We start from the raw sequence: 55,920 nt of genomic DNA, 5'->3' as shown, positions 1-55,920 counted from the left end.
GGATGAACCCACCACGGGCCTGCACTTCCAGGATATCGCGCTGCTGCTGGACGTGCTGCGCAAGCTGGTGGAAGGCGGCAATACGGTGGTGATCATCGAACACAATCTCGATGTCATTAAGGCGGCGGACTGGGTGATCGACATGGGGCCAGAAGGCGGCGACAAGGGCGGCTATCTCATCGCGCAGGGCACTCCGGAAGCCATTGCCGCGACCCCGCAAAGCTACACGGGACGCTATCTGAAACCCTTGCTGGAACGCTGACCACGCAGCAGCGGCGCCATGGAAACCGGTGAATCGGCCATAGGCGCCTCCAGGCGCTCACAGCGCGGCATCGCCTCCCATCCGGAATAGCTGCGTATGCTCGCGAATGGCATAGCGGTCTGTCATTCCGGCGATGTAGTCGGCGATCGCACGCGCCTGCGCTACTTCGTCGTCGCGCCGGTATTCATCGGACAACAGGCGTGGCTCCTGCAGAAAGGCCACGAATAGTTCGCGCACAATGGCGCGGGCCTTGGTTGTCATGCGCATCACGCGATAATGCCGATACAGGTTGTGCATCAGGAACTGCTTGAGCGCATCGGCCTGGCGACGCATGGACATCGAAAACGCCGCCAGCGGCGGCGCGGCGCGCACATCGTCTGCATGCGCCGGGCCATGTTTGCGGATGTTGGCCAGCGTGGTTTCGGTAAGATCCACGACCAGCGTGTTGATCATCGCTCGCACCACCTCAGCCACCAGACGCCGTTTTTCTATATTGGGATACTTGCGTTTGACCTGCGCGTAATGCGTTGCGAAGATTTCCAACACCTGCAATTGCTCGACCGAAATCAGCCCCGAACGCACCCCATCATCGATATCATGATTGTTATAGGCGATTTCGTCGGCCAGATTGGCGATCTGCGCCTCCAGCGACGGCTGGGTTCGGGCCAGAAAACGCTCGCCCACGTCGCCCAGCGTGCGGGCATGATGGACCGAGCAATGCTTGAGAATGCCCTCGCGCGTTTCAAAACACAGGTTCAGGCCATTGAACGCCGCATAGCGTGCCTCGAGCTCGTCCACAACACGCAGGCTCTGCAGGTTATGCTCGAAGCCGCCTGCTGCGGGGGCCAGCTCGCGCATGCAGGCATTGAGTTCGTCCTGCCCGGCGTGCCCAAAGGGCGTGTGGCCAAGGTCGTGCGCCAGCGAGATCGCTTCGGTGAGGTCTTCGTGCAGCCCCAGATTGCGCGACAGCGAACGTGCGATCTGCGCAACCTCTATGCTGTGCGTCAACCGGGTGCGAAAGAGATCCCCCTCGTGGTTGACGAAGACCTGGGTTTTGTATTCGAGCAACCGAAAGGCATTGCAGTGGATGATGCGATCGCGATCGCGCTGAAACGCATTGCGACCGGTGGGCGGCGGCTCTACATGACGGCGGCCGCGGGAGGCTTCCGGATGGCAGGCATAAGGCGCGAGCACAATCATGCCGCGGCCTTACGCCGGGGCCGCCGCGGCGGCCTTGTCGAGCACCTGGCGCAGGGCGGGTTGCGGCGCAGACTGCACGCAGGCCTTGCCCAGTTCTGACAGCAGCACAAAACGCAACTGACCGCCTTCTGTTTTTTTATCGACCTGCATGAGATCCAGCCATCGCTGCAGGCCGAGATCTGGCGGCTGCACCGGGCATCCGATCGCTTCGACCAGCGCACGCACGCGTTGAGCCTCGGCCTGTGGCAGCCCAAGCACCAGCACGGACAGCTCGGCCGCCTGTACCATGCCGCAGCCCACGGCCTCGCCATGCAGCCACTGCCCGTAACCCAGGCCGGACTCAATGGCATGGCCAAAGGTGTGGCCCAGGTTGAGAATGGCGCGCAAACCCGATTCGCGCTCGTCCTGGGACACCACCAGCGCCTTGAGCTCGCAAGACCGGCGGATGGCATACGCGATGGCCTCGGGTTCCAATGCGCGCAAGGCTGAAATGTTGTTTTCGCACCAAACGAGAAAGTCGCGGTCGATGATCAAGCCATATTTGACGACCTCTGCCAGGCCTGCGGAAATTTCGCGTGCGGGGAGGGTGCCCAGGACATCGGTGTCGATGTCGACCGCAATGGGCTGATAAAACGCCCCAATCATGTTCTTGCCCAGGGGATGATTGATGGCCGTTTTTCCGCCCACCGATGAGTCCACCTGCGCCAGCAAGGTGGTGGGAACCTGCAGAAAGCGCACCCCGCGCATGTAGCTGGACGCCGCAAAACCACACATATCGCCGATGACACCGCCGCCAAGCGCAACCAGCACCGCCTTGCGGTCCAGCCGATTGCTCAGCAATCCATCGAAAATCAGATTGAGCGTTTGCCAGTCTTTATGTGCCTCGCCATCCGGCAACTCGATACGAAGCACCGGTTTGCCCGTGCGTGCCAGCGCGGCTTGCGCCCGATCGCCATACAGTGCGGCCACCGTGGTATTGGTAACGATGGCAATCGCGGTGGCGTCGTCGGGTATGCTTTGCGCCAGCGCATCCAGCCTGCCCGGCGCAATATGGATGGGATAGGCACCGCCCGGCGTTTCGACCTGGACTGTATTCATGAATTAACCTCGTGTTGTTCCAGCAGGGGCAGCAGGCCGCGCGCCAGATTGGCGACGGGGGCTGAGCCCGTGTCTATGGTCAGGTGGGCGACGCTCTCGTACAGGGGCTCGCGCTGCGCCAGCAGGTCGCGCAAGCGCTCCTGGGGGTTGGCGGTCTGAAGCAGCGGCCGGCCTCGATCACGGGAAACGCGCCGATAGAGTTCATCCGCCGTGGCGCGCAAGTACAGCACCAGACCGCGCTCGGCCAGATAACGCCGGTTTTCGGGCGCCAGCACAGCGCCACCCCCGGTGGCAAGCACAATATTGCGTCGCCTAGTACACTCCTCCAACAGGGAGGCTTCTCGCTTGCGGAACCCTTCTTCGCCTTCGATGTCGAAGATCAGCGACACCCTGACTCCGCAGCGCGCTTCCAGCTCGTGATCCAGGTCGACAAATTCCCGGCCGAGCAAACGGGCCAGATGGCGGCCTATGGTCGTTTTGCCAGCCCCCATCATCCCCACCAGAAACACGGGGCGATCACCAGCACGCCGCCGGTCCGGCCCATTTTCAGGGCCCTGCGGCACGGACCCGACAGGTAAAGAATGATTCATTTGTGTATTATCCCACTTGCAGCACGCCCGACTCGACCATCCAGCATTACTCCGTTACATAAACCTGAAGCGCAAATCATAGTCTGATCGCGGTTAGACTTAAAATCGCACCTGATGAGTTCCTCTACCAATTCCCCAAAAAGCAGCGTCGGCACATCGCATTCATGGATGGGCCGCCTCCTGCTAAAAGCCGGCATCTTCGCCGCCGGACTCGGTCTGTGCGGTGCATTGCTGTTGTCGCTGGCGCTGGCACTGGCCTGGCCCAACCTGCCCGATCTGAGCGCGATGATCGATTATCGGCCACGCGTCCCGCTGCGCATCTACACTGCCGACAAAGTGCTGATCGGCGAATTCGGCGAAGAACGGCGCAATGTGCTGCGCTTCAACGAAATTCCAGACGTCATGAAATCGGCCATTCTATCAGCCGAGGATGATCGCTTTTATCGGCACGGCGGCATAGACTGGGCAGGCGTGGCACGGGCGGTGGTCGCCAATCTTACGCATATGTCCAAAACGCAGGGGGCGAGCACCATTACCATGCAGGTGGCCCGAAACTTCTACCTGTCGTCCGAAAAAACCTACACCCGCAAGTTCTACGAACTGCTGCTCACGTTCAAGATCGAGGCCACCCTCACCAAGGACCAGATTCTCGATCTTTACATGAACCAGATCTACCTGGGCCATCGCGCCTATGGCTTTGCGGCAGCATCACGCACGTATTTCGGCAAGCCGCTGGGCGAAATCACGCCCGCCGAAGCCGCCATGCTGGCAGGCATCCCCAAGGCGCCCTCGCGCTTCAACCCCATCGCCAACTTCGACCGCGCCAAGTCGCGCCAGATGTACGTGCTGGGCCGCATGAAGAACCTCGGCTACCTGACTGAAGACGAATACGAAAAGGCCAAGAACCAGGAAATCGTCATCAAGTCGGCGCCCGGCACGCCCGCGGGCGGCTACGCCATCCATGGCGACTATGTTGCGGAACTGGCCCGGCAGCTGCTGTACTCCGTCTACCAGGACAACATCTACTCCCGTGGCTTCAATGTCTACACAACAGTGAATTCCGAGCACCAGGAAGCCGCCTATGATGCAGTGCGCGAAGGCATTCTGGATTACACCCGCCGCGCCGTCTATCCTGGCCCCGAAGAAACCATAGACCTGCCTGCCGGCATCGAGAATCAGCCCGAAAAACTGGACGCCCTGCTCGATGGCCTGCAAGAAAAATACCCTGATGACGACGACCTGCTGACCGGCGTCGTCCTCGACGCCAGCCCGACATTGATCAAGGTCGCCCGCACATCAAACGAGATCATCGAGGTGACCGACAAGAACGCGCTCAAGATCGTCGCGCGGGGCCTGGGCAAGAATGCCAAGGATCAGTACCGCATTGCGCGCGGCGCGGTCGTGTATGTGCACAAGAACGGCGACCACTGGGAAGTCATCAACATGCCCACCGTTCAGGCAGCCTTTGTCTCCGTTCGCCCGCAAGACGGCGCCATACAGTCGCTGGTCGGCGGCTTCGATTTCGAAGAAGGCAAATTCAACCGCGTCACGCAGGCCTGGCGTCAACCAGGCTCCGCCTTCAAGCCCTTCATCTACGCATCGGCACTTGAACGCGGCCTGACACCTACCACCCAGATCTCGGACGAGCCATTCCGGCTTACCGCTGCCCAAACCGGCTCAAAGGCCTGGACACCCAAGAACTACGGCAACAAGTACGAGCCGATGCTCACCCTGCGGCAAGGGTTGTATAAATCCAAAAACATGGTGTCCATACGTATCATGCAGTCGGTTGGGCCCAAGTATGTACAAGACTACATCACCCGATTCGGCTTCGACCGCGCACGCCAACCAGCCGTGCTGCCGCTGGCGCTGGGCGCCGGCAGCGTCACGCCCCTTCAGTTGGCCGGCGCTTACTCGGTCTTTGCCAACGGTGGCTATCGGGTGCCGCCGTATCTGATCGACCACGTAACCGACAGCAGCGGCAAAGTCATCATGCAGGCCAAGCCTACGATTGCGGGCGACGCCACGGCGCGGGTCGTGGACCCTCGTACTGTCTACGTCATGGACGACATGCTGCGCGGGGTAGCCACCTACGGCACGGCCGCCCGTGTACATCGCGCGCTCAACCGCAACGATGTCGGTGGCAAGACAGGCACCACCAACGACTCTCACGATGCCTGGTTTGCCGGCTTCACGCCCAAACTGGTCGGCATCGCCTGGATGGGGTTCGACAAGCCTCGTTCTCTTGGCCAGGGAGAAACCGGCGGTGGCGCATCGCTGCCCATCTGGCTGAACTACATGCAATTCGCCCTGAAAGGCCAGCCCGAAACGCCCCCTGGCCCCATGCCGGACGGCCTGTCGCGCATCGATGGCGATTTCTACTTCTCCGAATTTCCGCCAGGACAGGCCGTAGCGCGCGTTGGCCTGCCAGCACCATCGGATGTTCCGGTCGATGGCAGCGGTTCGGACGGCATCGGGGCGCTGCTCAACCAGTTGGGCAGTCGCGGCGACATCCCCGAGCCTCCGTCGGTGCCGTTCTAGGCGGATTCGTGCAAGCCCTCACGCAGCATCGCGGTACGCACCGCGTGCTGACGGAGGGCTTTTACGTGCCCGTCGTCGGTATGCAGCGAGATGAATCGCAGTGCATAATCATCCTTTCGTCCCGGAGTTTCACCATGTCGACTAAATCCACATTCTTGCGGACACGCTCTGCGCGGCGCATCGCCGCGGCGGCATTGCTGGCCGCCATGGCAGGCTGTGGCTATAAAGGGCCGCTGTATCTGCCTCCGCCCCCGCCGCCAGACCAAACGCTTACTGAACCGCCTACCACGGCACCGCCCGTCCAGGGCAATGCCGCACAGCCTATCCCCGTCGAGCCTCAAAAATGACCGTTGCCCCACAATTTCAGCATAAGAACGGCGTTTTGCATGCCGAGAACATTCCTCTGCCTGAACTGGCGCATCAGTACGGCACACCGCTGTACGTATACTCGCGCCAGGCATTGCGTGATGCCTGGGCCGCTTACCAAGAGGCCGCTCAGGCGCGCGATGTCCTGGTGTGCTATGGCATGAAAGCCAACTCCAATCTTGCCGTGATCAACGAGTTCAAGACGCTGGGTTCGGGCTTTGATATCGTGTCGGGCGGTGAGCTCGCGCGCGTTCTGGCCATTGGCGGCGACCCAGGCAAGATCGTCTTCTCCGGCGTGGGCAAGCAGGCGTGGGAAATGAGGGCCGCGCTCGAAGCTGGCGTCAAATGCTTCAATGTCGAATCCGAGGGCGAGCTGGAACGCCTGGATGCTGTCGCACGCGAACTGGGCAAGATGGCCCCCTTGTCGCTGCGCGTCAATCCCGATGTCGATGCCCATACCCACCCTTATATTTCCACTGGTCTCAAGGAAAACAAGTTCGGTATCGCCATCGAAAATGCGCTGGACGTCTACCGCCGTGCCGCCACGCTCGGCAACATACAGATCGTTGGCGTGGATTGCCATATTGGCTCTCAGATCACCGAAGCCGCGCCCTACCTGGATGCGCTGGACAAACTCATCGACCTGATTCAATCGCTGGCCGCCGAAGGCATACACCTGCAACACCTGGATCTGGGGGGCGGTATCGGCATCCGCTATACAGACGAAACCCTGCTCTCGCCGCGCGTCCTGCTGGACCAGGTATTCAAGAAGCTGGACAGCCACGGCCTGGGCGACCTGCAAATCATTCTCGAGCCGGGGCGGTCCTTGGTCGGCAACGCCGGGATACTGCTGACGGCCGTCGAATACCTCAAGCACAGCCCCGCCAAGAACTTTGCCATCGTCGACGCAGCCATGAACGACCTCATTCGTCCCACGCTCTACGACGCCTGGCACGACGTAGAAGCAGTACAAACCCGGCAAAACACGGATGAGGCGCTTACCTACGATATCGTAGGCCCGGTATGCGAAAGCGGCGACTGGCTGGCGCGAGATCGCCCGCTATCGCTGCAGCAGGGCGACCTGCTCGCCATCATGTCCGCGGGCGCTTATGCCTTTACCATGGCAAGCCATTACAATTCCCGCCCATGCCCGGCCGAGATCATGGTCGACGGCTATCAAGCCCATGTTATCCGTCCCCGCGAAACGATCGAAAGCCTGTTTCAGGACGAAAGCGTGCTGCCCTGATTCCGTGCATTGCGCTGCGAAGGCGGCTTCGGCACGCCCCTTAATGCAAACAGGCCCCGCATGCGGGGCCTGTTGACGTTCGGACGAGGCCGCCCAACTCGGCCGCCTAGAGCTCGCCGTAGGAATGCAGGCCCGACAGGAACATGTTCACGCCCAGAAAGGCAAAGCTGGTGACCAGCAGGCCCGCCAGCGCCCAATAGGCGGCCATCGTGCCGCGCAGGCCCTTCATGAGCCGCATATGCAGCCAGGCGGCATAGTTGAGCCAGACGATCAGGGCCCAGGTTTCTTTTGGATCCCACTGCCAATAGGTGCCCCAGGCATCAGCCGCCCACAGGGCCCCCAGGATAGTTGCCACCGTAAAGAAGGCAAATCCCACCGCAATCGCCCGATACATGATGTCGTCCAGAATTTCCAGCGACGGCAGGCGAGCCGAGATCGGGCCGCGGAAGGCCAGGATAAGGCCCACAATAATGGCGCCCAGCCCAAAATAAAGCATCCATGTGGCGGACAGCTCGCGCGAACCAAAGACCATGGGTTCAGCGCACAGCACGGCACCCAACAGGAACAGTGGCAACAGCTTTTTGAGGGAACGCGTCTGGCCGTGCTCCTTCACCAGATACGCAAAACCGACCATGGCGGCCAGAGAGAAGGTGCCATAGCCGATAAAGTTGGCCGGCACATGCAGTTTCATCCACCAGCTTTTCAGCGCCGGTACCAGTGGCTGAATCTGAAAGGCATCCCGTGTGAAGGAATACCACAACAAAAAGACCACAGCCGAGCTGATCACCATCAACACAAAGCCCCCCAGGGCCCGCGTTGCATAGCGCCGCTCGTAGTACAGGTAAAACAGCGCCGTGATCAGCGAAAACAGCACAAAGACTTCGTACAGGTTGCTGACGGGAATGTGACCGATGTCAGGGCCCATCAAATGGCCTTCGCGCCAGCGCACCAGCATCCCCGTGACGCCTGCATACACGGCCGCCCATGTCAGGACCGTGCCCAACCAGGCTGCTGTCTTGCTGAAAATGCCAATCCAGTAGCAGATCATGGCCAGCACGAACAACGAGCACATCCAGAGAATGGCCGATTGCGACGAAAACAGGTATTTCAGAAAAAACACGCTCTCGGCGCGGGAAAGATCGCCTTGCTGGAGACCTCCGCCGCCACTGTAGAGCCAGATCGCGAAGAGGGCGGTCAGGCCACTGGCGACCATCAGCGTGCGCAATGGCCGCCAAAGCCAGGCCATCCAGCTACAGAGCGCCACCCCGCCACACAGGATGAGTTTTTCGTAGTAGTCCATGCTTGCGCCGAGATTGACCAGGGCATAGGCGGCGCCAGCGGAAAGCAACAGGAAAAAGCCGATATCCGACCAATCCGGCCTTCCACGCTTGCCGCGTGCGTCTCCGCTGGCGGTCATGGACTCCTGCCACATCGGTGCGGAACTGTGCAGCGTGGTTTCGGACATAGAAAACCTCGTTAGGTAGCGAGACGCGTAAACGCCTCTTTAAAGCGGTCAAACTCGTGATTGAAATCCAGTGTACGCCGTTGCGACGTCATGGCCGCAAACAACGCTGAACCGCCTTCCTGTTTTTTTATCCACACCCAGATACGGCGATCGCGGATGTAGAACATCGAAAATACACCAATGACCAGGAGCAGGCAGCCTAGATAGACGGTATTCTTGCCGGGGCTGCGAGCCACCTGGAACACACTGGCCTCCACCTGATCAAAGCTTTTGAGCGTCATGAGGACAGGCGCTGGATAATCGGGCACGTTGGCCAACGCCAGCAGTGCGGTTTGTATCCATTTTTCTGCTTCGACCCCGTCTTCGCCCACGTGTTGGACAGCGGGAATGCCGTTGCGTTCTCGTACGATATCGCGCAATTCTGCCAAAGACAACTGAATCATGGGGACGGCAAAGCCCAGGACCTTTTCCCTGTCCTGCTCTGGCACGCGCTCGATAATGCCATTGAAACCCGATTTGCGGAAAGTTTCCAGGGCGCCCAGTGAGGCTTTCTCCAGCAAGGGCTGCTGGATATCGCTGGTCGCGTTCCTTTCTGCAAAACGCTGCGCCGCCAGATTCACCAGCGCCGGGTCTGCCAGCCCGGCACGCAGCAACATGAACTCTTGCACCGAGTTGTTGGCATCCGCCGGTATCCGCAGATAACGGAAAGGCTGGGCCTCTGATTCACGCACGCCCGCGAGAAACACCATGCCGCCATCCAGCTGCATGGGCAGCATATAGCTCGTGTACTCGTGCGACTGACCATCGGCACCCGTAATTCGGTACTGGATGCTTGGGCCAACGTTGCGCAGGTTTTCGTTCTTGACGCCGGCGGCGCTGCCGGTTACAGAAGCGACATGCTCGAACATGGCCTTGGGTTGCGGCTCGAGATCCGACCCCATGTTTTCAACGTTGATGACGCGCAGGCCAGTGAACTCGACGCGCAGCGGCTGCCGGGTTTCTTCGCTGCCCTGGGTGATCTCGGCGCCTTCGCCTATAGTGCCCTCGACGTCAAAAGCCTTGCTGCGCGGCCCCACCAGCGGGTAACCGGTAAGGTGGACGGCACTGCCACCATCATCGAAACTGGATTGATAGACCGTTACACCCTTATAGCGCAGCGGCTCATTGACTTCGATTGTCTGGTTGAAGGATTCGCCCGAAACCGGATCGGTCACTTCGACCTCGCTCTTGAAGCTGCTGGGCATGCCGGTGGAATAATAATCCACCAGAAACCTGTTCAGCTTCAGGGAGAAAGGCAGGGGCTGCACCAGCACGCCTTCGCCAATGGCCACAATGCCCGAGCTGCTTTGCGAACCTTCTGGAACCAGCATGTTTGCACGAAAACTGGGATTGGCGCCAGACAACCGGCCCGACTCAGGCACTTCCGAAATCAGCATGTTCTGCGTGATGGGCTGCTTGCCGCCCAGCCAGACCTGGAGCCTGACCGGTAGTTCGCTATCCAGCAGCCCGCCGATACAGATGATTACGATGGCGGCATGGGCAAAAATGTAACCCAACCGGTTGGCGCTGCCCTTCTTGGCGGCGATCATGACACCGGCCTCTTCCTCGCGCACCTTGTATCGATAGCCATGACGCTTCAGCCAGGCCTGGGCGCGCTCTTGCATCGCGTCTGACGATGCGGCGCTGGAGAGCTCCACCCGGTGATGAAAGGACCGCAAGCTGCTGGCCCGCACATATTCCCTGAAAGACTGTGCATCGCGCACCATCTTGGGCGCGTTGCGCACCAGGCAGATGCTGGTGGACACCACCAGAAATGCCATGATCAGCAGAAACCACCAGCTGTTGTAGATCTGCCAGATCGAAAACTTGTCGAAGACCGAAAACCAGAACGGGCCGAATTGATCGATATAGTTGTTGGCCGGCTGGTTTTGCTGCAGAACCGTGCCGATCACGCTCGCAACGCAGATGAACATCAGCAGACTAACGGCAAACCGCATGGAGCCCAATAGCTCCATTAGGTCAGCGGTGTGTCTGCGCGCAGAAGAAGATTGACTCACGGAGGATGGCTTCATAAAAAAGGGAGTGCTGCCTGTGACAGCCTTCCCCTAGCTTGCTAGCGTATAGCGCTGCGGGCGACGCACCGGCAGCAGCAGCGTGATCAACGCAAGCCGGCGGCGTAATCGGCCACGGCGGCGATATCGGCATCCGTCATGCGATCGGCGATATCGTGCATGATCGTGTTGTTGTGACGATCGCCGCTACGGAACAACTTGAGCTGCGTCGCAAGATAGGCGGGATGCTGCCCGGACAGGCGCGGAAAATTGCCCGGCACGCCCGCCCCATTGGGCGAGTGACAGCCCGCACAGGCTGGCACGCCGCGATCGGGCAGGCCGCCACGCCATATATGCTGGCCGCGCTCCATGGTTGCTTCGTTGGTGGCGGTTGCTGCCGCATCGGGATCAAGCGGCTGCTGCGCAAGGTAATAGGCAATGTTCTGCCTGTCTTCTTCGGTGAGCGCCGATGCAAAAGGCGTCATGACCGATGCCGCACCGTCTGCGCCGCCGCGCGCCGGCGCGGATTTTTCGTCTTTGGGCGCAAAATCGATCAATTGCTTGACCAGGTATTCGTGAGGCATCGCCGACAGATTTGGATTGAGCGGAATGGTACTGTTGCCGGCTGCCCCGTGGCAGCTCGCACAGGCCAGCACGCCGCGGGCCGCATCCCCGTTGGTGTACAGCTGCTCGCCTTTGACTGCGTCGGGCTTGGCGGCACCTTGATCGGCGGCATAGGCCAGCGAAACGATGGAAGAACCCAGCATTAACCCGCTGGCCATGACGATACTGGAAAGCATGTGCTTCATGAATACCTCGACGATCGGTGTTCGATCCGGGTGCCAGAGACACCACGATGACGACGCCACTTCCGCTCAAAAGGGGATCTCAAGGAAAATGACGCTACTGTTTCAAACCTGCGATTATACAATAGCGGTTGACTCTAACCGAGCAGGTACCCTTCCGTGTCCATTTTGCATCGCGCCTCGTTTACCATTTCGGCCGCCCGCCTTGATCAGCTCCCTCCCCCCACCACGGCGGAGGTCTGTTTCGTTGGGCGTTCCAACGCGGGCAAATCATCGGCCATCAACGTGCTGACCAACCAGCGCAGGCTGGCCTATTCCAGCAAAACACCCGGCCGCACCCGGCTTATCAACCTATTCGGCATTCCGGATCCGGTCGAACCCGGCGCCCATCTGGGCTTTCTGGTCGACCTTCCCGGATATGGCTATGCATCGGTTGCCCGTGAGGCCCGCGAAGAATGGGCCGACGTGCTGGGCGGCTACCTGCGCGACCGTTCCTCCCTGGCCGGCATCGTCATGCTCATCGATATTCGCCGTGGCGTCACCGACATGGATCGCCGCCTGGCCGACTGGGTGGCACCGTCCCGCCGGCCGGTGCTCGCCCTGCTCACCAAGGCCGACAAACTGCCCTACGGCCAACGCATCAAGGCCGTGGCTGCGGTACGCAAAGAGCTGGCGGACATCGGCACGCTCAATGCCCTGCCTTTCTCCGCCACGCACCGCATCGGCCTCGAAGAGGCGGCACGCCACATCGAAAACTGGATTTCTCCAAAGGTTGTTCCATGACTGCTTTTATTCCCTCCACCGATTTTCCTGCCACGCGTCTGCGCCGCAACCGCCGCGACGACTTCTCCCGCCGCCTGGTGCGCGAGCATGTGCTGACCACCAACGATCTGATCTACCCGGTTTTTGTGCGCGAAGGCGAAGGCATTCTTGAGCCCGTGCCCTCCATGCCGGGCGTCGTGCGTTATTCGCCCGATACCCTGCTCAAGGCGGCCGAAGAATGTGTAACGCTGGGAATACCGGTCATTGCGCTCTTTCCTGTCATCGACGCCTCCCTCAAAACCCCCGACGGCGTCGAGGCCGCCAACCCCGATGGCCTGATACCCCGGGTGGTCGCCTCGCTCAAGCAGCACTTCCCCGACCTTGGCGTGCTCACTGACGTTGCCCTGGATCCTTACACCAGCCACGGCCAGGACGGCATCATCGACGACAATGGCTATGTGCTGAACGAACCCACCGTTCAGATTCTGACGCGCCAGGCCCTCGTGCAGGCACAGGCCGGCGTAGACATCGTCGCGCCCAGCGACATGATGGATGGCAGAATCGGCGCCATTCGCAAGGCCCTGGAAGCCGAACAGCATATCTATACCCGCATCATGGCCTACTCTGCCAAGTATGCCAGCGCCTTTTACGGCCCCTTCCGCGACGCGGTCGGCTCTGCCGCCAATCTGGGCAAGTCCAACAAATCCACCTACCAGATGGATCCGGCCAACCGGCTCGAAGCCCTGCGGGAAGTCGAGGCGGACATCCGCGAGGGAGCGGACATGGTCATGGTCAAGCCCGGCATGCCCTATCTGGACGTGTTGCGCGAGGTCAAGAATGCTTTTGGCATGCCCACTTATGCCTATCAGGTCAGTGGCGAATACGCCATGATCCAGGCCGCCGCCGCAAACGGCTGGCTGGATCACGACAAGGTCATGATGGAATCTTTGCTCGCCTTCAAACGCGCCGGCGGCGACGGCATTCTTACCTACTTTGCCGTGCAGGCCGCCAGGCTGCTCAAGGCGCAAGGCTAATCCACGCTCAGCGTCGCCTTCACGGCTTCGTTGTGCTCGCCAAACGCCGGAGGCAGCCGCCTCAGGGTGGCAGGTGTGCGCGACAGCTTGATCGGCGACGCAATGGCGCGAAAGTCGCCTTCTTCCAGCACCATGCCACGATGCCTGGTATGAGGATGCTGCAGCAATTGCTCCACGTTCAACACGGGGGCGGCCGGCACGCCTTTTTTCAACAACACCTGCGCCAGGTCTGTCGCCTGATGCCTGCTCAGCAACGGCGCCAGGGTTTGCCTGAGCGCGTCCCGATGCGCGATGCGATCCGCATTGCTCAAGAAGCGCGCATCGCTGCTCAGGTCGGGCTGGCCCAGCACTTCTGCTAACAGCGCAAACTGCCGGTTGTTGCCGACGGCAAGAAAAATCTCGCCCTCGCCGGTCGCAAACGACTCGTAAGGCGAAATATTGGGATGCGCATTGCCGGTGCGCTGCGGTATCTTGCCGCTCAGGAAATAGTTCGCCGCATGCGGATGCAGCAAGGAAATCGCGCAATCAAACAGCGTGATATCCAGGAATTGCCCGCGGTCGCTGCGATGCCGCTCGTTGATCGCCATGAGTATCGCCAGGGCGGCGTTCAGTCCGGTCACCATATCCACCACCGGCAGGCCCACGCGCGTCGGCTCGCCGTCTGCATCGCCATTGACACTCATCAGACCGCACATAGCCTGGGCGCAGGCGTCGTAGCCCGGCAAGCCGCCCAGGGGGCCATCGGCGCCAAAGCCAGTGATCCGGCAATGCACCAGGCGAGGAAATGCCTTCTGCAGCGACGCCGGGCTCAAGCCCCATTTTTCCAGCGTGCCAGGTTTGAAATTCTCAACCAGCACGTCGGCATCCTGCAACAGTGCCTTGAGAAATGCCTGGCCTTCCGGGGCAGACAAATCCAGCGACAGGCCGTACTTGTTGCGGTTCACGCCCAGAAAATACGAAGCGGTGCCCTCCTGAAAGGGAGGCCCCCAACCACGGGTCTCGTCGCCGGAAGGCGGTTCAATCTTGAACACGTCGGCGCCATGATCGGCCAGTATCTGCGTACAGTACGGGCCGCCCAGTACGCGCGACAAGTCCACCACTTTGCAGCCATGCAGCGCGCCTGTTGTTGCGAGAGGTTCATTCATCATGTGCTCCGTATGGCCTGGTGCTCACACCAGGCACGTTAGGCTCATCAGTCCAGTGAAAGCTTGGCGTTCTGGATAACCGTGGCCCATTTGTCCACCTCGCTATTGATGAACGTGGCCAGCCCCTCGGGAGATTTATCCTCGGCCTGAACAATGCCCTGGCTCTCCAGGGTAGCTTTGACGTTCGGATCAGACATCGCCTGACTGAACGCCGCGTTCAGCTTCTCGATCACAGGTGCAGGCGTGCCGGCGGGCGCAACAATGCCAAAGAACACGCTCACGTCGTACCCTGTCAGGCCTTGCTCGGCCAGGGTGGGCAAATCAGGCAGCGCGGCGGAGCGTTGTGCGCTGGCCAGTCCGATCGCACGCAAGGTCCCGTTGTTCACATGCGGCAGCGCCGTCATGATGTCGGTGAACGCCATGGAAACCTGCCCGCCCAGCAAATCGTTCAGCGCAGGCCCCGTGCCGCGATAAGGCACGTGCAGAATGTTGGTTCCAGCCATGTCGTTGAACAGCACGCCGGCCAGATGCGACGATGCGCCATTGCCCGATGAGGCAAACGACAGCGTATCAGGGTGCGCCTTGGCATAGGCAATCAATTCCTTCAGGTTCGACGCCGGCACCTTGGGATTGAGCACAAGAATGTTGGGCAGATGGCCTATGCGGGCAATCGGCGCGAAGCTCGTGCGCGGATCGTAGCCCAGTTTCTTGTACAAGCTCACATTGATCGCCAACGGGCCGGACGTCCCAAACAGAATGGTGTAGCCATCCGGCTTAGCATTGGCCACATACTCCGAACCAATATTGCCGCCCGCACCGGCTTTGTTCTCAACGATTACCGGCTGGCCCAGTGGCTTGGCGATGGCTTCCGCCAGCCGGCGCGCCATGCCATCCGTAGGCCCGCCAGGCGGGAAGGGCACAATCAGCTTCACGGGTTGGCTGGGATAGGCGTCGGCCGCATAGGCAGGCACAACGCCAAGCATGCCAACGGCGGACATCATCAAGGTCATCAAAAGTTTTTTCATGGTTGTCTCCACTATGTTCTGGAATGACGACTGCCAGCGATCAAGCCGCGGCCTCAAGCAGCGCGCCATAGTCAACGGAATGAGTCAGCGCTGCGCAAGGATCGCGTGGCGCCAGTTTGTGCAACAGTACGAGATCAGCCAGGTGGCTGCGTGATGCCAGGCCCGGCTGACGGGCCTCCTGGCGCATCGCCGCCAGGGATACAACGTGATAGAGTGCCGACGCGGCCTGACGCGCGAGCGGTGAATTTTCCGAGGCGGCGGCGCCCTGCGCCAGCGCAAAGGCCTTTTCGATGCTTTCCTGCTGCAAGACTGCCAGCGCATCCGGACACGGCACGCCATCTGCCAGCAGTTCCATCACCCTGGCACGCAGCGCCGTCAGGCAATCGTTCTTGCGTATCGCCCGCAATACATCGAGCGCCACAATGTTGCTGGTGCCTTCCCAGATCGATCCCAAGTGGGCATCGCGCATCAAGCGCGGCTCAACCCATTCCTCGATATAGCCGCAGCCGCCTCTGACCTCCATGGCGTCTCCGGTCACTTTTCTCGCATCACGGCAGGCGCGGAACTTGATCAGCGGCGTCAGGATGCGTGCCAGCGTTTTTGACTGCGCGTCACCCTGATCGGCCTGCGCCAAGGCGACCGCCGTCTGAAACATCACGGAACGCGCCTGTTCGGCGGCAACCACCATTTTCATCAACTGGCGCTGCATTAACGGCATATCCACCAGCCGCTGGCCAAACGCGCGCCGGTTGCGCGCCACAAACACGGCTTCGCTGACGGCGCGCCGCATCAGGCCAGCCGCCCTCATGCCATTGGACAGCCGCGAGTTGTTCACCATATCGGCCATTTGCTGAAAGCCGCGGCCCCGCTCGCCAACCAGCCAGGCATCGGCACCCTCAAGACGTATCTCGCCACTGGCCATGGAGCGGGTGCCCAGCTTGTCCTTGAGACGAAGAATCCGGTAATGGTTCAAAGCCCCATCCGGCAAGGTACGAGGCAGCAGAAACAGTGATACGCCGGCCAGCCCAGGCTTGTCTTCGCTGCGCGCCAGCACCATCGCAAAACCGGCGTCCGGATTGGAGCAGAACCATTTGTCTCCGTACAGCTTCCATTCCCCATTCGGCTGCGCCACCGCCTGCACCTCGGTCGCGCTCACATCCGATCCCGCTGCCTGCTCGGTCATGAACATGGCACCCTGGCGCAGCGCATCAAAATCCAGGGCCGTCACCTGCGGGAGCACCTTCTCAACCAATGCAGGATCACCGAATTTTCTCAAGGTGCGCGCCAGCGAATCCGTCATGCTGACGGGGCAGCACAGCCCGAACTCGGCCTGCACAAACAGATAAGTCAGCGCGTACTTTGCGATGGGCGGCATGGGTGCATTCCAGCCCAGCACACCCGGGCGATGCGACATCGCCGCCAGACCATATTTGCTGTATGCCATGCGCTCGAGTTCCACATAGGCGGGGTGCTTGTCCACACGAGACTCGTCCTCGCCGGTGCGATTGCGTACCGACAGCGCAGGTGGATGCTGGTCCGCCACACGCGCCAGCTCATCCAGCGTGCTGCCAGCCAGCCCGCCCAACTCGACAAAGTGCGGCAGCAGATGCGCATACAGATCAGAGGGCAGGTACGCCTGGAGCATGGCCCTTGCATACGGGTCCGACTCAAACAGATTGATGCCGAAGGCGTCTGGGATATTGGACGGGAGATGCTGACGGGTTGTGTTCATGGCGCTCACCTGACTTGATTTAAGTCATGTTAGGGCGCACCATACATTCAAACAAATACTGTTTTCGTCATCATCTATATACACAAAGTATAGACAATGCCATGGATATTGACTCCCGTCTGTTGCGCTATTTTGTGGCGGTTGCCGAGGAACTCAGCTTCAGCCGGGCGGCCATCCGGCTGCATATCTCGCAGCCACCGCTCAGCTATGCGATCAAGCAACTGGAAGAAGCCCTGAATGCGCAACTGCTGCTGCGCAACAGCCGTCAGGTCACGCTCACGCCCGCCGGTCGTGCGCTGTACAAAGAAGCCGTATTTCTCTTGCGCCGCAGTGCAGACCTGCATGGCCTGATTTCCCGCATCGACGCAGGCCTGCAAGGGCAGATCAAGATTGGTTTTGTGGGTTCCATGCTGTATCGAGGCCTGCCTGATGTCCTCAAGCAGTGTCAGGCCAGCTATCCTGCGGTGGAACATGCCCTGCTGGAACTGAACTCCGCGGAACAGATAGAACTGGTGGCGCGGGGCGGCATCGATATCGGCTTCATCCATGCCAATCCCGTACCCGATGACGTCCAGTGCGCGGAACTGTCCGTAGAGCCCTTTTCCCTCTGCGTTCCGCGCGCACATCGCCTGGCCGGCAAACAGCGCGTCAAGCTGGCTGAACTCGCCGACGAGGACTTTATCTTTTTTTCACGCGCCTTTTCGCCGGTGTATTACGAAACCCTGCTGGCCATGTGCCTGGACGCCGGCTTCCTGCCCAAGGTCAAGTACGAGTCGCGACATTGGCTCAGCGTTACCTCTCTGGTCTCGCAGAACATGGGCGTATCGCTGGTACCTGCCTGCCTGTCGCGCAGCGGCATGTCAGGCATTCGTTTTCTGTCATTTCGGCATCGGCAAAAATCCGTCACCAGCCTGATCTGGTCAGCCACGCCTTCGTCACGCATCAAAGACAATCATGTTGCCTTGATACGAAAGGCCTATGCCAGGCAGGCGCCTGCGGATGCCAGCGTGCCCGCCTCCCCATAGCAGGGCAGGCGGGCGCAGCCCACTGCCCAGAAAGTCCAAAGGATGCGGGACGCCGAGTGCGGCTCAGGCCTATCGGGCAGCCAGGACTTTTCCGAGCGACTTGCCGAATTCGGTGGCATTCTTGAATCCGATGACGCGCGGATCATCCAGTTGCCGACCTTGCGCGTCAAAGAAAATAATGCCCGGCGGGCCGAACAGCTTGAAGCGTTTGAGCAATGCCCGGTCTTCCTGCGTGTTCTTGGTGACATCAGCCTGGACCAACAGCATTTGGGACATCTGCTGTGCCACAGCCGGGTCGCTGAAGGTAAAACGTTCCATCTCTATGCACGACACGCACCAGTCGGCGTAGAAATCCAGCATGACAGGCCGATCCGTGCTGGCCAGCAGGCTGTCAAGTTCCCCTACGTTGCGCACCTGCGTGAATCGCGACTTAACCGCCTGCGACAACGTGGCGTTGTCCACCCCGGTGCCCGCTCCGGCCGTCCGCATTCCCGATGACTGCGCCACAAGCGGCGCCAGCGGCCTCAGGACGTCTCGCCCGCCCGCCGCCAGGCCCACCACCAGCATCAACGCCCACAAGGCCAGCAGCAGCCCCAACGCCTTGCGGAAGTACGCCCAAACCTTGCTGTCCTCTGCCACACTGTCAAAGGCTCCGAGCATCACGGCGCCCCAGACCGCCAGCAACGCCCAGCCCAGCATGGTGAGCCAGGTCGGCAATATCGACTGCACCATCCACCATGCGGTCGCCAGCAACAGAATGCCAAACAGCCGCTTGATGCCTTCCATCCACGCGCCCGCCTTGGGCAGCAACATCCCGGAAGAGGCACCCACCGCCAGCAGCAGCAGCCCTTCGCCCCAGGCCAGGGCGAACAGGGCCGAACCGCCCAGCACCACGTCGCCGGTCTGGGAAATGAACAGCAACACGCCTGCCAACGGAGCAGCCACGCAGGGGCCCACAATCAGCGCGGAAAGCATCCCCATGACAAACGCGCCGCCATAATGGCCGCCAGGAATCCTGGACATCCGCTCATTGAGCGCGCTCTGCATTCCTGTCGGTGCCTGCAGCGTAAAGACATCAAACATGGCCAACGCTAGCAGCGCCAGCAAAACCGCGAACAGCGCGAGTACCCAAGGTGTCTGCAGCCATGCGGCCAGCCCGGCGCCCACCAGGCCTGCCGCGACCCCCAGCGCGGTATATACCAGCGACATACCCAGCACAAAGACAGCTGCCAGCGATACGCCGCGCCAGCGCGATACCTTTTTGTCAGACCCTGCGGTACCCGCCAGAATCGCCAGCAGAATAGGCACCATGGGCAGGACACACGGCGTAAAAGAGAGCAACAGCCCCAGCAACAGGCACAGCAGAATGATCTGCACCCACCCGGCATCACCCAGATAGGCTGCCAGCCCCGTATCGCCAAGATCGAGCGCGCCTGACAGGCTGGGCTGCGCTGTGGATGCAGCGCCTGACGCAAGCTGCTTCTGCGGGGCCGGCGCGGGCACGCTGTCTACCACCCCCGCGCCGCTGGCCTGATAGCCCCCCGCAACCGGCGCCAGCGTAATCTCGCGCGTATCCGGGGGATAGCATAAACCGGCGTCGGCACACCCCTGGCTGGTGATGGCAAGCTTGAAAGGCTGATCCACCCCGGCCTGAAGCGGCAAGCGAACCGTTATCTGATCGTGATAGACCTCCAGGTCTTCCTCGAAGGTCGGATCATATTTGACGATGCCATCCGGAAACACCGGTGTTCCCATTGCGGTTGCGGCGGAATCAGGATCCGCCGCAAATTCGAATCGCGTCCGATACATGTAGTATCCGGGCGCGATGGCAAAGTGAACCGACAGCTCGTCTGGCGTCTGCGTGGCAGCCGAGAACACAAAAGCCTGTGCAGGGTCGAGAAAATCGTCTTCGGAGAGCGCAGCGCCAGCAGCCTGCATCCAGCCCGCGGCCAACACCAGCAGCAGTAGCAGCAGCGTCTTGACCCCGCGCACCACCCCGGATAACGCTGTATGGAACATCTTTACATCCTTTGTATAGCGATCTGCTTCATGTTTCGTGCCGGCCCGGTGGATGCGCTGCACCCGTCTGCTCGCGTACCCAAGCCAGGTAATCCGGGCTACCGCCGCAAACAGGCAATACCAGGACCTCGGGCACCTCGTAGGGATGAAGCTGCCTGAATCGTTCTACCAGCGCACAGGCCCGCGCAGCGCTGGTTTTCATGACAATGGGGATTTCTTCCGCCCCCTCGAGCCGGCCTTCCCACATGTACATGGACACGCCGGGCGCGCCAAGGTTCACGCAGGCTGCGTAATGTTCTTCGACCAGCACATGCGCAATGCGCTTGGCCAGCAAGAGATCGGGGGCATTGCCAAGAATGATCACAACATCATCGCAGGACTGCAACGCAGCCCCCGCCGGGAAAGATGCAGCCGTTGCCGCCCCCGACAGGGGGTGCGCAGAAGAGACGGAGGCGTCCCTCGCTGGCTGTTCGTGCTGGCCGGAGGCGGAGGGAGAATCTTCGTTCACGGGATCAGATCCTGAGGTATGGCTTGCTCACAAGCATTGTACCTATAAACAGGATTCGCTCCGCGGCCGCTGCTGTAGTTATGCCGCGCGTCTGAAGGCACGGGGTGTCTTGCCGAAAAGCGCCTTGAACTCTCGGGAGAAGTGCGAGCTGTCCGAGAACCCGCAACTGACGGCGATGTCGGTGATGGCGTCCGGTGTGTTCGTTACCCGCCATTTTCCATACTGCAAGCGCAGCATGCGATGTACGGCCGCCGGCGTCATGTTCAAGGCCGATTTGAAAATTCGCTCCAGTTGCCGCCTGCCGACCCCCACATGCGCGGCAATATCGCTGACCGCGGGCAGATCGTCTATACGCTGCTCGATGTAATAAACAGCCTTGTGTACACGCGGGTCTGCCACGTTGTCCAGGTCTATATAGAAGTGCGCCTGCGGCAGGCGCGCCGGGCGGATTGAGTAAAGCATCATATGGCGCAGCGCTTGCTGCGCCTTGTCACGCCCATAATGACGCGTCAGCAAGTGCAGCGCCAGATCAATGGCAGCCGTAGACCCGGCACAAGTGATCAGGCGGCCTGCATCAATGAACAGATAATCGACCTTGCACTTGATAGTAGGAAACAGCTGCTGAAAAGTACTGATGACGTTCCAGTGCACACACACGGCATGCTGGCCCACCAGGCCAGCATAGGCAATGGCAAATGTGCCCGTGCAAATACCCAGCAAGGTGACGCCGGCTTCGTGCGCGCGAACCAGCCACCGAGACAGCTTGGTTGAGTAATTGGTGTTGGTGTAGCTGTTTCCGCCACAAACCGCGATGTAATCAAAATCGAGCACATCCTGGAGATCAGCCAGCTCGCTGTGCAATGTGCCCGCGCTCGAACGCCTAGTTTCACCATCCACGCTCATGACCGTCCAGCTGATCAGAATCTGCCGGCTTTGCCCGCCGTAGTCCGAGGCCAGGCGCAACACGTCCAGAAAGCCGGCAAAGGCCGTCAGCGTGAATTCGTCGAGCAGCACGACCCCGACCCGTAACGGGCTGAGCGCAGTCGTCGAATGGCCAGGCAATCCCAAAGACTGGGTGGCAACGTCTGCCGACCTGTTGTGGTGTTCCTTTGTTTGCATCACAAACCTCTTTGATGTCGTAACTATACTGTTTTTTGTCTTAAATATTCAATTTCTTCATGCTTATTCCTTGCAATATGAACACTGCAACAGCGAGTACATGTATCAGTCTGTGAAGAGTACAAACTCAACGGCATGATCGGCGCCCGCAGGCGCTTATGGAGACACATATATGACTAGAATATCTTTCGGGATTGCCCCCAAACTCACGCTGGCTGCCACGATCGTGGCATTGCTTCCCGCTCTGGCCTCGGCCGATGAAATTCGCGTGGCCTGGTATGGCGGGAGCTGGGGCGACGCTTTTCAAACGTGTATTGCCGATCCCTTTACCAAGGCAACCGGTATCAAGGTCGTACCTGAAATAGGCACGTCGAACACCACCATCGCAAAACTGCGCCAGCAACAGAACAATCCCGTCATCGACGTTGCCTTTCTGGATGGCGGTATTAGTGAACTGGCCGAGGCTGATGGACTACTGCGCCCACTGGACGACAGCGCCATACCCAATCTCAACCAGCTCCAGCAATCCGCGGTATATAAGAATGCCGCCGGCGAAACCTTTGCAGCCAGCGCTGGCTACTACTCTCTTGGCATCGCCTACAACAAAAAAGAAATCCCCGAACCACCCACGTCATGGGAAGCACTTTGGAACGATGACTATGCAGGAGCGGTCACTGTACCTTCACCTGCCAATTCTTCCGGCATCCCGTTTATCGTATTTCTTGCGTCAATATGGGATACGCCTTTGAGCAATCTGGACCCCGTCTATCAAAAGCTGGCCAAGCTAGACGTTTCGTCCTATTTTGACAGTTCCGGCGCCGCCAGCAATTCATTCCAATCAGGCGAAGCCATCATTGGCGCGCACTTTAATGTTGCCGCATGGAGCCTCGCAGACAAAGGGCTTCCCATTGGATTTGCGGTTCCCAAAGAAGGCGTATGGGCCACCGATGCACGCGTGCATCTTGTCAAAGGCTCCCCGGCTCAGGCCAACGCGGAAAAATTCATCAATCAGGCTGCCACGCCCGAATCGTCCCAGTGCCTGGCTCACACGCTTTATCTTGGTCCCGCAGTCCAGGGCGTGCAGGTTGATGATCAGGTTGCCGAGAAAATGCCTTGGGGCAAAGATGGCGATATTTCCAGCCTGAACCTGCTGGATTGGGGAGAAATCAACACCCAGCGCAGCGCCATTACCGACGCCTGGAACCGCCAGGTCGCTCGACAGTGACACCTTCGCGGCGCATGAACGCATAACTCGGTAAAAGCCGCCCGCGCCAAGGCTGGCGGCCCCTCAGCCGAGGATTGCGTCGTTGCCCGACCTGCGCCCCTTACGAACACCTGCAATCGCTCCAACGGAATACTCCACGATATGGCTGCCTTACTCTCCGTCCAGAACGTTTCCAAAACCTTCCAACGCAAATTCAAGGCTCTGAAGGACGTCAGCCTGGAGGTTGGTCATGGGGAATTCGTGGCGCTGCTTGGCCCCAGCGGCTGCGGTAAGACAACGCTTCTTGCGACGCTGGCCGGATTTCTTCAGCCTGACATTGGCAGCGTTTTCATCGAAGGTCAGAACGTTACGCATCTGCCGCCTCACAAACGCACCCTGAACACCGTATTCCAGAGCTACGCCCTGTTTCCTCATATGACCGTGCTCGACAACGTGGCCTACGGCCCACTACGCAGCGGCGCACGCAAGACAGAAGCGCGCGCACGCGCCCATGAGTCGCTGGAAATGGTCGGGCTGGATCATCTGGCGGATCGCTATCCAGCTCAGATGTCTGGAGGGCAGCGCCAACGCGTCGCGCTGGCCAGAGCCATCGTGAACCGCCCAAAGCTTTTGCTGTTGGACGAACCCTTGTCCGCCCTGGATTTGAAGTTGCGTAAACGCATGCAGCTTGAACTGAAGGCTTTGCAGGAAAAGCTGGCCATCTCATTCGTGTTTGTGACTCACGACCAAGAAGAAGCCATGGCCATGGCGGATCGTATCGTGGTGATGAATCAAGGCGTCATCGAACAAATAGGAACGGGTGACGAGATCTACAAGAAACCCTCCACACGCTTTGTGGCGGACTTTATCGGTGACGCCAATCTGCTTGAGTGCGAACGCGACGGTCACCTATGGCGGTTGCAATGCTGCGGCTTGCCAGCCGGAAAACTGAATCATCAGGCCCAGCCTGACGGCGCAACCGCAACGAATAGCGTTGTCGCGATGGTACGGCCTGAAGACATCTCGCTGTCCCGCACTCGCTTATCCGAACAACATGAAGCGCTGACGGCGACGGTGGTGGATTTGATCAGTATCGGCAGCTATACCACCGTGTATCTGAACCTGAACGACACGCGCATAGAAGCCCGCCGTTTGGGTGCCAATGACTTGGCTCTGAAACGTGGCGACACCGTCTACCTGGGATTGCCCATGCAGTACATCCATTTAGTCGGAGCGTGAAATGCCACGCAACGCCTCTACTATCTTAAAACTGATAGCGCTGCCGCTGCTGTTTTTTTCTGTTTTCTTTCTGGTGCCGCTCGGCGTGGTGCTGGTGTCCAGCTTGCTGGATAAAAGCTCGGCGCAGCCCAGCCTGATCAACTACATAAGCATCCTCGCAGACGGTTACCACTGGGAGGTGATTCTGACCACGTTCCGCCTGGGGTTATCGACCACTGCGATTTGCCTGCTATTGGCCTACCCCTTGGCCTGGTATCTGGTTCGCATCGTACGCTCCAGCGCCTGGCGACGCCTTTGCATCATCATCCTTATTCTGCCGCTGTTCACGAGCAACATCGTACGTTCCTTCGGGTGGATGGTGATGCTGGGACGCACAGGCATGGTTAACGACATCCTGCGCAGCCTTGGCCTGATCGAACGGCCCGTACGCTTCATCGGTACTGAGCTCGGCATATTGATTGGCCTGGTGTATATATTGCTGCCTTTCGCGGTGTTATCCATAGGCACGGCGTTGTCAAGAATGGATAAATCGCTGGAGCGCGCCTCACAGGATCTGGGTGCGACATCAGGGCAAACGTTCTTTCATGTAACGCTTCCATTATCCCTGCCAGGCGTCGCCTCGGGCGCCATCATGGTCTTTGCGCTGGCAGTGAGTGCTTATGTCACGCCAGCGCTGCTGTCGGGCGGAAAAGTCACGGTGTTGTCCATGCTCATCTATCAACAGTACAGCACAGTATTCAATTTCAACTATGGCGGTGCACTCAGCATTGTCCTGCTGGCACTCACGCTTACGCTCGTCGGCATTGCAAACCACTTAGGCCGCGTCAGGGGAGAGCGCTGATATGGCGACGCGTATCGTTATTCGTATCATTGCGCTTGCGTCAATACTGTTCCTGATGACGCCACTCGGTGTCATCATCGGCGCATCGCTTACAGATACATCGTACCTGCGGTTCCCTCCCGAAGGCTGGACCTTCAAATGGTATGCCGCCGTGTTGGCAGACGCGACCTACATCAACTCTTTCGCGCTCAGCACGCTGTTAGCCTTTTGTGCCACGGCGCTCGCCATCGTATTGGCTATCCCAAGCGCCTTGGCCATTGCCCGGTATGACTTTCCAGGAAAAGCCCTATTGGCGTCGGTATTGTCAGCGCCCATGGTGCTTCCGTATTTGGTGCTGGGCTCCGCTTTGCTGCAGTTTACCGGCTACCTGGGCTTTTCCCAGACATTCGCCGCCCTGCTGGTAGGGCATCTGCTCATCGTGACGCCGTTCGTGCTCAAGTCATTGTCCGGGCTGCTGACACGTGACCACATTGAGCTGGAGCGCGCGTCCGCCGACCTCGGGGCAACGCCTTGGACGACATTCCGCCTGGTCACACTCCCCTTGATGAAACCGGGCCTTATTTCGGGTGCCATCTTCGGCTTTATCACTTCGTGGATCAACGTGGAGCTGTCCATGTTCAACACAACAGCCGTACTGAACACCATTCCCGTACAGCTTTTCAACTACGTACAGTACTCAGTGGATCCATCGATTGCGGCCGTATCCGCCATCACCATCTTCATTTCCATCTTTGTCATTATCGTCCTGGACCTTGTTGTCGGCCTCGACGTGTTCTCGGACAAGCAACAAAGCGATTAAAACCGCAGGAGAATCTAGCATGAAACAACAGGATGTCTTTGATGTCATCTATACCCATACCGAAGGGGAGCCTTTGTGCATTATTCACAGTGGCATTCCGTACCCACTTAATACAACCGTACTTGAAAAGCGACAGTTCCTTGCGGACAACTACGACTGGGTACGCAAAGCATTGATGCGCGAACCCCGGGGACACAACGACATGTTCGGCGTATTTCTGACGCCGCCCTCCAGCCCCGAGTTCGATGCAGGGCTGATTTACATCGATGGTCAGACCTATTCTCATATGTGTGGCCATGGCACCATTGCGGTGGCCATGGCGATGGTTGCCCTTGGCATTGTGCAACGCAATCCCAATGGCAAAACCACTATTCGATTCGAGACAACTGCCGGGCTGGTGGTTGCCGAAGTCGAATCCGACGGCGATACGGTACTTACAACCAAGTTCGAAAACGTGCCAGCCTATGTTGAAGTACAGGATTTGCCGGTTTCCTTGCCCGGCTACGGCGACGTAAAGGCGGATATTGTCTGGGGCGGCAACTACTTTGGCATTATGGATTTATCGAAAACCTCTTTACGCATCGCACCCGACAACGGCAGCGAGCTGATCAGAATGGGTCTGATTGCACGCGAGCAAATCAATGCGCAGTACAAAATCCAACACCCGACCCAAAAGCATATTACTGACTTGAACTTTGTCACCTTTTGGCATGACCCCACCTTGTCGGGTGCCATGTACAAGAACGTACATGTATTCAGTGCCGGGCAACTGGATCGGTCTCCAGGCGGGACCGGTACCAGCGCAATGATGGCGATGTTCGAAGCACGTGGCGAACTTGGGCTGAATCAACCGATTAAATCCGAGGGGCTGCTTGGTACGGGTACGTTTGAAGGCTGCCTGTTGGGTGAAGTCGACCTGAACGGCAAACGGGGGGTACGCCCGACCGTCAAAGGCACCGCCAGTATTCTAGGCACCGCGCGCTGGGTGATTGATCGCAATGATCCGGTAGGGGCTGGTTTCATGGTGCGATAAACCGCTGTCCGCGTGTGGCAAGCGGCAGCATAATCTTAGGCTGCAAGAAAACAAAAACGGACCCGCAGGTCCGTTTTTCGCTGCGCCAGGGTCTTGCCCTGGCTGCATCACCGATTACTCGGCGTCTTGCTCTTCGACTTCGGGGCGGTCGACCAGTTCCATGAATGCCATGGGAGCGTTGTCGCCTTGACGGAAACCCATCTTGAGCACACGGGTATAACCGCCGTTGCGCTCTTTGTAGCGGGGGCCGATTTCGGCGAACAGCTTGACCACGGCATCGCGGTCGCGCAGACGGGCGAACGCCAGGCGCTTGTTGGCCAGCGTGGGTTCCTTGCCGAGCGTGATCAGAGGCTCTACGACGCGGCGCAGTTCCTTGGCCTTGGGCAAAGTGGTTTTGATGGCTTCGTGGGTAAGCAGCGAGACGGCCATGTTGCGGAACATGGCAAGACGGTGGCTGCTGGTGCGATTGAGTTTACGTAGACCGCTGCGGTGACGCATGATGTTTTCCTTTGAATCTATAAAGCGGAATGTTTCCGCGGTAAGCCGGCTCTTCTATCAGCAATGCTGCGGGCCAGGTGAGGGTCGGGATTTTAGCACAGGCTGGCCGGCTGCCTGCTGAGCGCAGGAGGCCGGCAGCTTGTTATCAGGGGCGTTCGAGACCCAGAGGAGGCCAGTTCTCGAGCTTCATACCCAAGGTCAGGCCGCGTGCAGCCAAGACTTCCTTGATTTCGTTGAGCGACTTGCGCCCCAGGTTCGGCGTCTTGAGCAGCTCGTTTTCGGTGCGCTGGATCAGGTCGCCAATGTAGTAAATGTTTTCGGCCTTGAGGCAGTTGGCCGAACGTACGGTCAGTTCGAGGTCGTCCACAGGACGCAGCAGCACCGGATCGATCTGTTGTTGGCGGCCGCTGGCAGGCTGAGAATCGAAGGAGTTATCGGCACCTTCGAGCGCGGCAAAGACGGAGATCTGGTCCATCAGGATGCGGGCCGACTGGCGAACCGCTTCTTCGGGCGAAATCACGCCATTGGTTTCGATATCCAGCACCAGCTTGTCGAGGTCGGTACGCTGCTCCACACGAGCGCTTTCGACAGCGTAGCTGACGCGGCGCACGGGGCTGTAGGAAGCATCCAGCACAATGCGGCCGATGGTGTGGGTGCGGTCGTCCGACAGCGCGCGCACATTGCCCGGCACATAGCCACGGCCCTGTTCAACCTTGATCTGCATTTCGAGCTTGCCGGCGTCGGTCAGCGTGGCGATGACATGATCAGGATTGATGATCTCGACGTCGTGCGGCAGTTCGATATCGCTGGCCAGTACCACGCCCTGGCCCTGCTTGCGCAGCACCAGCGTGACTTCCTCGCGGTTGTGCAGTTTGAACACCACGCCCTTCAGGTTCAAGAGAATGTCGACCACGTCTTCGCGCACGCCAGCCACCGTTGAGTACTCGTGCACCACGCCCGTCATCTGGACTTCGGTGGGCGCATAGCCGGTCATGGACGACAGAAGAATACGACGCAGGGCATTGCCCAGTGTGTGGCCGTAGCCGCGTTCGAAAGGCTCCATGACGACCTTGGCGTGGTTCTTGCCAGCGGGTTCGACTTCAATGGAGCGAGGCTTGAGAAAACCTTGAGACATGAATATTCCTTTTCAATACCCTCGGCTCGTTACACCGATAAGGCTGATGGAAGTCCGGCATTGGCTGCCGGGAGGACAAAAGCACAGCGAAAGCCGCCGGATGCGCGATAGCGCACCCGGCGGGTAAAACGGTGCCAATTAGCGCGAATACAATTCGACGACCATCGACTCGTTGATATCGCGAGCGACGTCAGCGCGGTCGGGCACTTGCTTGAAGGTGCCACTCAGCTTGCTGGTGTCGACTTCTACCCACTGGGGCAGGCCTTGGCCGGTGGCCAGGTCCAGCGCTTCGCGGATACGAAGTTGCGATTTGGCTTTTTCGCGAATCGAAATCACATCGCCAGCCTTGACCAGCATGGATGCGATGTCGGCGGTGTGGCCGTTCAGTTCGATGGCGCGGTGGTTCACCAGCTGACGTGCCTCAGCGCGGGTGGAGCCAAAGCCCATGCGGTATACGACGTTGTCCAGACGCGATTCCAGCAGTTGAATCAGGGTCTCGCCGGTGTTGCCACGGCGACGCTCAGCTTCAACAAAATACTTGCGGAACTGCTTTTCCAGAACGCCGTACATGCGTTTGAGTTTTTGCTTCTCGCGCAGCTGCAGGCCGAAATCCGACGTGCGAGCGCCCGAAGTGCGGCCATGCTGGCCGGGCTTGGATTCGAGCTTGCACTTCGAATCCAGCGAACGGCGGGCGCTCTTCAGAAACAGATCAGTACCCTCGCGACGCGAGAGCTTGCATTTAGGTCCAATATAACGTGCCAAGATGCTTCCCCTTAGATGCGACGACGCTTGGGCGGACGGCAGCCGTTATGCGGAACCGGCGTGATGTCCGAAATGCTGGAAATCTTGATACCCAGCGCATTCAGAGCACGCACCGACGACTCGCGGCCGGGACCGGGGCCCTTGATGCGAACTTCGAGTGTTTTGATGCCGTATTCCATCGCGACGCGGCCTGCGGATTCAGCGGCGACCTGCGCTGCGAACGGCGTGGATTTGCGCGAGCCCTTGAAGCCGGCGCCACCAGACGTTGCCCAGGACAAGGCATTGCCCTGGCGATCGGTAATCGTAATGATCGTGTTGTTGAAGGACGCATGAACGTGCGCAATGCCGTCCGATACGCTCTTCTTGATTTTCTTGCGAACGCGCGAAGCGCCGCTGTTGGAAGCTTTCGCCATCTTCTAATCCTCGATTATTTCTTCAGGGAAGCAGCAGCGCGACGCGGGCCCTTGCGGGTGCGGGCGTTGGTACGTGTGCGTTGACCGCGCACGGGCAGGCCGCGTTTATGGCGCAGACCCCGGTACGTTCCCAGATCGATCAACCGCTTGATCGACAGTTGTACTTCACGACGCAAATCACCCTCGACCGTGAACACACCTACATGTTCGCGAATGCGCTCGAGCTCGGCGTCGGTCAAATCCTTGACTTTCTTGGAAAGCTCGATGCCTGCGGATTCGCAAATCTTGCGAGCGCGGGTACGACCAATGCCAAAAATCGCGGTCAGTCCGATTTCGGCGTGTTGATGCGGCGGAATGTTAATGCCAGCAATACGGGCCATGACTTTTCCTTGTTAAATCCGTTGCGCCCGGCCTTAGCCTTGGCGCTGCTTATGACGTGGATCGGTGCATATTACGCGCACCACGCCGTGACGTTTAATGATCTTGCAGTAGCGGCAGATCCGCTTTACCGATGCCATTACCTTCATGGTTGACTCCTAGTTTCCTGTAACCGGTCGCTCATTTAGAGCGGAATACTATCCTGGCACGCGACAGGTCATAGGGCGTGAGCTCCACTGTAACCTTGTCACCCGGCAGGATCCGGATGTAATGCATGCGCATCTTGCCCGATATGTGGCCTAGCACTACATGGCCGTTTTCCAGCTTGACGCGAAAAGTTGCGTTAGGCAGGTTCTCGAGAACCTCTCCCTGCATTTGTATGACGTCGTCTTTTGCCATTCTCTTCTACCGCATTGGCAGCCCAGCGCCCTTGAAGTTAGCCTTCTTGAGCAGTGAGTCGTATTGGTGAGACATCATGTAAGCCTGGGCTTGAGCCATGAAATCCATGGTCACCACCACGATAATCAAAAGAGAAGTTCCACCAAAGTAGAACGGTACGTTCCACCGCGCCTGCATCAACTCTGGCAACAGGCAGACCACCGTAATATAGAGGGCGCCGGCCAGGGTTAATCGCATGAGTATCTTGTCGATATAGCGCGAGGTTTGTTCGCCTGGGCGAATGCCCGGAACGAACGCGCCGCTCTTCTTCAGGTTGTCTGCTGTTTCGCGGCTGTTGAACACCAGGGCCGTGTAGAAAAAGCAAAAGAAGATGATCAGTGCTGCATACAGCGTGATGTACAGGGGCTGCCCGGGCGACAACGCAGCGGCCATATCGCCCAGCCAACGCATGTTCGGATTGCTGGAAAACCAACTGGTTATCGTAGCCGGCAACAGAATGATCGACGAGGCGAAGATGGGCGGGATAACCCCGGACATGTTCAGCTTGAGCGGCAGATGCGAGCTCTGGCCGCCGTAGATCTTGTTGCCCACCTGGCGCTTGGCATAATTGACCGTTACCCGACGCTGGCCACGCTCGACAAACACCACGAAGTACGTAACCGCCACAACCAAGGCAAAGATGAACAGGGCCGACAGTATCGACATGGAGTCGGTGCGAACCAGGTCCAGCATTCCGGCCAGCGCGCTCGGCAATCCAGCAACGATACCCGCGAAGATCAGGATGGAAATACCATTGCCCAAGCCACGTTCGGTAATCTGCTCGCCCAGCCACATGATGAACATGGTGCCGGTTACCAGCGTCACGACGGTGGTAAAGCGGAACATCATGCCCAGATCAATGACCAGCCCCGGTTGGGATTCCAGTGCAACCGAAATGCCCACCGCCTGTATCAGCGCCAGGAACACCGTGCCGTAGCGCGTGTACTGCGTGATCTTGCGCCGCCCGGATTCGCCTTCTTTCTTGATGGCTTCCAGGGTAGGCACCACGACCGCCATCAACTGCATGATAATGGACGCCGAGATGTAGGGCATGATGCCCAGCGCAAATACGGAAAAACGCTCCAGTGCGCCGCCCGAGAACATGTTGAACAGGCCCAGAATACCGCTCTGGTTCTGGCGGAACATGTCGGCCAGGGCATCAGGGTTGATGCCCGGCACCGGGATATGCGTGCCCAGCCGGTAGACCACGAGGGCGAGGATCAGGAAAACGATGCGGCGCTTTAGATCGCCGTATCGTGGACCCGATTTTCCCTGAGCCTGAGCTTTAGCCACCGTAACCCCTTTTAAGCCAGCGAGCCACCGGCAGCTTCGATCGCGGCGCGAGCGCCTGCGGTCGCAGCAATACCGTTGAGCGTCACTTTGCGGGACAGCTCGCCCGACTTGATGACTTTCGCATAGCGTACCGATTGACCAATCACGCCGGCCTGCTTGAGCACCTGGACGTCGATTTCGTCGACGGGCAGGCGTTCCAGATCGGACAGGCGGACTTCGGCGGACAGGTGCTTGCCCAGAGGCGTAAAGCCACGTTTGGGCAGGCGGCGCTGCAGCGGCATTTGACCGCCTTCGAAACCAACCTTGTGGAAGCCGCCGGTACGGGACTTCTGACCTTTATGGCCGCGGCCGGCAGTTTTGCCCAGGCCCGAGCCAATGCCGCGACCAACGCGGCGGCGAGCGTGCTTGGCGCCCTCGGCCGGTTTCAGCGTATTGAGTTGAGTTTGTGACATCCCGATTCCTTTCAGGCTTCCGAGACGGTAACGAGGTAATCCACCTTGCGGATCATCCCACGCACCTCGGGTGTATCGTTCAACACACGGCTGCTGTTCAGGCGACGCAGGCCCAGGCCACGAACGGTGTCGCGGTGAGACTGCTTGGTGCCGATAACAGAGCGTACGAGCGTAACTTTAATTTGCTTCTGCGCCATGGTTTACCCCAGTATTTCTTCCACCGACTTGCCGCGCTTGGCAGCGATTTCGGAGGGCGTCGAGCAGGCGCGCAGACCATTCAGCGTTGCGCGGACCATGTTGTAGGGGTTGCTGGAGCCGAGGCTCTTGGCAACAACGTTACGTACACCCATGACTTCGAAGATGGCGCGCATCGGGCCGCCGGCGATAACGCCAGTACCTTCCGCGGCAGGCGAGATCAGCACTGTCGAAGCGCCGTGCTTGCCAACCACCGTGTGATGCAGGGTGCCGTTCTTGAGAGCGACCTTGACCAGACCGCGACGGGCCTGTTCCATTGCCTTTTGTACCGCAACAGGCACTTCGCGGGCCTTGCCCTTGCCCATGCCGATACGGCCGTCGCCATCGCCAACCACGGTCAGCGCTGCAAAGCTCATGGTGCGACCACCCTTGACCACTTTGCTGACGCGGTTGACCGCTATCATTTTTTCTCGCAGGCCGTCGTCGCGCTCTTGCTCGGCGGCGTGCTTGCCTTGTGCTTTAGCCATTTGCCTAATCCCTTGCTTAGAACTTCAAGCCGGCTTCACGCGCGGCGTCGGCCAGCGCCTTGACGCGGCCATGGTAACGGAAGCCCGAACGATCAAAGGCAACCAGCTCAACACCGGCCGCTTTTGCCTTTTCGGCAACGCGTTTGCCCACCAGGCTTGCAGCGGCAGCATTGCCGCCACTGGCCTTTTGATCGGCCAGCTCTTTGCGCACCTCGGGCTCGAGCGTCGAAGCGCTGACGAGCACGCGATCGCCTTCCGGCGAGATAATGTTTGCGTAAATATGCTGGTTGGAGCGGTAAACCGAGAGGCGATGTACACGCAGCTCGGAGATTTTCCGGCGAGTCGCAACCGCACGACGCAAACGGGAGATTTTCTTGTCCATAATTCGTCCTTGCCTGCGCGCTTATTTCTTCTTGGTTTCTTTGATGATGACGCGTTCGTCGGCGTAACGCACGCCCTTGCCCTTGTAGGGTTCGGGTTCGCGATAGGCACGAATCTCAGCAGCCACCTGGCCAACAATCTGCTTGTTGGCACCCTTGATGACGATCTCGGTCTGAGTGGGACACTCGACCTTGATGCCAGCGGGCATGCTGTGAACGATGTCATGCGAAAAACCAAGCTGCAACTTGAGCGCGTCACCCTGGACCTGCGCGCGGAAACCCACGCCCACCAGGTTGAGCCTGCGCTCGAAGCCCTTGCTGACGCCCGTTACCATATTGGCAACCAATGCGCGCACTGTACCCGACATGGCTTTGGCATGGCGGGAATCGTTGGCAACAGCAAAAGACAGCTGACCGTCTTCCTGGCGGACGACGACGTCGCCCGTCAGCGCTTGTGTCAGGGTACCCAGAGGGCCCTTGACGGAAATCTGGCCGGCACTGATCGTGGCTTCGACACCCTGAGGCACCGGTACGGGATATTTAGCAATACGTGACATATGATTCTCCTTATGCCACGTAGCACAGTACTTCGCCGCCCACGCCATTGGCGCGCGCCTTGCGATCAGTCATGACACCACGCGGCGTCGACACGATGGCCACACCCAGACCGTTCATAACCTGGGGGATGGACTTGCTACCCTTGTAGATACGAAGCCCGGGGCGCGAAACGCGGTCGATACGCTCGATGACCGGACGGCCAGCGTAGTACTTGAGGGTGATTTCCAGCACAGGCTTGGCCTGGTCGCCGGTAATCTGGAAACTATCGATATAGCCTTCATCCTGCAGCACGGCAGCAATGGCTGCCTTCAGCTTGGAGGAGGGCATGCTGACCGACGTCTTGTTGACCTGTTGCGCATTGCGCAGGCGGGTCAACATGTCGGCGATGGGATCGCTCATGCTCATGTGTATTTCTCCTACCAGCTAGCTTTGGTCATGCCCGGCACTTCGCCACGCAGCGCCATTTCGCGCAGCTTGTGACGAGTGAGTCCGAACTTGCTGAAAACGCCACGCGAACGGCCGGTCACGACGCAGCGATTGCGCTGGCGGGTCGGGTTTGCATTGCGCGGCAGTTTTTGCAGTTGCAGGCGAGCCTGGTAGCGTTCTTCGTCCGACTTGGATTGGTCGTCGATGACAGCCTTCAGGGCAGCACGCTTTGCAGCGAATTTTTCTGCCAGTTTGACGCGTTTGATATCGCGATTGATGAGTGAAAGTTTAGCCACGTCATCGCCCCTTAGTTGCGGAACGGGAAACTGAAGGCGGACAGCAATGCCTTGGCTTCCTCGTCGGTCTCGGCGGTGGTGGTGATGCTGATGTTCATGCCACGCACTGCGTCGATCTTGTCGTATTCGATTTCAGGGAAAATGATTTGCTCTTTAACCCCGATGTTGTAGTTGCCGCGCCCGTCGAATGCACGACCGGAAATCCCGCGGAAGTCACGTACACGCGGCAGCGCCACGGAAACCAGGCGGTCCAGGAATTCGTACATGCGCTGGCCACGCAGGGTGACCATGCAGCCGATGGGATAGTTCTCGCGGATCTTGAAACCGGCGATAGCCTTGCGCGTTTTGGTGACGACAGGCTTCTGGCCGGAGATCTTGGTGAGATCGGAAACGGCGTGCTCAATGACCTTTTTGTCGGCCACGGCTTCGGACACACCCATGTTCAGGGTGATCTTGGTGATGCGTGGCACTTGCATGACGCTCTTGTAGCCAAACTTGGCTTGGAGGTCGGCCATGACTTTGCTGCGGTAAAACTCTTGTAAACGAGCCATGTTCTTCGCCCCTTAAGCCTTGGCGCCAACGACTGCGCCGTTGGAACGGAATACACGGACCTTGTTGCCGTCCACTTCCTTGATGGCGACCCGCTCGCCCTTGCCGGACTCGGGGTTATAGACGGCCACATTGGAAATGTGAATAGGCATGGTCTTGTCGATGATGCCGCCCTGCGTGCCAGCCATGGGATTGGCCTTGACGTGCTTCTTGACGACATTGATGCCTTCGACCAGCACGTGGTCAGCGTCAACACGCTGAATGACGGTGCCCCGACGCTTTTTGTCGCGACCGGTCAGGATGATGACCTCGTCGCCCTTACGGATTTTTTCCATGGTTTGCTCCTTACAGCACTTCGGGAGCCAGGGACACGATCTTCATGAACTTTTCTGTACGCAGCTCGCGCGTGACAGGTCCGAAGATACGCGTGCCGATGGGTTCCAGCTTGGCGTTGAGCAGCACGGCGGCGTTGCCGCCGAACTTGATCAGCGAACCGTCTTTACGGCGAACGCCCTTAGCGGTACGCACCACTACTGCGTTGTAAATTTCGCCTTTTTTGACGCGCCCGCGGGGGGCCGCATCCTTGACACTCACTTTGATGATGTCACCGATAGCGGCATAACGGCGCTTGGAGCCGCCCAACACCTTGATGCACATGATTGAACGTGCACCTGTGTTGTCGGCCACGTTCAGCGTGGTCTGCATTTGGATCATGATTTTTCCTGTTCCAACTTAGTTGTATGAGCAGCCAAGCGATGGCAGCCGCACACAACCAGTTTTGGTCCCGTCAGGCTTTCGGGCTAATGCCCTTCCACCCTGGGTTGAAATCTTGCTAAAAAACTCGCGTGTGATACCTTGCCGGCCGCATGAAGCAGCGCAATGCTCTTGAAAGAGCTCGCCAGGCCGCCCCAATAGGTTTTTGCCAGCAAGTCCAATATGGTATTCTAATTTTTGACCTCTTGCAAGCAACAAAGCCGGCCAATTGGCAAGGGTGTCGCGTTTTGGCTGCGCATGCCAACAAGTTCACTGCCGGTGCATAATGCGAATATAACTTACCACAGGAGCTAGGAAGCTGTATGTACGAGACATTGGCATTATATATAGATGGTGAATTTATCGAAGGCGGCGGCCGCCGCACCGAAGAGGTCACCAACCCCTCCACACTGGAAGTGCTCGGGCAACTGCCGCATGCCACCACTGCCGATCTGGATCGCGCCCTGGCCGCCGCCGAGCGGGCCTTTCAAACCTGGCGCCACAGTTCTCCCATGCTGCGCGGCGAAATCCTGCGCAAGGTCGGCCAGCTCTCCCGCGACCGCGCCAATGACATCGGGCGCAATCTTACGCTGGACCAAGGCAAACCGCTGGCCGAGGCCGTGGGCGAAATCATCTCCTGCGCCGACCACTGCGACTGGCACGCCGAAGAATGCCGCCGCATCTATGGGCGCGTGATCCTGCCCCGCAGCCCCGAAGTCCGTCAGCTGGTGCTGCGCGAGCCCATTGGCGTGTGCGCCGCCTTCACGCCCTGGAATTTCCCGTATAACCAGGCCATCCGCAAGATTTGCGCCGCGATCGGCGCCGGCTGCACCATCATCCTGAAAGGCCCCGAAGACTCTCCCAGCGCCGTCATGGCCATCGCCCGCATGTTCCACGACGCGGGCCTGCCTCCCGGCGTGCTGAATATCGTCTGGGGCGTCCCCAGCGAAGTCTCGGACTACCTGATTCGCTCGCCTATCGTGCGCAAAGTGTCTTTTACCGGCTCTGTGCCGGTTGGCAAGCACCTGGCCTCGCTGGCCGGCGCCCACATGAAACGCGTCACCATGGAGCTTGGCGGGCATTCGCCGGTGCTGGTGTTCGACGACGCCGACATCAACCGCGCCGCCAAGATGCTGGCCAAGTTCAAGGTTCGCAACGCTGGCCAGGTGTGCGTCTCGCCCACACGCTTTTATGTCCAGGAAGCCGCCTACGACCAATTTCTGGAAGCCTTTGTGAACACGCTCAAGTCGGTGAAGGTCGGCGACGGCCTCGACCCCGACACGCAAATGGGCCCGCTGGCGCATGAGCGCCGGGTGCCCACCATGACCAAATTCGTGGAAAATGCGGTCGACCGCGGCGGCAAGGTTGTGCTGGGCGGCGAAGTTTTGGACCGCCCTGGCCATTTCTTCTCGCCCACCGTGATCACCGATCTTCCCGAAGACGCCATGCTGATGACCGAAGAACCCTTCGGCCCGCTTGCCCCCATTGTGCGCTTCTCGGATACCGACGAAGTCATCCGCCGCGCCAACTCGCTCCCGTTCGGGCTGTCTTCGTACGTGTTCACCAACTCGCTGCAAACCGCCACCCGGGTATCCAACGACCTGGAGTCCGGCATGGTCAATATCAACCACTTTGGCAGCGCCCTGCCCGAAACGCCCTTCGGCGGCGTCAAGGATAGCGGCATCGGCAGCGAAGGCGGCGCCGAAACCTTCGACAGCTACCTGGTCACCAAGTTTGTAACGCACGTCTAAGCCTGCCCGCCGCCCCCCACCCACCGCGCCCCGTTCGGCGCGGTTTTTTTTATAGGTAGAAACCCGCTCTTTCAAACTTGCCCGTAGCCGCGTACAGTTCAAACAAACGTTTGAATCAATTTGTACCACTGTCTTACTCACTACTCGGGCAGGCATATGGCAACCTCCAGTTCAACCACCACGCGCGAGCTCATTCTCGACGCAGCGGAGCAGCTTTTCGCTCAGCAAGGGCACGACAACACCTCCATGCGCCAGATCACGAGCGCAGCAGGCGTCAACCTGGCGGCGATCAACTACCACTTTGGCAGCAAAGATGGCCTGGTTCAGGCGGTTTTCCAGCGCCGCGTGGCCGCGCTCAACAAAGAACGCCTCATGCTGCTCGACGCCCTCGAGGCGCAGTCCGGCAGCGAGGCGCTCAAGCCTTCCCAGATTGTCGAAGCCTTCTTCGGTCCGCTTGTACGGCATGCGTGCAGTTCCGACTCCAGCCGCAAGGCCTTCGTGCCCCTGCTGGAGCGCAGCATGTCCGATCCTGGCGGTTTTATTCGCGCCGCCATCATCGACGAGCACTCCGAAGTGCTTGCCCGCTTCAAGCAAGCGCTTGTCCGGGCGCTCCCGGATGTGCCCGAGATCGAAATGATCTGGCGTTTTCATTTCATGCTGGGCGCCACGTCCTACGCCATTACCGGCGCCGAAGTCCTGCGCTCGGCAATGAGCTGGACGGGGGCAGACGACAACGTTGCCGACCCGGCGCGCCGCCTGCTCGACCGCCTGCTCAGCTTTCTGCTGGGCGGGCTGCGCGCGCCCCTGCCCGAGGGCGCCTGTATCACACAGGCCAATCCGCCCGCCTGATCCCGATCAGCCGCGGCCAGCACAAAAGGTAATCGATGCTTCTATTCCTTTCATTTCTCCTGATCGCCGTGATGGCAAGCGCGGTCGTGCTTGGCACGCAACCATTGCGCACGCGCCTGCTGACACGCCCCATCTACCGGCTGTATCGCAAGATACTCCCGCAGATGTCCGACACCGAACGCGATGCGCTGGAAGCCGGCAGCGTCTGGTGGGAAGCCGAGCTTTTTCGCGGCAAGCCCGACTGGTCGCGCCTGATGGCGGTGCCTCGCCCCAGCCTCACGCAGGAAGAACGCGATTTTCTCGATAACGAGGTCCAGACCGTCTGCAACATGATCGACGACTGGCAGATCACCCACGAACTCTATGACCTGCCCGCCGAGGTGTGGCAGTACATACGGGAAAATCGTTTTCTCAGCCTGATCATTCCCAAGGAGTATGGCGGGCGCGGCTTTTCGGCGCTGGCGCATTCCGAAATCGTCACCAAGCTGTCTACCTGCAACTCGGCGCTGTCGGTAACCGTGATGGTGCCCAACTCGCTTGGGCCCGCCGAATTGCTGCTGCACTACGGCACCGACGCGCAGAAAAATCACTATCTGCCACGGCTCGCGCGGGGCGAAGACATTCCGGCGTTCGCGCTGACCAGCCCCTGGGCGGGATCAGACGCCGCCGCCATCCCGGACTACGGCATCGTCTGCAAGGGCCAGTGGGAAGGGGAGGAAGTGCTGGGCATGCGGGTTACCTGGGACAAGCGCTACATCACGCTGGGTCCGGTCTGCACCCTGCTGGGCCTGGCCTTCCGCCTGTACGATCCCGACGGATTGCTGGGCGCGCAGCAGGACATCGGCATCACCTGCGCCCTGGTGCCCGCCAGTCACCCCGGCGTGGAAACCGGCCGCCGCCACTTTCCGCTCAACGCGATGTTCATGAATGGCCCGACACGCGGTCAGGATGTCTTCATGCCGCTGGATTTCATCATCGGTGGCGCCGGCATGGCGGGGCAGGGCTGGCGCATGCTGATGGAATGCCTGGCGGCGGGGCGCTCGATTTCCCTGCCCTCATCGTATACCGGCATGGCCAGGCTGACGTCACGCACCGTGGGCGCCTACAGTCGCGTGCGCAGTCAGTTCCGCACACCTATCGGCAAGTTCGAAGGGGTGGAAGAAGCCCTGGCCCGCATCGGCGGGAACACCTATCTCATGGACGCCGCCCGCAGCATGACGGCGATCGCTGTCGACCAGGGCGAAAAGCCCTCGGTTGTCTCCGCCATCGTCAAGTACCATCTCACTGAACGCGGCCGCGTGGTGGTCAACGACGGCATGGACATCATCGGCGGCAAGGGCATTTGCCTTGGGCCTTCGAACTTTCTGGGGCGCGCCTATCAACAACTGCCCGTGGGCATTACGGTCGAAGGCGCCAATATCCTCACACGCAGCCTCATCATCTTCGGCCAGGGCGCAATACGTTGCCACCCTTACGTTCTGGACGAAATGCATGCCGCGCAAGACAGCGACAGCGATCGCGGCCTGCAAGCCTTCGACAAGGCTTTCTGGGGACATATCCGCCATACGCTGGGCAACACCGCCCGCGCGCTCGGCCATGGCTTGACCGGAGGCCGCACGATTGCTGTGGACGTAGCGGTTGCGCCAGAGATGCAGACCTACTACCGCCAGCTGACGCGCTACTCCTGCGCCTTCTCGGTACTGGCCGATGCCGCCATGCTGGCACTGGGTGGCTCGCTCAAGATGCGCGAGCGCCGCTTGCGCATTGGGCGGTCCAGGAAGCGCTGCGCGCAACCCGGGAGGCCTTCGAGGGGGTGCTGGCCAACTTCCCCAACCGGGCGCTGGCAACAGGGCTGCGTGTGCTGTTCTTCCCGTTCGGCCAACCCCGACAGCCCGCTGCCGACAAGCTGGATCAGCAGGTCGCCCGCATCCTGATCACGCCGGGGGCCGCGCGCGATCGCCTCACGCGCGACTGCTTCGTGCCCGAGGACGCGGCCTCGCCTGTTGCCGCCATCGATGCCGCGCTGCTGGCCACCATCGCCACCGAAAATATCGACGCCAAAGTTCGTCTCTTTGAAAAGAACGGCCAGCTTGACGGCAATCCGCAAGCCAATGTTCGCGACATTGCCAGCGCGGTTCATGCCGCCGGCGGCATTACCGACGACGAATACGCGCAACTGAGCAACCGCAACATACTGCGCGATCAAGTCATCGCGGTGGACGACTTCCCCCGCGACATGGCGCCGGCCGGCACGCGCGAAAAGCCATCCATGCGCCAAGTAGCCTGAGGTAACGCACATGACGACACCCTTCGAACCTGTATACGTTGTAGACGGCGCGCGCAGCCCTTTTCTCAAGGCGCGCAACGCGCCCGGCCCATTCGCAGCGTCAGACCTTGCCGTTCAGGCGGGGCGCGAGCTTCTGCTGCGCCAACCCTTCGACCCAGCAGCGCTTAGCGAGGTCATCGTCGGCTGCGCGGCGCCCTCGCCGGACGAAACCAATATCGGCCGTGTCATTGCGCTGCGCCTGGGGTGCGGCGACAAGGTGCCCGGCTGGACGGTGATGCGCAACTGCGCCTCGGGCATGCAGGCGCTGGACTCTGCGCTCATGTCCATTCAGACCGGCCGATCCGACCTGGTGCTGGCAGGCGGCGTGGATGCGCTCTCGCGCGCGCCGCTGCTGTTCAGCGACGACATGGTCAAGTGGCTGGCGGCCTGGAACAATGCTCGCAGCGCCGGGCAAAAGCTTGCCGCGCTCAAAACGCTGCGCCTGCGCCATCTCGCGCCGGTCATCGGGCTGCTCAAAGGGCTCACGGATCCCGTCGTTGGGCTCTCCATGGGGCAAACGGCCGAAAACCTTGCGCATCAGTTTGGCGTTACGCGCGAAGACATGGATGCCTACTCGGCGCGCAGCCATCAGCGTGCCCTGGCAGGTCGGCAGGATGGCGCCTTCGAGGAGATCGTGCCGCTGGCGGATGGCAAGGGCAAGCTCTATACGGAAGACGACGGCGTGCGGGATGACTCCACGCCTGAAAAACTCGCCAAGCTAAAGCCGGTGTTCGACAAGCCCTGGGGCAACGTCACCGCTGGCAACAGTTCGCAGGTGACCGATGGCGCCGCACTGCTGGTGCTCGCTTCCGCTCAGGCCGTCAAGCGCTGGAACCTGCAACCCATGGGCCGGATTCTGGATGTGCAGTGGGCCGCGCTGGATCCTGCCGTGATGGGGCTAGGTCCCGTCTTTGCGTCCACGCCCATCCTCGACCGCCATCAACTCGGGCTGAACGACCTGGACTTGTGGGAGATCAACGAGGCCTTTGCCGCCCAGGTGCTCGGCTGCCTGGCGGCCTGGCAAGACGAGGCCTGGTGCCAGGCGAACCTGGGCCGGCCGGCGCTGGGCGAGCTCGATCAGCAACGTCTGAATGTCGACGGCGGCGCGATTGCGGTGGGTCATCCCGTCGGCGCCTCCGGCGCACGCATCGTGCTGCATCTGCTGCAGGCATTGCGCTCACGCAAGCTCAGGCGCGGCATGGCCGCCATCTGCATCGGCGGCGGCCAGGGCGGCGCCATGCTGGTAGAAACCTGCGACGAGGGGGTCTGAATATGGCACACACTTTCGAATCTCTCAACGTGGCCAATTTCCGCTATACGCTGGACGAGCAGCGCATCGGCTGGCTTGCCATCGATTGCCCCGGCAGTCCCGTCAACCGCATGTCGGCCCAGGTGCTGCGCGAACTCGGTGTCGTGCTGAACTGGCTTGATCAATCGCCCCCCGCTGGCTTGGTCATACTGTCGGGCAAGGACAGCGGCTTTATCGCCGGCGCGGACATCGACGAATTCGCAAGCCTGGATACCCGCGAAAAGGCGCTGGAACTCGTCGAGCGCGGATGGAACATGTATGAACGGCTGGCAAGCGTACGCTACCCCACGCTTGCCCTGATACGCGGACACTGCCTGGGCGGCGGACTGGAACTGGCGCTGGCCTGCCGCTACCGGCTGGTGGTCGATCAGCCTGGCACCTCGCTCGCCCTGCCTGAGGTCATGCTCGGCATCTTCCCCGGCTGGGGCGGCATGCTGCGCTTGCCGCAGGTTATCGGCGCCCCCGCGGCGCTGGACATGATGCTGACCGGCCGGGCACAGGATGCCCGCAGATCCGTCAAACTGGGCCTGGCCGACGGCAGGGTTGCCCCGCGTCTCATGCACCGGGCCGCCGCCATGATGGTGCTCGGCGGCCGCAGGCCCCGCAAGGCTGGCGGCTTGCCCGGCCTGCTCAACCACCGCCTGCTGCGCCCCCTGGTCGCCAGGCAGGCACGCGAAAAGCTCAACAAGCGCGATCCCGGCAAACATTACCCCGCCCCGCGCGCCATCCTTCAGATCTGGATGCAGCACGATGGCAATGCGCTCAAGGCCCCCGCGCTCATCGATACCATCGTGCGTTCCGATACCGCCCGCAATCTCCTGCGCGTATTCCGGCTGCAGGAACGCCTCAAAGCCTTGGGCAAAAAAGAGAATGGGGCGCGGCCGGTACAGCATGTGCACGTGGTCGGCGCAGGCGTGATGGGCGGCGACATTGCCGCCTGGTGCGCCCTCAAAGGCATGACCGTCACGCTTCAGGACCAAGATCGCGAACGCATCGCGACCGCCCAGGGGCGGGCCAGCGTTCTGTTTGCACGCAAGAAGAAAAACCCGCGCGAGGCGCGCGCCGCATCAGACCGCCTGATGCCGGACTTGCGCGGCGATGGCGTACGACATGCGGATGTGGTCATCGAAGCCATTACCGAAAATCCCAATGCCAAGCGCAGCCTGTACAGCACGCTCGAACCGCGCATGAAACCTGACGCCATTCTGGCGACCAACACCTCCAGCCTTTCGCTCGAGGAACTGCGCAGCGGGCTGGCAGCGCCCCAGCGCTTTATCGGCCTGCATTTCTTCAATCCCGTTGCCCGCATGCCCTTGGTGGAGAACGTCGAAACCGACGGTATCGACGATGCCACCCGCGCAATGGCCTACGCCTTCGTGGGCAAGATAGACAAGCTGCCGCTGCCGGTTAAAAGCACGCCAGGCTTCCTCGTCAATGCGGTGCTTGCACCCTATATGCTGGAAGCCATGCGCTGCGTTGACGAAGGTATACGCCCGGAAACCATTGATGCCACCATGGTGGCATTCGGCATGCCCATGGGCCCGATCGAACTGATTGACACCGTGGGCCTGGATATTGCCCGCGATGCCGGGCAGCAGTTATCCGGCGACACGACCATGCCCGCCTGCCTCCAATCCCATCTCGAGCGCAAAGAGCTGGGCCGCAAATCAGGCCAGGGGTTCTACACCTGGAAAGACAACAAGCCCATCAAACAGGCTCCCAGCGCGACACCGCCGGGGCTGACGCAACGGCTGATAGAACCACTCATAGAAAAAACACGGCAGCAGGTGGACCAGGGCGTCGTGGCAGACGCAGACCTGGCCGACGCCGGCGTCATATTCGGCACGGGATTTGCCCCGTTCACGGGCGGGCCATTGCACTACGCCCAGGCAAAACATCCAACGAGATCGAACGAAGCTTCAACAGCCATTTAACCGGAGGTGACACATGAAAGCAGTAAAGTCCTTACGCATCGTTTCCGCACTGATTCTCGGGATGGGCGCCACGGGGGCCCACGCGTCGGGATTCCAGTTGCTCGAGCAGAATGCCAGCGGCCTGGGCAACGCCTACGCCGGATCGGCGGCCGTCGCGGAAAACGCCAGCACCATCTTCTATAACCCGGCCGGCATGACCAAGCTCAGCGGCGTGAACGTGTCGGGCGGCGTCAACGCCATACGCCCTTCATTCAAGTTCAAGAACAATGGCAGCACAGGCCCCGGCGGGATGCCGCTCGGCAGCAATAACGGTGGCGACGCCGGCTCCACAGGGATTGTGCCCAATCTGTATGCGTCCTGGGAAGTCACGCCTGAATGGTTTGTCGGCCTGGGTATCGGCGCACCCTTCGGCCTGATGACCGAATACGATGACGACTGGGTTGGACGCTACCACTCGCGTAAGTTCGAAATACAGAGCATCAACATCAACCCGTCTGTAGCGTATAAGGTATCGGACCGCCTGTCGATTGGTGCCGGCCTGAACTGGATGTATCTGGATGCGGAGTACAAGCGCGCCGTACCCATGGCCTTCGCTGGGCCGGCGGGTCCCATCCTGTTCCCCGATGCGGGCGCGCAGGTCAACATGCGGGGCGATGGCTGGGGCTGGAATGTGGGCCTGCTCTATGACATCACGCCTGATACACGGTTGGGCTTTTCCTATCGCTCACGTGTCAAGATCAATGCGGATGGCCATACCAAGCTAAGCGACGTACCCGCGGTTGCGCCACTGCCCACCCGCGTCGATGCAAGCACCAGCGTCAAGCTGCCTGATACCGCCGTGCTGAGCCTGTCTCATAACCTGAACAGCAAATGGCAGTTGCTGGCCGATGTGTCCTGGACGGGCTGGAGCAGCATCAAATCCCTGGACATCGACAGCGGCCCGGTGCTGGGCGAAGACAGCCTGGATCTGAAGTTTCGCGATGCCTGGCGTGTTGCACTGGGCGCCAACTATCACGTGAACCAGACCTGGACGCTCAAAGCCGGGGTGGCATGGGATCAATCACCCATCAAGGACGCCACGCACCGCCCCACCTCTTTGCCAGACAACAACCGCATCTGGGCCTCGCTCGGCGCGCAGTATCGCTTCAATGACCAGGGCACGATCGATATCGGCTACGCCCATCTGTTCGTCAAGAATACCGATATCGACAACACCACCGATACCGCCACGAAGGGCAACGTGCGCGGCAAGTACTCGTCCGACGCCAACATCCTGGGCGTCCAGGTTTCTTATCGGTTCTGAATCCTGAGCAATCAACATGAAGCTGTCAACGCTCAAACGGCTCCCCTTGCGCTGGCGCGCAAGGGCGATGCGCCTGGGCTTCAACCTGCACCCTGCCTTTCGCTCGACGGGAGGCAGGGTGCTATGTATCGCGCAGGATCTGTCTCATGTCAGGATACGCTTGAGGCTTACCCGACGCACGCGCAATATCGTCGGCTCGATTTACGGCGGCTCGCTGTTCGCGATTACCGATGGCCCTCACGCCTCCATGCTTCTGGCGCGCATCGATCGCGACATCATTGTGTGGGACAAGTCCGCGGCCATTCGTTTTCGCAGGCCGGCCTACACAACGTTGTATGCCGACTTTCACATCACACAAGAAGACATTGATGAGATCTGCAGGGACCTGGACAAAGACCACGAAACGTCGCGACGCTACACCATCGAGCTCAAGGATGCCGACGGGAACGTGTACACGGTCGTCGAACGCATGGTATATATCGCCGATAAGTCGTACTACAAGGTCAAAAGGGGGTAAATAGCATGGAACGCATATGGCTGGACCACTATCCGGCGGGCATACCGGCAGAGATTACCGACGAAGCCGCCAAGTACGATTCACTGGTCTCAATACTGGAAGAAAGCTGCGGCCGGCATGCCGACAGCATTGCCTACTACAGCCTCGGCGCCAGCATGACCTACGCCGAACTCGACAAATACTCGGGCCAGTTCGCTGCCTGGCTGCAGGCCAAGGGCCTCAAGAAAGGCGATCGCGTTTCCCTGATGATGCCGAACCTGCTGCAGTATCCCGTATGCCTGTTCGGCACGCTGCGAGCCGGCGGCGTCGTGGTGAACACCAACCCCCTTTATACCGCCACCGAACTGCATCATCAGCTCAAGGATTCGGGCGCGCGCATTATTGTCATCGCCGAAAATTTCGCACACACGCTTCAGGACGCCATGGCGGACACTGCCGTCGACACGGTTGTGCTCACAGCGCTGGGCGACATGCTGGGCACGCTTAAAGGCACGCTCACCAACCTGGTTGTGCGACACGTCAAAAAGATGGTGCCAGCCTTCCAGCTGCCCGGCGCCCTGCAGCTCAAGCAAGTGCTTGCACAGGGCGCTCGCGCCAAATACGACAAGCCTGCATTGCGCCATGACGACATGGCGCTGCTGCAGTACACGGGCGGCACCACGGGCGTGGCCAAGGGCGCCGTGCTCACCCACGGCAATATGGTGTCGAATGTGTGTCAGGCCCATGCCTGGGTTCAGCCCTATATACACGGCCCACAATGCATCATCACGGCATTGCCGCTTTATCATATCTTCGCCCTGACCGCGAACTGCCTGACCTTTATCGTGCTGGGCGCCAGCAACGTACTCATCGTCAATCCGCGCGACATCCCTGCCGTCGTCAAAACCATGGGCAAGCATCGGTTCACCGCCATCACCGGCGTGAACACGCTGTTCAACGCCTTTCTGCACAATGCCGATTTCGCCAAACTGGATTTTTCGTCGCTCAAGTTCACTCTGGGCGGCGGCATGGCCGTGCAGGAAGTCATTGCCAAGCGCTGGTTGGCCTGCACAGGCGTGCCGTTGGCGCAGGCCTATGGCCTGACGGAAACCTCGCCCGCGGTCACCATCAATCCACTGGACAATAAAGAATTCACCGGTTCCATTGGCTTGCCCGTGCCCTCCACCGATATTGCCATACGCGACGACCAGGGCCAGGACATGCCGCAGGGCGAAAGCGGCGAGATCTGCGTGCGCGGGCCGCAAGTCACGCCGGGCTACTGGAACCGCCCCGACGAAACCGCCAAAGTCATGGACGCCGATGGCTTCCTGCACACGGGCGATATCGGCTACGTCAACGAACAGGGCTATGTCTTTATTCTTGACCGCAAGAAAGACATGATCAATGTGTCGGGCTTCAATGTCTATCCCAACGAAATCGAAGCCGTGGCCGCAGAGCACCCTGACGTCAAGGAAGTCGCCGCCGTTGGCGTCTCCAATGAACACTCCGGCGAAGTGGTCAAGCTGTTCGTCATACGCAAGGACAACAAGGTCACTGAAAAAGAGCTCATCGAGTACTGCCGCGGCAAACTGACCGGCTACAAGGTGCCCAAATATGTTGAGTTTCGGGATGATCTGCCGCGCACCAATGTAGGCAAGGTACTGCGCCGCGAGCTGAAGGAAAGCAAGACGGCGCCGTCGCCAAGTAGGTCAGGGAACGGCAGCAGCTGACACCTTAGAACCAGTTATCGTCGAACGACAGAATGGAACTTCCGCCGGCCAGGATGGCCGAACGGCGCGCGCCGGTTTCCGGCAGCAGCCGCTCAAAATAAAAGCGGGCCGTGCCGACCTTCGCGCGATAGAATCCGCCCGCATCCTGTTCGGTGCCAACGCAAGGAATCGACACCTGTGCCATGCGCGCCCACATATAGCCCAGCGCCACCAGACTGAAGAGGCGCAAGTAGTCGGTCGAGGCCGCGCCGCCCTCCTCGGGCCTGGCCATGCCAAGCTTCATGATATGTATCGTCGCCTGCTGAAGATGGCCAAACGCCTTGCCCAATTGCTTTGCGAACACGCCCAGCTGCGGATCCTCGGCATGATCTTCAATAAAGCGAGATACCGGATGAAAAAACTGGCGCAATAGACGCCCGCCGTGTGCGGGCAGCTTGCGACCCACCAGATCCAGCGCCTGCACGCCATTTGTGCCTTCGTAGATCAGCGTGATGCGCGCATCGCGCACCAGTTGCTCCATGCCATGCTCGCGGATATAGCCATGCCCGCCAAACACCTGCATGCCCATATTGGCGCACGCCAGGCCCATGTCCGTGAAGCAGCTTTTCAGGACAGGCGTCATCAACGCCACCAGGTCGTCGGCATCCTGGCGAACCGCAGGATCCGGGCTCTTGTCTGCAATGTCCAGCGCCTTGGAAACCCAGGCACCCAGCGCGCGTGCGCCTTCGATGTTGGCGCGCATCGTCAGCAGCAGCCGGCGCACATCGGGGTGAACCATCAAGGGATCCGCCGGCTTGTCGGGATGCCTTGGTCCCGACAGCGCTCGGCCCTGAAGGCGTTCGCGCGCGTAGGAAACCGCCCCCTGATAAGCGGCTTCGGCGACGCCCAAACCCTGTATGGCCACGCCCTGGCGCGCCGCGTTCATCATGGTGAACATGGCGCGCATGCCCTTGTTTTCCACGCCTATCAGCCAGCCTTTGGCGTCATCGAAGTTCATTACGCAGGTGGCAGACGCCTTGATACCCATTTTGTGTTCAATGGATCCACAGGTCACGGTATTGCGCTCGCCCAGGCTGCCATCTTCATTGACCAGAAATTTAGGCACCACGAACAGGCTGATGCCCTTGATACCCTTGGGAGCGCCTTCGATGCGCGCCAGGACCAGGTGGATATTGTTTTCGGTCAGGTCGTGCTCGCCCGAAGAGATGAAGATCTTGGTGCCTGTGACGCGATAGCTGCCGTCTGGCTGCGCCACTGCTTTGCTGCGTATCAATCCCAGGTCGGTGCCGCAATGCGGTTCGGTCAGGCACATCGTGCCGCCCCAGGAACCATCCGCCATGCGCGGCAGAAACGTGTCGCGCAGCGCAGGCGTCGCATGCGCGTTGATCGCCTTGTAGGCGCCATGGCTCAATCCGGGATAGAGCCCGAATGCCAGGTTGGCCGAAGAGATCATCTCCTCGATCATCATGTGCACAGACACCGGCATGCCTTGCCCGCCGTGCGCCGGATCGCAGGAAATACCCGTCCAACCGCCCTCGGCGAACTGGTCGTAGGCCTGCTTGAACCCCTGCGGCGTGTAGACCTGGCCATCTTCGTAGCGGCAACCTTCTTCATCGCCGCGCTGATTCAGGGGCTGAAGCACCTCGCTGGCAAACTTGCCCGCCTCCTCAAGAACGGGATCAATCAGGTCCGCTGTCATGTCTTCGAAACCAGGCAGCTGCGCGAGATCGGCACTGTTGTGCAGTTCGTGCAATACAAAGCGCATATCGCGCAGGGGTGCGGTGTAATGAGGCATGATGGATCTCTCTAGTTTCTGAGCGGTTTGCCGGTTTCAAGAATGTGGGCAACACGCGCAAGCGTATCGGGATGGCGGCACAACTGCAGGAACACGCGCTGCTCCAGCGCCATCACCTCTTGCTCCGATAAGGGCTGAAGCGGATCGGCGTCGTCGCCGCCAGACAGGACCTCGGCCAGGGCCTTGGACACCACGACATCGTGCCGGGTGGCCGCGCCCTTGCGATGAAAGGACGCCACCACGGCTTCGAGCGCCACCCTCGCGGAAGCCCCTGGCAGATTGAACTGCGGTGGCGCCGGCGCCTTGTAATCCAGCGCAAGCTCCAACGCCAACGCCTTGGCATCGCTCAACAGCCGATAGCGATTCATCGTGATGCGGTCTGTTGTGCGCAGGAACAAGTGCTCCCTGGCTTCGTGCGCAGACTTGGAGGCCGTGGCCGTGCTGATGAGTTCGAAGGCCTTGGCGACCGGCGCCATCGGGCCTTTGGGAGACTTGGGATGCGTGGACCAGCGGTGCAGCATTTCCTTGCAGCCGCCCCAGGCGGGCACCAGCCCCACACCACATTCGACCAGGCCGATATAGCTTTCCGCATGCGCCTGTACGGCATCGGAGTGCAGCAGTATTTCGCATCCACCGCCAAGCGCCATGCCGGATGGCGCCGACACGACAGGGAAGGGCGCGTACTTGAGCGCCAGATAGGTTTGCTGGCCCCCGCTGACAATGTTTTCTATCAAATCCCACGCGGCAATATTGGCGGCAAAGGCGGCAAGCCCCAGATTCGCGCCCGCCGAGAAATGGCTGCCTTCGTTGTAGATGACCAGCGCCTTATAGCCCTTCTTCACCACATCGATGGACTCATTGAGCAAGGCAAGCATATCGGGATCGAGGGCATTCATCTTGCTGGTGAATTCAAAGCACGCTACGCCATCGCCAATATCCCAAAGCGAGGCCGAGCCGTTCTTGATCAGGGGCGTACTGTGGCGCTTGATGTCCTCGAGCATCAACACCCCGGCCGGGCGCTCAAGCGTGCGATAGGTTCCATCCGCGCCCAGGTATTGCCGCCTGCCCTGCTCCACCCGATACAGCGGCCGGTCGCCCGCCATCTGCAAGTACGCGGGTACCGGCAGACCGCCCTCCGACAGCTTTTGCGTAAACCACCCCGTTCCAAGTTGGTCGATCAGCTCGAATGGTCCGATTTTCCAGTTGTACCCCAGCCGCATCGATTCATCGATGGCCGCGATATCATCAGCGGCCTCGCCCACCAGCATCGCCGCGTAAGCCAGCGTTTGCGCCATCACCTCCCAGGCATAGCGTCCGTATTTATCTGAGCCAGACAACAGCGTACGCAGGTCGCCGCGCGATGATTCCAGAACTGCCAACTGCGGCTTGATCTGTGCGCGGTAGTCCCCGGAGGCGAGCGATATTGCTTCCCTGGCCTTGCCGCCATCCGCGCGATTCAGCCGATAAAAGCCGCCCTTGCCCTTGCGGCCGGTATAGCCATCGGCGACCATTTTGCCGAGCAGCGGAAGGTCTTTGCGCAGTTGATGAAAAGCATCCTCTTTCGGCAGCAGCGCTGCCATGCTGGCCTCCACGTGACCCATCAAGTCCAGGCCGACCAGATCCACCAATCCAAACACGCCCGTCTTGGGAATGCCAAAAGGTTTGCCCAGTAGTGCATCGGCCTCTTCGACCTCAATGCCCAGATCAAACGCCTTGACCAGCGCGGCCTTGATCCACAGCGTGCCCAGCCGGTTGGCGATGAACCCCGGGCTGTCTTTGCAAGCCACGATGGACTTGCCCAGCTTGACGTCGATGAACTGCGACAGATCGTCGATCAGCGCGGGCCGGAACGCATCGCTTGTTACCAGCTCCAGCAAACGCAGATAGCGTGGAGGGTTGAAGAAGTGAGTAATGCAGAATTCCGTCTTGAAGACATCGGACTGGCCTTGAACCAGTTTCTCCAGCGGTATCGTGGAGGTGTTCGAGGACACAATCGTGCCAGGCTTTCTGTGGGCATCTATCTTCTTGTAAAGATCGTGCTTGATCTCCAGCTTTTCGATAACGGCCTCGACAATCCAGCCGCACTCGGACAGCAGATCGAGATGGTCTTCGATATTGCCGGTCGTTACCAGCCTGGCCGCCTTTTTGCTCATAAACGCCGCTGGCTGGGCCTTGAGCAGTTTTGCCACGGCGCCCTGCGCCAGTTGATTCCGGTTTTGCGTGCCAGGCAGAACAATATCAAGCAAGACAACAGGAACCCCCGCATTGGCCACCTGCGCGGCAATCCCCGCACCCATCACACCCGCGCCGATCACGGCAACTTTCTTGATGTCTGCCATTACGCCGCCTCCAGCACCGTTGCGATACCCTGACCGCCGCCGATGCACTGCGTGGCCAGCGCATACTTGCCGCCGGTGCGCTGGAGCAAGGCGGCGGCCTTGCCCACGATGCGGGCACCGGTCGCCCCCAGCGGATGGCCAAGCGCAATGGCGCCGCCGTCAATATTGATGCGCGAAACATCCAGACCCAGATCGCGGATGCAGGCCAGCGATTGCGACGCAAACGCTTCGTTCAACTCAATCACGTCCAGCGCATCCACGCCGATGCCGGCGCGGCGCAACGCTTTTTGCGTGGCAGGAACAGGGCCGATACCCATGATCTCCGGCGCGCAGCCCGCCACCGCAACCGATTTGACGCGTGCCAGGATCGTCAATCCATGCTGTCGGGCATAATCCTCGCTCGTCACCAGCACGGCGGCTGCGCCATCGGTCAACGGAGAAGAGGTCCCTGCCGTGACCGAGCCATCCTGGTCAAAAGCCGGCTTCAGCTTGGCCAGATCCTCCTGTGTTGTGTCCGGCCGCAGGCATCCATCCGTATCTATGCCATTGATCGCCACGATCTCAGCGTTCAGGTGCCCCCTGGACTGAGCCTCGCCCGCGCGGCGCTGGCTTTCCATCGCAAAAGCCTCTTGTTCCTGGCGGGAGATGCCCCACTTGCGGGCGATGTTCTCGGCCGTATCCCCCATGCCGATATAGGCTTGCGGATGCGCCGCCGCAAACGCGGGATGGGGCAGGGGATTGAAGCCCATCATGGGAACGCGCGTCATGCTTTCGACGCCTGCGCAAATGAATACATCGCCCGCGCCGGCGGCGATGGCGCCCACCGCATGATGAACCGACTGCATCGACGAACCGCAGAAGCGATTGATGGTCGACCCTGCCACGCTTTGCGGCAGGCCAGCCATCATGCCCACCAATCGTCCCATGTTCAGCCCCTGCTCGCCCTCGGGAATCGCGCAGCCCAGCAGCAGATCTTCAATATCCGCCGGATCAATGCCGGTGCGCTCGACCAAGGCCCGAACCACGTCGGCAGCCAGTTCGTCGGGACGCGTTCTGGCCAGCGCGCCCTTGTAAGCCAGCGTGAAGGGAGAGCGGGCATAACCCACGATTACGGCTGCAGTCATTGAACAATCTCCATGTATTTTGAAGGGCCAGCGCGTGGCGCGTATCGCCGCGCACACCTGGATGCACCGCCGACCAGGAGCGCAACGCCGGGCTTGTTCTGCATTCTAGGGACTTCCGATTTGTTTGATAACTACATACAATATGAATAACCTATTCGACTGAACCGAAGAATCGAGCACACCATGCGTGGCACAGAATTTGTAGAGCTAAGTACCTTCGTCGCAGTCGCAGAGCACAACAGCTTTTCCAAAGCGGCTGCCCAGCTCGGGCTTGCGCTGTCCACGGTCAGTCAAACCGTGCGTTCGCTCGAAGAGCGTCTCGGCGTCAGACTGCTCAATCGCACCACGCGCAGCGTGTCCGTCACCGAAGCCGGCGAACGTCTGCTTGCCGATATGCAAACCGTGCTCAGCCTGCTGGATAATGCCCTCGAAGGGGTCAACCTGTTTCGCGACAAACCCAAGGGCACGCTGCGGCTGGTGGCCATTCGCCCTGTTGCCTCGGAACTCATCGCGCAGGTGGTGCCCGGCTTTCTGGCGCAGTATCCCGACATCGCCCTGGAGGTCGCCGCCGACGACACCAATCTCGATATCGTGCAAAGCGGCTTCGATGCCGGCATCCGCATCGAGCCGCAGATCGAAAAAGACATGATTGCTGTACCCATATTGCGAGAGTTCCGCGTCCTTCCGGTCGCGTCGCCTGCCTACCTGACGCGGCACGCGCCACCCGCCACGCCCGATGATCTGGCCAGCCACGAATGCGTGCGCCTGCGCCTGCCCTGGGACGGCGCCATTCAGCGCTGGCGCTTGCGCGACGCCCATGGCCAAACCGTCGACTTCACTGGGCATGGCTCACTGGTGGTCAACGACATACAGTTGGTCTTGAATGCAGCGCTGGAAGGCTGTGGCATCAGCTATCTGCCCGAGCCCATGATCGCGCCTCATCTGGCGGACGGCAGGCTGGTCGCGCTGCTGCCCCGCTGGTCCAGCTATCGCGCGTCGCTTTATCTGCATTATTCAAGCCGCAGGCAGATCCCCGGGCCGCTTCGGGCATTTATTGATTTCATCGACAGCCACCGCAAGACGCTGGCCCGCCACCGTTCCAGATAGCGGCATATCCTGAGCAGGGCCCCGTGTCCGACGCGCCGGCATCATCAAACGGAATCAAGCTCCGACGCCGCCGTCAACCATGTATTGGCGGCCGCGCTCAATCTTACGCCTACGCCCCGCGTGCCTGTCAGGCTTCGCACATGGTGGCCTGCCAGCGCGGGGGTATAGCACTCAACCAGATAGAGTGGCCGCTGCCTGCTTTCGTTGAAAATCCTGCCCAGGTATTCGCCAATCATTCCCAGGCCCAGCAACTGCGCGCCAGACAAAAACACCAAGGCCACCATCAGCGTGGGATAGCCACTTGCCGACTCGCCCAATGCCAGCACATGATATGCAATCCAGGCCGCAGCCATGAATGCGCCCAGCGCGAGCACCAGACCCGCCACGCTGAACACCCTTAATGGCAGAATGGAAAAAGAGGTAATGCCTTCCATGGCGTCCTCGAGCATGTGAACAGTGTTGTACTTGGATTTGCCCGCTGCCCGCGCCTTGCGCGCATACGGCACCGCCGTCTGGCGAAACCCTATCCAGGCATACAGCTCTTTCATATAGCGGTGGCGTTCGCGCAATCCCTTGATCGCGTCAAGCGCGCGCCGGCTCAGCAAGCGAAAATCACCGGTATCCGGCGCAATGGACACGCGGCTAAGCGTTGCCAGCAAACGGTAGCAGACAAAGGCAGTCAGCTTTTTCATGCGTGATTCGCCTTTGCGGGACACGCGTTTGCCATGGACGACATCGTAGCCTTCGCACCACAAGGCCAGAAACTCGGGTATCAGTTCGGGGGGATCTTGCAGATCCGCATCCATCACTATCACGGCATCTGCGTCGGCATGGTCCAGCCCAGCCGACAGCGCCCGGCTCTTGCCAAAATGCCTGCTCAGGTTCAGCACGCTGACACGGGCGTCATGCAGTTGCAGATCCTCCAGCTGGGCAAGCGTCTGGTCTTTGCTGCCATCGTTCACATAGAGGATTTCGGTGGTCCAGTCCGTCAGTTCGTCCAGCACATACGCCAACCGTCGATGGAACATCGCAAGGACCTGCGCTTCGTTATAGATGGGCACAACAACCGTCAGGCGAGGAATATTCACAATCAGCTCAATATAGTCATGCAACCGGTTCAGGTGAGCATTCATTCCAAAACAATACCGTCCCCGCAGGTGTGACGAGGCTCACTTTTCCGTTGGTAAAAAAGCAACAGCGGCGCGTAAAGCGCGGGTGCCCAGCGTCTGTACTGGCTGTGGATTCCTTTTTGTGACGCTCGTCATATCCGGCTTCTGACCCACAGCGTTCACTCAGGCTATGTCGCTATCGGTATGGTGAAGAAGTGTCACCGCATATTTCGCCATACATCACGCACAGAAACCCACGATAGCGGCGCTTCCTGAAATGTCTACAAGGAGTATTCTCATGGCTGCTGCCGACTATCACGATGCAGTACAAAAAATCTACATCGCCTATTACGGGCGCCCCGCTGATCCGGTTGGCCTGAACTTCTGGGCCGGCAAGCTGGATGCGGCCGCAGGCGATCTGTCCGAGATCATCGACGCCTTTGGCAACTCGGCCGAATCGACCGCGCTGTTTGACGGCGCGAGCAACTCGGCCAAGATCACCCAGATCTACCAGCAACTGTTCAACCGCGCCCCCGAGGCCGATGGCCTGAACTTCTACATCGACCTGCTGGCCAACGGCCAGGC

General features: G+C 60.0%; 55 protein-coding genes and 1 pseudogene (1 of these 56 only partly in view). 22 read left to right on the top strand and 34 right to left on the bottom strand.

From position 1 onward, the window contains the following. Positions 1–262, top strand: the final stretch of a protein-coding gene (uvrA, locus tag ERE07_RS17580; RefSeq protein ID WP_130010356.1) for an excinuclease ABC subunit UvrA. Its footprint begins 2,585 nt before the window's first position; the window shows 262 of its 2,847 coding nt (coding positions 2,586–2,847); its start codon lies beyond the left edge, outside the window; the stop codon is at positions 260–262. 57 nt (positions 263–319) lie between these two features. Here uvrA and ERE07_RS17575 read toward each other — a convergent pair whose 3' ends face one another. From ERE07_RS17575 to ERE07_RS17565, 3 genes are read right to left on the bottom strand one after another with little or no spacing between them, the layout of a single operon-like run. Further along, positions 320–1,462: a deoxyguanosinetriphosphate triphosphohydrolase gene (locus ERE07_RS17575; RefSeq protein WP_130010355.1), complete on the bottom strand. Its 1,143-nt coding sequence runs from the start codon at positions 1,460–1,462 to the stop codon at positions 320–322. A 9-nt stretch (positions 1,463–1,471) separates the two neighbouring features. Next, positions 1,472–2,560 carry a 3-dehydroquinate synthase gene (aroB, locus tag ERE07_RS17570; protein ID WP_130010354.1) on the bottom strand — a complete coding sequence of 363 codons (1,089 nt, stop codon included), beginning with the start codon at positions 2,558–2,560 and terminating at the stop codon, positions 1,472–1,474. Next, positions 2,557–3,150: a shikimate kinase gene (locus ERE07_RS17565; RefSeq protein WP_130010353.1), complete on the bottom strand. Its 594-nt coding sequence runs from the start codon at positions 3,148–3,150 to the stop codon at positions 2,557–2,559. Before ERE07_RS17565 ends, aroB begins: the two co-directional genes overlap by 4 nt. A gap of 114 nt (positions 3,151–3,264) precedes the next feature. On the opposite strand from ERE07_RS17565, the gene ERE07_RS17560 reads away from it, so the two are divergent. From ERE07_RS17560 to lysA, 3 genes are all read left to right on the top strand, one after another. After that, positions 3,265–5,691, top strand: coding sequence for a penicillin-binding protein 1A (locus ERE07_RS17560; protein WP_130010352.1), 2,427 nt, complete (start codon positions 3,265–3,267; stop codon positions 5,689–5,691). 134 nt (positions 5,692–5,825) lie between these two features. After that, positions 5,826–6,038: an LPS translocon maturation chaperone LptM gene (lptM, locus tag ERE07_RS17555; RefSeq protein ID WP_130010351.1), complete on the top strand. Its 213-nt coding sequence runs from the start codon at positions 5,826–5,828 to the stop codon at positions 6,036–6,038. Then, entirely contained in the window at positions 6,035–7,303 is a 1,269-nt protein-coding gene (gene lysA / locus ERE07_RS17550) for a diaminopimelate decarboxylase (protein ID WP_130010350.1), read from the top strand. The genes lptM and lysA overlap by 4 nt, the downstream gene beginning before the upstream one ends. Positions 7,304–7,409: 106 nt before the next feature. Here lysA and ccsB read toward each other — a convergent pair whose 3' ends face one another. The 3 genes from ccsB to ERE07_RS17535 all read right to left on the bottom strand — a co-directional run bounded on the left by ccsB (position 7,410) and on the right by ERE07_RS17535 (position 11,628). After that, positions 7,410–8,768 carry a c-type cytochrome biogenesis protein CcsB gene (gene ccsB, locus ERE07_RS17545; protein WP_167670973.1) on the bottom strand — a complete coding sequence of 453 codons (1,359 nt, stop codon included), beginning with the start codon at positions 8,766–8,768 and terminating at the stop codon, positions 7,410–7,412. An 11-nt stretch (positions 8,769–8,779) separates the two neighbouring features. Further along, positions 8,780–10,840, bottom strand: coding sequence for a cytochrome c biogenesis protein ResB (locus ERE07_RS17540; protein WP_130010349.1), 2,061 nt, complete (start codon positions 10,838–10,840; stop codon positions 8,780–8,782). A gap of 86 nt (positions 10,841–10,926) precedes the next feature. Next, positions 10,927–11,628: a c-type cytochrome gene (locus ERE07_RS17535; protein ID WP_130010348.1), complete on the bottom strand. Its 702-nt coding sequence runs from the start codon at positions 11,626–11,628 to the stop codon at positions 10,927–10,929. A gap of 156 nt (positions 11,629–11,784) precedes the next feature. On the opposite strand from ERE07_RS17535, the gene yihA reads away from it, so the two are divergent. Further along, positions 11,785–12,408 carry a ribosome biogenesis GTP-binding protein YihA/YsxC gene (gene yihA, locus ERE07_RS17530; protein ID WP_130010347.1) on the top strand — a complete coding sequence of 208 codons (624 nt, stop codon included), beginning with the start codon at positions 11,785–11,787 and terminating at the stop codon, positions 12,406–12,408. After that, on the top strand, positions 12,405–13,421 hold the full coding sequence (hemB, locus tag ERE07_RS17525) for a porphobilinogen synthase (protein ID WP_130010346.1): 1,017 nt from the start codon (positions 12,405–12,407) through the stop codon (positions 13,419–13,421). The genes yihA and hemB overlap by 4 nt, the downstream gene beginning before the upstream one ends. Here hemB and ERE07_RS17520 read toward each other — a convergent pair. The 3 genes from ERE07_RS17520 to ERE07_RS17510 are packed head-to-tail and all read right to left on the bottom strand — an operon-like array spanning position 13,418 to position 17,323. Further along, positions 13,418–14,566 (bottom strand): CaiB/BaiF CoA transferase family protein, encoded by a 1,149-nt coding sequence (locus tag ERE07_RS17520; protein ID WP_130010442.1) that lies wholly within the window; start codon positions 14,564–14,566, stop codon positions 13,418–13,420. The genes hemB and ERE07_RS17520 overlap by 4 nt on opposite strands. Before the next feature lie 47 nt (positions 14,567–14,613). Next, complete coding sequence (locus ERE07_RS17515) at positions 14,614–15,591, bottom strand: Bug family tripartite tricarboxylate transporter substrate binding protein (protein WP_130010345.1); 978 nt, start codon at positions 15,589–15,591, stop codon at positions 14,614–14,616. 40 nt (positions 15,592–15,631) lie between these two features. After that, the gene (locus tag ERE07_RS17510) at positions 15,632–17,323 is read right to left on the bottom strand and encodes an acyl-CoA dehydrogenase family protein (protein WP_130010344.1); all 1,692 of its coding nucleotides are present in this window, start codon (positions 17,321–17,323) and stop codon (positions 15,632–15,634) included. A gap of 101 nt (positions 17,324–17,424) precedes the next feature. On the opposite strand from ERE07_RS17510, the gene ERE07_RS17505 reads away from it, so the two are divergent. Beyond that, positions 17,425–18,348: a LysR family transcriptional regulator gene (locus ERE07_RS17505; RefSeq protein ID WP_209021179.1), complete on the top strand. Its 924-nt coding sequence runs from the start codon at positions 17,425–17,427 to the stop codon at positions 18,346–18,348. Between the two features lie 69 nt (positions 18,349–18,417). Here ERE07_RS17505 and dsbD read toward each other — a convergent pair whose 3' ends face one another. The 3 genes from dsbD to ERE07_RS17490 form a co-directional block, all read right to left on the bottom strand. Beyond that, positions 18,418–20,367 (bottom strand): protein-disulfide reductase DsbD, encoded by a 1,950-nt coding sequence (gene dsbD / locus ERE07_RS17500; protein ID WP_130010343.1) that lies wholly within the window; start codon positions 20,365–20,367, stop codon positions 18,418–18,420. 28 nt (positions 20,368–20,395) lie between these two features. Further along, on the bottom strand, positions 20,396–20,752 hold the full coding sequence (gene cutA, locus ERE07_RS17495; RefSeq protein WP_130010440.1) for a divalent-cation tolerance protein CutA: 357 nt from the start codon (positions 20,750–20,752) through the stop codon (positions 20,396–20,398). 201 nt (positions 20,753–20,953) lie between these two features. Beyond that, positions 20,954–21,994 carry a GlxA family transcriptional regulator gene (locus ERE07_RS17490; protein WP_130010342.1) on the bottom strand — a complete coding sequence of 347 codons (1,041 nt, stop codon included), beginning with the start codon at positions 21,992–21,994 and terminating at the stop codon, positions 20,954–20,956. A 172-nt stretch (positions 21,995–22,166) separates the two neighbouring features. Here ERE07_RS17490 and ERE07_RS17485 point away from each other — a divergent pair, with 172 nt between their 5' ends. The 5 genes from ERE07_RS17485 (at position 22,167) to ERE07_RS17465 (ending at position 27,110) form a co-directional block, all read left to right on the top strand. Continuing rightward, positions 22,167–23,219, top strand: coding sequence for an ABC transporter substrate-binding protein (locus tag ERE07_RS17485; protein ID WP_130010341.1), 1,053 nt, complete (start codon positions 22,167–22,169; stop codon positions 23,217–23,219). Positions 23,220–23,360: 141 nt separating this feature from the next. Further along, positions 23,361–24,437 carry an ABC transporter ATP-binding protein gene (locus ERE07_RS17480; RefSeq protein ID WP_130010340.1) on the top strand — a complete coding sequence of 359 codons (1,077 nt, stop codon included), beginning with the start codon at positions 23,361–23,363 and terminating at the stop codon, positions 24,435–24,437. Between the two features lies 1 nt (position 24,438). Beyond that, a complete protein-coding gene (locus tag ERE07_RS17475; RefSeq protein WP_130010339.1) occupies positions 24,439–25,278 on the top strand; it encodes an ABC transporter permease in 840 nt (279 codons plus the stop codon). Between the two features lies 1 nt (position 25,279). After that, complete coding sequence (locus ERE07_RS17470) at positions 25,280–26,077, top strand: ABC transporter permease (RefSeq protein WP_130010338.1); 798 nt, start codon at positions 25,280–25,282, stop codon at positions 26,075–26,077. A 19-nt stretch (positions 26,078–26,096) separates the two neighbouring features. Continuing rightward, the gene (locus tag ERE07_RS17465; protein ID WP_130010337.1) at positions 26,097–27,110 is read left to right on the top strand and encodes a proline racemase family protein; all 1,014 of its coding nucleotides are present in this window, start codon (positions 26,097–26,099) and stop codon (positions 27,108–27,110) included. Between the two features lie 114 nt (positions 27,111–27,224). Here the strand turns inward: ERE07_RS17465 and rplQ are convergent, their stop codons facing one another. The 18 genes from rplQ to rplN form a co-directional block, all read right to left on the bottom strand. Then, positions 27,225–27,608 carry a 50S ribosomal protein L17 gene (gene rplQ, locus ERE07_RS17460; protein WP_130010336.1) on the bottom strand — a complete coding sequence of 128 codons (384 nt, stop codon included), beginning with the start codon at positions 27,606–27,608 and terminating at the stop codon, positions 27,225–27,227. A gap of 145 nt (positions 27,609–27,753) precedes the next feature. Next, a complete protein-coding gene (locus ERE07_RS17455; RefSeq protein ID WP_130010335.1) occupies positions 27,754–28,743 on the bottom strand; it encodes a DNA-directed RNA polymerase subunit alpha in 990 nt (329 codons plus the stop codon). Positions 28,744–28,881: 138 nt separating this feature from the next. Next, a complete protein-coding gene (gene rpsD, locus ERE07_RS17450) occupies positions 28,882–29,505 on the bottom strand; it encodes a 30S ribosomal protein S4 (protein ID WP_130010334.1) in 624 nt (207 codons plus the stop codon). A gap of 11 nt (positions 29,506–29,516) precedes the next feature. Beyond that, positions 29,517–29,918, bottom strand: a complete 402-nt coding sequence (gene rpsK, locus ERE07_RS17445; RefSeq protein ID WP_130010333.1) for a 30S ribosomal protein S11 — start codon at positions 29,916–29,918, stop codon at positions 29,517–29,519. Between the two features lie 14 nt (positions 29,919–29,932). Then, the gene (gene rpsM, locus ERE07_RS17440; RefSeq protein WP_130010332.1) at positions 29,933–30,298 is read right to left on the bottom strand and encodes a 30S ribosomal protein S13; all 366 of its coding nucleotides are present in this window, start codon (positions 30,296–30,298) and stop codon (positions 29,933–29,935) included. A gap of 33 nt (positions 30,299–30,331) precedes the next feature. Further along, positions 30,332–30,445, bottom strand: a complete 114-nt coding sequence (gene rpmJ / locus ERE07_RS17435; RefSeq protein ID WP_130010331.1) for a 50S ribosomal protein L36 — start codon at positions 30,443–30,445, stop codon at positions 30,332–30,334. A gap of 31 nt (positions 30,446–30,476) precedes the next feature. After that, entirely contained in the window at positions 30,477–30,695 is a 219-nt protein-coding gene (gene infA, locus ERE07_RS17430; RefSeq protein WP_009523889.1) for a translation initiation factor IF-1, read from the bottom strand. A 6-nt stretch (positions 30,696–30,701) separates the two neighbouring features. Beyond that, the gene (gene secY, locus ERE07_RS17425) at positions 30,702–32,027 is read right to left on the bottom strand and encodes a preprotein translocase subunit SecY (RefSeq protein ID WP_130010330.1); all 1,326 of its coding nucleotides are present in this window, start codon (positions 32,025–32,027) and stop codon (positions 30,702–30,704) included. 11 nt (positions 32,028–32,038) lie between these two features. Continuing rightward, positions 32,039–32,479 carry a 50S ribosomal protein L15 gene (gene rplO, locus ERE07_RS17420; RefSeq protein ID WP_130010329.1) on the bottom strand — a complete coding sequence of 147 codons (441 nt, stop codon included), beginning with the start codon at positions 32,477–32,479 and terminating at the stop codon, positions 32,039–32,041. A gap of 11 nt (positions 32,480–32,490) precedes the next feature. Further along, the gene (rpmD, locus tag ERE07_RS17415; protein ID WP_130010328.1) at positions 32,491–32,676 is read right to left on the bottom strand and encodes a 50S ribosomal protein L30; all 186 of its coding nucleotides are present in this window, start codon (positions 32,674–32,676) and stop codon (positions 32,491–32,493) included. A 3-nt stretch (positions 32,677–32,679) separates the two neighbouring features. Next, the gene (gene rpsE, locus ERE07_RS17410; protein WP_130010327.1) at positions 32,680–33,201 is read right to left on the bottom strand and encodes a 30S ribosomal protein S5; all 522 of its coding nucleotides are present in this window, start codon (positions 33,199–33,201) and stop codon (positions 32,680–32,682) included. A gap of 16 nt (positions 33,202–33,217) precedes the next feature. Next, a complete protein-coding gene (gene rplR / locus ERE07_RS17405; protein WP_130010326.1) occupies positions 33,218–33,583 on the bottom strand; it encodes a 50S ribosomal protein L18 in 366 nt (121 codons plus the stop codon). A 21-nt stretch (positions 33,584–33,604) separates the two neighbouring features. Next, on the bottom strand, positions 33,605–34,138 hold the full coding sequence (gene rplF / locus ERE07_RS17400; RefSeq protein WP_130010325.1) for a 50S ribosomal protein L6: 534 nt from the start codon (positions 34,136–34,138) through the stop codon (positions 33,605–33,607). A 10-nt stretch (positions 34,139–34,148) separates the two neighbouring features. Next, entirely contained in the window at positions 34,149–34,544 is a 396-nt protein-coding gene (gene rpsH / locus ERE07_RS17395; RefSeq protein WP_130010324.1) for a 30S ribosomal protein S8, read from the bottom strand. Between the two features lie 11 nt (positions 34,545–34,555). Next, positions 34,556–34,861, bottom strand: coding sequence for a 30S ribosomal protein S14 (rpsN, locus tag ERE07_RS17390; protein WP_130010323.1), 306 nt, complete (start codon positions 34,859–34,861; stop codon positions 34,556–34,558). Positions 34,862–34,872: 11 nt separating this feature from the next. Then, positions 34,873–35,412 carry a 50S ribosomal protein L5 gene (gene rplE, locus ERE07_RS17385; RefSeq protein WP_130010322.1) on the bottom strand — a complete coding sequence of 180 codons (540 nt, stop codon included), beginning with the start codon at positions 35,410–35,412 and terminating at the stop codon, positions 34,873–34,875. Positions 35,413–35,424: 12 nt separating this feature from the next. Further along, positions 35,425–35,745 (bottom strand): 50S ribosomal protein L24, encoded by a 321-nt coding sequence (gene rplX / locus ERE07_RS17380; RefSeq protein ID WP_130010321.1) that lies wholly within the window; start codon positions 35,743–35,745, stop codon positions 35,425–35,427. A gap of 10 nt (positions 35,746–35,755) precedes the next feature. Then, positions 35,756–36,124 carry a 50S ribosomal protein L14 gene (gene rplN / locus ERE07_RS17375; RefSeq protein ID WP_130010320.1) on the bottom strand — a complete coding sequence of 123 codons (369 nt, stop codon included), beginning with the start codon at positions 36,122–36,124 and terminating at the stop codon, positions 35,756–35,758. A gap of 362 nt (positions 36,125–36,486) precedes the next feature. Here rplN and ERE07_RS17370 point away from each other — a divergent pair, with 362 nt between their 5' ends. The 8 genes and pseudogenes from ERE07_RS17370 to ERE07_RS17335 all read left to right on the top strand — a co-directional run bounded on the left by ERE07_RS17370 (position 36,487) and on the right by ERE07_RS17335 (position 47,861). Continuing rightward, a complete protein-coding gene (locus tag ERE07_RS17370; protein WP_130010319.1) occupies positions 36,487–37,914 on the top strand; it encodes an NAD-dependent succinate-semialdehyde dehydrogenase in 1,428 nt (475 codons plus the stop codon). Between the two features lie 156 nt (positions 37,915–38,070). Next, a complete protein-coding gene (locus tag ERE07_RS17365) occupies positions 38,071–38,763 on the top strand; it encodes a TetR/AcrR family transcriptional regulator (RefSeq protein ID WP_130010318.1) in 693 nt (230 codons plus the stop codon). A gap of 35 nt (positions 38,764–38,798) precedes the next feature. Beyond that, positions 38,799–41,050 (top strand): annotated as a pseudogene (locus tag ERE07_RS17360) (acyl-CoA dehydrogenase). 10 nt (positions 41,051–41,060) lie between these two features. Continuing rightward, positions 41,061–42,359 (top strand): acetyl-CoA C-acetyltransferase, encoded by a 1,299-nt coding sequence (locus ERE07_RS17355; RefSeq protein ID WP_130010316.1) that lies wholly within the window; start codon positions 41,061–41,063, stop codon positions 42,357–42,359. Positions 42,360–42,361: 2 nt separating this feature from the next. Further along, positions 42,362–44,332 (top strand): 3-hydroxyacyl-CoA dehydrogenase NAD-binding domain-containing protein, encoded by a 1,971-nt coding sequence (locus ERE07_RS17350; protein WP_130010315.1) that lies wholly within the window; start codon positions 42,362–42,364, stop codon positions 44,330–44,332. A gap of 13 nt (positions 44,333–44,345) precedes the next feature. Further along, entirely contained in the window at positions 44,346–45,635 is a 1,290-nt protein-coding gene (locus ERE07_RS17345) for an OmpP1/FadL family transporter (RefSeq protein ID WP_130010314.1), read from the top strand. A 16-nt stretch (positions 45,636–45,651) separates the two neighbouring features. Further along, on the top strand, positions 45,652–46,152 hold the full coding sequence (locus ERE07_RS17340; RefSeq protein WP_130010313.1) for a DUF4442 domain-containing protein: 501 nt from the start codon (positions 45,652–45,654) through the stop codon (positions 46,150–46,152). Positions 46,153–46,157: 5 nt separating this feature from the next. Next, entirely contained in the window at positions 46,158–47,861 is a 1,704-nt protein-coding gene (locus tag ERE07_RS17335) for an AMP-binding protein (protein ID WP_130010312.1), read from the top strand. 4 nt (positions 47,862–47,865) lie between these two features. On the opposite strand, the gene ERE07_RS17330 is transcribed toward ERE07_RS17335, so the two are convergent. The 3 genes from ERE07_RS17330 to ERE07_RS17320 are packed head-to-tail and all read right to left on the bottom strand — an operon-like array spanning position 47,866 to position 53,119. Next, positions 47,866–49,656, bottom strand: a complete 1,791-nt coding sequence (locus tag ERE07_RS17330; RefSeq protein ID WP_130010311.1) for an acyl-CoA dehydrogenase C-terminal domain-containing protein — start codon at positions 49,654–49,656, stop codon at positions 47,866–47,868. Between the two features lie 11 nt (positions 49,657–49,667). Beyond that, positions 49,668–51,995: a 3-hydroxyacyl-CoA dehydrogenase/enoyl-CoA hydratase family protein gene (locus ERE07_RS17325; protein WP_130010310.1), complete on the bottom strand. Its 2,328-nt coding sequence runs from the start codon at positions 51,993–51,995 to the stop codon at positions 49,668–49,670. Beyond that, positions 51,995–53,119, bottom strand: coding sequence for a thiolase family protein (locus tag ERE07_RS17320; protein WP_130010309.1), 1,125 nt, complete (start codon positions 53,117–53,119; stop codon positions 51,995–51,997). The genes ERE07_RS17325 and ERE07_RS17320 overlap by 1 nt, the downstream gene beginning before the upstream one ends. A gap of 183 nt (positions 53,120–53,302) precedes the next feature. Here ERE07_RS17320 and ERE07_RS17315 point away from each other — a divergent pair, with 183 nt between their 5' ends. Further along, entirely contained in the window at positions 53,303–54,226 is a 924-nt protein-coding gene (locus ERE07_RS17315; protein WP_130010308.1) for a LysR family transcriptional regulator, read from the top strand. A gap of 44 nt (positions 54,227–54,270) precedes the next feature. Here ERE07_RS17315 and ERE07_RS17310 read toward each other — a convergent pair whose 3' ends face one another. Continuing rightward, a complete protein-coding gene (locus tag ERE07_RS17310) occupies positions 54,271–55,359 on the bottom strand; it encodes a glycosyltransferase family 2 protein (RefSeq protein WP_209021177.1) in 1,089 nt (362 codons plus the stop codon). 274 nt (positions 55,360–55,633) lie between these two features. Between ERE07_RS17310 and ERE07_RS17305 the strand changes: the two genes are divergently transcribed. Next, positions 55,634–55,920: DUF4214 domain-containing protein (locus ERE07_RS17305; protein WP_167670969.1), on the top strand; the 287-nt coding region annotated here is incomplete at its 3' end.

The sequence above is a fragment of the Allopusillimonas ginsengisoli genome (assembly GCF_004153455.1).
GTDB classification, from domain to species: domain Bacteria; phylum Pseudomonadota; class Gammaproteobacteria; order Burkholderiales; family Burkholderiaceae_B; genus Allopusillimonas; species Allopusillimonas ginsengisoli.
The sequence above is the reverse complement of the archived record's forward strand: the minus strand, read 5'-3'. Positions and strand labels throughout refer to the sequence as shown.

What these genes read in the sequence shown, in the direction of transcription:
- ERE07_RS17575 (WP_130010355.1), bottom strand. Translation starts at nt 1,462, where the DNA reads ATGATTGTGCTCGCGCCTTATGCCTGCCATCCGGAAGCCTCCCGCGGC.
- aroB (WP_130010354.1), bottom strand. Translation starts at nt 2,560, where the DNA reads ATGAATACAGTCCAGGTCGAAACGCCGGGCGGTGCCTATCCCATCCAT.
- ERE07_RS17565 (WP_130010353.1), bottom strand. Translation starts at nt 3,150, where the DNA reads ATGAATCATTCTTTACCTGTCGGGTCCGTGCCGCAGGGCCCTGAAAAT.
- ERE07_RS17560 (WP_130010352.1), top strand. Translation starts at nt 3,265, where the DNA reads ATGAGTTCCTCTACCAATTCCCCAAAAAGCAGCGTCGGCACATCGCAT.
- lptM (WP_130010351.1), top strand. Translation starts at nt 5,826, where the DNA reads ATGTCGACTAAATCCACATTCTTGCGGACACGCTCTGCGCGGCGCATC.
- lysA (WP_130010350.1), top strand. Translation starts at nt 6,035, where the DNA reads ATGACCGTTGCCCCACAATTTCAGCATAAGAACGGCGTTTTGCATGCC.
- ccsB (WP_167670973.1), bottom strand. Translation starts at nt 8,768, where the DNA reads ATGTCCGAAACCACGCTGCACAGTTCCGCACCGATGTGGCAGGAGTCC.
- ERE07_RS17540 (WP_130010349.1), bottom strand. Translation starts at nt 10,840, where the DNA reads ATGAAGCCATCCTCCGTGAGTCAATCTTCTTCTGCGCGCAGACACACC.
- ERE07_RS17535 (WP_130010348.1), bottom strand. Translation starts at nt 11,628, where the DNA reads ATGAAGCACATGCTTTCCAGTATCGTCATGGCCAGCGGGTTAATGCTG.
- hemB (WP_130010346.1), top strand. Translation starts at nt 12,405, where the DNA reads ATGACTGCTTTTATTCCCTCCACCGATTTTCCTGCCACGCGTCTGCGC.
- ERE07_RS17520 (WP_130010442.1), bottom strand. Translation starts at nt 14,566, where the DNA reads ATGAATGAACCTCTCGCAACAACAGGCGCGCTGCATGGCTGCAAAGTG.
- ERE07_RS17515 (WP_130010345.1), bottom strand. Translation starts at nt 15,591, where the DNA reads ATGAAAAAACTTTTGATGACCTTGATGATGTCCGCCGTTGGCATGCTT.
- ERE07_RS17510 (WP_130010344.1), bottom strand. Translation starts at nt 17,323, where the DNA reads ATGAACACAACCCGTCAGCATCTCCCGTCCAATATCCCAGACGCCTTC.
- ERE07_RS17505 (WP_209021179.1), top strand. Translation starts at nt 17,425, where the DNA reads ATGGATATTGACTCCCGTCTGTTGCGCTATTTTGTGGCGGTTGCCGAG.
- dsbD (WP_130010343.1), bottom strand. Translation starts at nt 20,367, where the DNA reads ATGTTCCATACAGCGTTATCCGGGGTGGTGCGCGGGGTCAAGACGCTG.
- ERE07_RS17490 (WP_130010342.1), bottom strand. Translation starts at nt 21,994, where the DNA reads ATGCAAACAAAGGAACACCACAACAGGTCGGCAGACGTTGCCACCCAG.
- ERE07_RS17485 (WP_130010341.1), top strand. Translation starts at nt 22,167, where the DNA reads ATGACTAGAATATCTTTCGGGATTGCCCCCAAACTCACGCTGGCTGCC.
- ERE07_RS17480 (WP_130010340.1), top strand. Translation starts at nt 23,361, where the DNA reads ATGGCTGCCTTACTCTCCGTCCAGAACGTTTCCAAAACCTTCCAACGC.
- ERE07_RS17475 (WP_130010339.1), top strand. Translation starts at nt 24,439, where the DNA reads ATGCCACGCAACGCCTCTACTATCTTAAAACTGATAGCGCTGCCGCTG.
- ERE07_RS17470 (WP_130010338.1), top strand. Translation starts at nt 25,280, where the DNA reads ATGGCGACGCGTATCGTTATTCGTATCATTGCGCTTGCGTCAATACTG.
- ERE07_RS17465 (WP_130010337.1), top strand. Translation starts at nt 26,097, where the DNA reads ATGAAACAACAGGATGTCTTTGATGTCATCTATACCCATACCGAAGGG.
- rplQ (WP_130010336.1), bottom strand. Translation starts at nt 27,608, where the DNA reads ATGCGTCACCGCAGCGGTCTACGTAAACTCAATCGCACCAGCAGCCAC.
- ERE07_RS17455 (WP_130010335.1), bottom strand. Translation starts at nt 28,743, where the DNA reads ATGTCTCAAGGTTTTCTCAAGCCTCGCTCCATTGAAGTCGAACCCGCT.
- rpsK (WP_130010333.1), bottom strand. Translation starts at nt 29,918, where the DNA reads ATGGCGAAAGCTTCCAACAGCGGCGCTTCGCGCGTTCGCAAGAAAATC.
- rpsM (WP_130010332.1), bottom strand. Translation starts at nt 30,298, where the DNA reads ATGGCCCGTATTGCTGGCATTAACATTCCGCCGCATCAACACGCCGAA.
- rpmJ (WP_130010331.1), bottom strand. Translation starts at nt 30,445, where the DNA reads ATGAAGGTAATGGCATCGGTAAAGCGGATCTGCCGCTACTGCAAGATC.
- infA (WP_009523889.1), bottom strand. Translation starts at nt 30,695, where the DNA reads ATGGCAAAAGACGACGTCATACAAATGCAGGGAGAGGTTCTCGAGAAC.
- rplO (WP_130010329.1), bottom strand. Translation starts at nt 32,479, where the DNA reads ATGTCACAAACTCAACTCAATACGCTGAAACCGGCCGAGGGCGCCAAG.
- rpmD (WP_130010328.1), bottom strand. Translation starts at nt 32,676, where the DNA reads ATGGCGCAGAAGCAAATTAAAGTTACGCTCGTACGCTCTGTTATCGGC.
- rpsE (WP_130010327.1), bottom strand. Translation starts at nt 33,201, where the DNA reads ATGGCTAAAGCACAAGGCAAGCACGCCGCCGAGCAAGAGCGCGACGAC.
- rplR (WP_130010326.1), bottom strand. Translation starts at nt 33,583, where the DNA reads ATGGACAAGAAAATCTCCCGTTTGCGTCGTGCGGTTGCGACTCGCCGG.
- rplF (WP_130010325.1), bottom strand. Translation starts at nt 34,138, where the DNA reads ATGTCACGTATTGCTAAATATCCCGTACCGGTGCCTCAGGGTGTCGAA.
- rpsH (WP_130010324.1), bottom strand. Translation starts at nt 34,544, where the DNA reads ATGAGCATGAGCGATCCCATCGCCGACATGTTGACCCGCCTGCGCAAT.
- rplE (WP_130010322.1), bottom strand. Translation starts at nt 35,412, where the DNA reads ATGGCTCGTTTACAAGAGTTTTACCGCAGCAAAGTCATGGCCGACCTC.
- rplX (WP_130010321.1), bottom strand. Translation starts at nt 35,745, where the DNA reads ATGGAAAAAATCCGTAAGGGCGACGAGGTCATCATCCTGACCGGTCGC.
- rplN (WP_130010320.1), bottom strand. Translation starts at nt 36,124, where the DNA reads ATGATCCAAATGCAGACCACGCTGAACGTGGCCGACAACACAGGTGCA.
- ERE07_RS17370 (WP_130010319.1), top strand. Translation starts at nt 36,487, where the DNA reads ATGTACGAGACATTGGCATTATATATAGATGGTGAATTTATCGAAGGC.
- ERE07_RS17365 (WP_130010318.1), top strand. Translation starts at nt 38,071, where the DNA reads ATGGCAACCTCCAGTTCAACCACCACGCGCGAGCTCATTCTCGACGCA.
- ERE07_RS17355 (WP_130010316.1), top strand. Translation starts at nt 41,061, where the DNA reads ATGACGACACCCTTCGAACCTGTATACGTTGTAGACGGCGCGCGCAGC.
- ERE07_RS17350 (WP_130010315.1), top strand. Translation starts at nt 42,362, where the DNA reads ATGGCACACACTTTCGAATCTCTCAACGTGGCCAATTTCCGCTATACG.
- ERE07_RS17345 (WP_130010314.1), top strand. Translation starts at nt 44,346, where the DNA reads ATGAAAGCAGTAAAGTCCTTACGCATCGTTTCCGCACTGATTCTCGGG.
- ERE07_RS17340 (WP_130010313.1), top strand. Translation starts at nt 45,652, where the DNA reads ATGAAGCTGTCAACGCTCAAACGGCTCCCCTTGCGCTGGCGCGCAAGG.
- ERE07_RS17335 (WP_130010312.1), top strand. Translation starts at nt 46,158, where the DNA reads ATGGAACGCATATGGCTGGACCACTATCCGGCGGGCATACCGGCAGAG.
- ERE07_RS17330 (WP_130010311.1), bottom strand. Translation starts at nt 49,656, where the DNA reads ATGCCTCATTACACCGCACCCCTGCGCGATATGCGCTTTGTATTGCAC.
- ERE07_RS17325 (WP_130010310.1), bottom strand. Translation starts at nt 51,995, where the DNA reads ATGGCAGACATCAAGAAAGTTGCCGTGATCGGCGCGGGTGTGATGGGT.
- ERE07_RS17320 (WP_130010309.1), bottom strand. Translation starts at nt 53,119, where the DNA reads ATGACTGCAGCCGTAATCGTGGGTTATGCCCGCTCTCCCTTCACGCTG.
- ERE07_RS17315 (WP_130010308.1), top strand. Translation starts at nt 53,303, where the DNA reads ATGCGTGGCACAGAATTTGTAGAGCTAAGTACCTTCGTCGCAGTCGCA.
- ERE07_RS17310 (WP_209021177.1), bottom strand. Translation starts at nt 55,359, where the DNA reads ATGAATGCTCACCTGAACCGGTTGCATGACTATATTGAGCTGATTGTG.